This window comes from Salinispora pacifica DSM 45544, assembly GCF_000378845.1.
Classification (GTDB): domain Bacteria; phylum Actinomycetota; class Actinomycetes; order Mycobacteriales; family Micromonosporaceae; genus Micromonospora; species Micromonospora pacifica.
In genome coordinates this window covers 4,078,786-4,134,732 of the sequence record NZ_KB905359.1, presented here as the reverse complement: position 1 = coordinate 4,134,732, position 55,947 = coordinate 4,078,786, and the positions used below count along the sequence as shown (strand labels likewise).

Annotated in this window: 54 protein-coding genes and 2 tRNA genes (2 of these 56 cut by a window edge); 22 read left to right on the top strand and 34 right to left on the bottom strand. The window is 71.3% G+C overall.

What is annotated here, in order from left to right:
• A protein-coding gene (locus SALPAC3_RS0118985; RefSeq protein WP_026185715.1) for a glycosyltransferase crosses the window boundary here: on the bottom strand, positions 1-177 show its 5' portion. Its footprint begins 1,026 nt before the window's first position; only the first 177 of its 1,203 coding nucleotides appear in the window; the start codon lies at positions 175-177; the stop codon falls past the left edge of the window.
• Between the two features lie 175 nt (positions 178-352).
• On the opposite strand from SALPAC3_RS0118985, the gene SALPAC3_RS0118980 reads away from it, so the two are divergent.
• On the top strand, positions 353-925 hold the full coding sequence (locus tag SALPAC3_RS0118980; RefSeq protein ID WP_018222763.1) for a DUF5709 domain-containing protein: 573 nt from the start codon (positions 353-355) through the stop codon (positions 923-925).
• 94 nt (positions 926-1,019) lie between these two features.
• The gene (locus tag SALPAC3_RS0118975) at positions 1,020-1,475 is read left to right on the top strand and encodes an ATP-binding protein (RefSeq protein ID WP_026185714.1); all 456 of its coding nucleotides are present in this window, start codon (positions 1,020-1,022) and stop codon (positions 1,473-1,475) included.
• 16 nt (positions 1,476-1,491) lie between these two features.
• Here SALPAC3_RS0118975 and SALPAC3_RS0118970 read toward each other — a convergent pair whose 3' ends face one another.
• The 4 genes from SALPAC3_RS0118970 to SALPAC3_RS0118955 form a co-directional block, all read right to left on the bottom strand.
• Entirely contained in the window at positions 1,492-2,430 is a 939-nt protein-coding gene (locus tag SALPAC3_RS0118970) for a ribose-phosphate diphosphokinase (protein ID WP_018222761.1), read from the bottom strand.
• Between the two features lie 22 nt (positions 2,431-2,452).
• The gene (locus tag SALPAC3_RS0118965) at positions 2,453-3,286 is read right to left on the bottom strand and encodes a phosphoribosylaminoimidazolesuccinocarboxamide synthase (RefSeq protein ID WP_018222760.1); all 834 of its coding nucleotides are present in this window, start codon (positions 3,284-3,286) and stop codon (positions 2,453-2,455) included.
• Positions 3,287-3,420: 134 nt separating this feature from the next.
• Positions 3,421-3,663, bottom strand: coding sequence for a hypothetical protein (locus SALPAC3_RS0118960; RefSeq protein WP_018222759.1), 243 nt, complete (start codon positions 3,661-3,663; stop codon positions 3,421-3,423).
• A gap of 76 nt (positions 3,664-3,739) precedes the next feature.
• Positions 3,740-3,813 (bottom strand) — tRNA-Met (locus tag SALPAC3_RS0118955).
• A gap of 117 nt (positions 3,814-3,930) precedes the next feature.
• On the opposite strand from SALPAC3_RS0118955, the gene SALPAC3_RS0118950 reads away from it, so the two are divergent.
• Positions 3,931-4,545, top strand: coding sequence for a dihydrofolate reductase family protein (locus SALPAC3_RS0118950; RefSeq protein WP_018222758.1), 615 nt, complete (start codon positions 3,931-3,933; stop codon positions 4,543-4,545).
• An 83-nt stretch (positions 4,546-4,628) separates the two neighbouring features.
• On the opposite strand, the gene SALPAC3_RS0118945 is transcribed toward SALPAC3_RS0118950, so the two are convergent.
• The 3 genes from SALPAC3_RS0118945 to SALPAC3_RS0118935 all read right to left on the bottom strand — a co-directional run bounded on the left by SALPAC3_RS0118945 (position 4,629) and on the right by SALPAC3_RS0118935 (position 8,921).
• A tRNA-Met gene (locus tag SALPAC3_RS0118945) sits at positions 4,629-4,702 on the bottom strand.
• Positions 4,703-4,819: 117 nt separating this feature from the next.
• Positions 4,820-7,798: a UPF0182 family membrane protein gene (locus tag SALPAC3_RS0118940; protein WP_080635201.1), complete on the bottom strand. Its 2,979-nt coding sequence runs from the start codon at positions 7,796-7,798 to the stop codon at positions 4,820-4,822.
• 109 nt (positions 7,799-7,907) lie between these two features.
• Positions 7,908-8,921, bottom strand: a complete 1,014-nt coding sequence (locus tag SALPAC3_RS0118935; RefSeq protein ID WP_026185713.1) for a YlbL family protein — start codon at positions 8,919-8,921, stop codon at positions 7,908-7,910.
• A gap of 182 nt (positions 8,922-9,103) precedes the next feature.
• On the opposite strand from SALPAC3_RS0118935, the gene SALPAC3_RS26040 reads away from it, so the two are divergent.
• Complete coding sequence (locus tag SALPAC3_RS26040) at positions 9,104-10,321, top strand: zinc-dependent metalloprotease (RefSeq protein ID WP_018222755.1); 1,218 nt, start codon at positions 9,104-9,106, stop codon at positions 10,319-10,321.
• 41 nt (positions 10,322-10,362) lie between these two features.
• Here SALPAC3_RS26040 and SALPAC3_RS0118925 read toward each other — a convergent pair whose 3' ends face one another.
• Positions 10,363-11,025: a hypothetical protein gene (locus tag SALPAC3_RS0118925; protein WP_018222754.1), complete on the bottom strand. Its 663-nt coding sequence runs from the start codon at positions 11,023-11,025 to the stop codon at positions 10,363-10,365.
• Positions 11,026-11,054: 29 nt separating this feature from the next.
• Positions 11,055-11,573, bottom strand: a complete 519-nt coding sequence (locus SALPAC3_RS0118920) for a M48 metallopeptidase family protein (protein WP_018222753.1) — start codon at positions 11,571-11,573, stop codon at positions 11,055-11,057.
• Between the two features lie 477 nt (positions 11,574-12,050).
• On the opposite strand from SALPAC3_RS0118920, the gene SALPAC3_RS28425 reads away from it, so the two are divergent.
• From SALPAC3_RS28425 to SALPAC3_RS0118905, 3 genes are all read left to right on the top strand, one after another.
• Entirely contained in the window at positions 12,051-12,218 is a 168-nt protein-coding gene (locus SALPAC3_RS28425) for a DUF5679 domain-containing protein (RefSeq protein ID WP_012014940.1), read from the top strand.
• Between the two features lie 178 nt (positions 12,219-12,396).
• Positions 12,397-13,452, top strand: a complete 1,056-nt coding sequence (locus SALPAC3_RS0118910; RefSeq protein ID WP_018222752.1) for a hypothetical protein — start codon at positions 12,397-12,399, stop codon at positions 13,450-13,452.
• A 155-nt stretch (positions 13,453-13,607) separates the two neighbouring features.
• Positions 13,608-14,954, top strand: a complete 1,347-nt coding sequence (locus SALPAC3_RS0118905) for an ABC1 kinase family protein (RefSeq protein WP_018222751.1) — start codon at positions 13,608-13,610, stop codon at positions 14,952-14,954.
• Positions 14,955-15,290: 336 nt separating this feature from the next.
• On the opposite strand, the gene SALPAC3_RS0118900 is transcribed toward SALPAC3_RS0118905, so the two are convergent.
• The 3 genes from SALPAC3_RS0118900 to SALPAC3_RS0118890 form a co-directional block, all read right to left on the bottom strand.
• Positions 15,291-15,653, bottom strand: a complete 363-nt coding sequence (locus tag SALPAC3_RS0118900; protein ID WP_018222750.1) for a WhiB family transcriptional regulator — start codon at positions 15,651-15,653, stop codon at positions 15,291-15,293.
• A 132-nt stretch (positions 15,654-15,785) separates the two neighbouring features.
• The gene (locus tag SALPAC3_RS0118895; protein WP_018222749.1) at positions 15,786-16,040 is read right to left on the bottom strand and encodes a hypothetical protein; all 255 of its coding nucleotides are present in this window, start codon (positions 16,038-16,040) and stop codon (positions 15,786-15,788) included.
• Between the two features lie 121 nt (positions 16,041-16,161).
• On the bottom strand, positions 16,162-18,321 hold the full coding sequence (locus SALPAC3_RS0118890; protein ID WP_026185712.1) for an ATP-dependent DNA helicase UvrD2: 2,160 nt from the start codon (positions 18,319-18,321) through the stop codon (positions 16,162-16,164).
• Between the two features lie 82 nt (positions 18,322-18,403).
• Here SALPAC3_RS0118890 and SALPAC3_RS0118885 point away from each other — a divergent pair, with 82 nt between their 5' ends.
• The gene (locus tag SALPAC3_RS0118885) at positions 18,404-18,646 is read left to right on the top strand and encodes a mycoredoxin (RefSeq protein ID WP_018222747.1); all 243 of its coding nucleotides are present in this window, start codon (positions 18,404-18,406) and stop codon (positions 18,644-18,646) included.
• Here the strand turns inward: SALPAC3_RS0118885 and SALPAC3_RS0118880 are convergent.
• The gene (locus SALPAC3_RS0118880) at positions 18,615-19,946 is read right to left on the bottom strand and encodes an MFS transporter (RefSeq protein ID WP_018222746.1); all 1,332 of its coding nucleotides are present in this window, start codon (positions 19,944-19,946) and stop codon (positions 18,615-18,617) included. The two genes, SALPAC3_RS0118885 and SALPAC3_RS0118880, sit on opposite strands and share 32 nt — an antisense overlap.
• Positions 19,947-20,105: 159 nt before the next feature.
• Here SALPAC3_RS0118880 and SALPAC3_RS0118875 point away from each other — a divergent pair, with 159 nt between their 5' ends.
• From SALPAC3_RS0118875 to SALPAC3_RS0118865, 3 genes are all read left to right on the top strand, one after another.
• Positions 20,106-21,086, top strand: a complete 981-nt coding sequence (locus tag SALPAC3_RS0118875) for a helix-turn-helix domain-containing protein (RefSeq protein ID WP_018222745.1) — start codon at positions 20,106-20,108, stop codon at positions 21,084-21,086.
• 71 nt (positions 21,087-21,157) lie between these two features.
• Positions 21,158-21,385, top strand: coding sequence for a DUF397 domain-containing protein (locus SALPAC3_RS0118870; RefSeq protein ID WP_018222744.1), 228 nt, complete (start codon positions 21,158-21,160; stop codon positions 21,383-21,385).
• A 238-nt stretch (positions 21,386-21,623) separates the two neighbouring features.
• On the top strand, positions 21,624-21,899 hold the full coding sequence (locus SALPAC3_RS0118865; RefSeq protein ID WP_018222743.1) for a hypothetical protein: 276 nt from the start codon (positions 21,624-21,626) through the stop codon (positions 21,897-21,899).
• A gap of 183 nt (positions 21,900-22,082) precedes the next feature.
• Here SALPAC3_RS0118865 and nudC read toward each other — a convergent pair whose 3' ends face one another.
• From nudC to dapE, 9 genes are all read right to left on the bottom strand, one after another.
• Positions 22,083-23,030 (bottom strand): NAD(+) diphosphatase, encoded by a 948-nt coding sequence (gene nudC, locus SALPAC3_RS0118860; protein WP_018222742.1) that lies wholly within the window; start codon positions 23,028-23,030, stop codon positions 22,083-22,085.
• Positions 23,027-24,370 carry a M16 family metallopeptidase gene (locus SALPAC3_RS0118855; RefSeq protein WP_018222741.1) on the bottom strand — a complete coding sequence of 448 codons (1,344 nt, stop codon included), beginning with the start codon at positions 24,368-24,370 and terminating at the stop codon, positions 23,027-23,029. Before SALPAC3_RS0118855 ends, nudC begins: the two co-directional genes overlap by 4 nt.
• Positions 24,367-25,680 carry a M16 family metallopeptidase gene (locus tag SALPAC3_RS0118850; protein ID WP_018222740.1) on the bottom strand — a complete coding sequence of 438 codons (1,314 nt, stop codon included), beginning with the start codon at positions 25,678-25,680 and terminating at the stop codon, positions 24,367-24,369. The genes SALPAC3_RS0118855 and SALPAC3_RS0118850 overlap by 4 nt, the downstream gene beginning before the upstream one ends.
• A gap of 51 nt (positions 25,681-25,731) precedes the next feature.
• Entirely contained in the window at positions 25,732-25,914 is a 183-nt protein-coding gene (locus SALPAC3_RS0118845; protein ID WP_018222739.1) for a hypothetical protein, read from the bottom strand.
• A 113-nt stretch (positions 25,915-26,027) separates the two neighbouring features.
• Positions 26,028-29,507, bottom strand: a complete 3,480-nt coding sequence (locus tag SALPAC3_RS0118840) for an ATP-dependent helicase (RefSeq protein ID WP_018222738.1) — start codon at positions 29,505-29,507, stop codon at positions 26,028-26,030.
• Positions 29,504-32,986 (bottom strand): ATP-dependent helicase, encoded by a 3,483-nt coding sequence (locus tag SALPAC3_RS0118835; protein ID WP_018222737.1) that lies wholly within the window; start codon positions 32,984-32,986, stop codon positions 29,504-29,506. The genes SALPAC3_RS0118840 and SALPAC3_RS0118835 overlap by 4 nt, the downstream gene beginning before the upstream one ends.
• A 144-nt stretch (positions 32,987-33,130) precedes the next feature.
• Positions 33,131-33,676 (bottom strand): LOG family protein, encoded by a 546-nt coding sequence (locus SALPAC3_RS0118830; RefSeq protein ID WP_018222736.1) that lies wholly within the window; start codon positions 33,674-33,676, stop codon positions 33,131-33,133.
• 2 nt (positions 33,677-33,678) lie between these two features.
• A complete protein-coding gene (locus SALPAC3_RS0118825) occupies positions 33,679-34,530 on the bottom strand; it encodes an LOG family protein (protein WP_018222735.1) in 852 nt (283 codons plus the stop codon).
• A gap of 49 nt (positions 34,531-34,579) precedes the next feature.
• Entirely contained in the window at positions 34,580-35,653 is a 1,074-nt protein-coding gene (gene dapE, locus SALPAC3_RS0118820; RefSeq protein ID WP_018222734.1) for a succinyl-diaminopimelate desuccinylase, read from the bottom strand.
• 24 nt (positions 35,654-35,677) lie between these two features.
• Here dapE and dapD point away from each other — a divergent pair, with 24 nt between their 5' ends.
• Positions 35,678-36,637 (top strand): 2,3,4,5-tetrahydropyridine-2,6-dicarboxylate N-succinyltransferase, encoded by a 960-nt coding sequence (dapD, locus tag SALPAC3_RS0118815; protein WP_018222733.1) that lies wholly within the window; start codon positions 35,678-35,680, stop codon positions 36,635-36,637.
• 6 nt (positions 36,638-36,643) lie between these two features.
• On the opposite strand, the gene SALPAC3_RS0118810 is transcribed toward dapD, so the two are convergent.
• The 5 genes from SALPAC3_RS0118810 to fdxA form a co-directional block, all read right to left on the bottom strand.
• Positions 36,644-37,291, bottom strand: a complete 648-nt coding sequence (locus SALPAC3_RS0118810) for a nucleoside/nucleotide kinase family protein (protein ID WP_018222732.1) — start codon at positions 37,289-37,291, stop codon at positions 36,644-36,646.
• Positions 37,291-37,929 carry an SIMPL domain-containing protein gene (locus tag SALPAC3_RS0118805; RefSeq protein WP_018222731.1) on the bottom strand — a complete coding sequence of 213 codons (639 nt, stop codon included), beginning with the start codon at positions 37,927-37,929 and terminating at the stop codon, positions 37,291-37,293. The genes SALPAC3_RS0118810 and SALPAC3_RS0118805 overlap by 1 nt, the downstream gene beginning before the upstream one ends.
• Before the next feature lie 116 nt (positions 37,930-38,045).
• Entirely contained in the window at positions 38,046-39,086 is a 1,041-nt protein-coding gene (locus SALPAC3_RS0118800) for a prephenate dehydrogenase (RefSeq protein WP_018222730.1), read from the bottom strand.
• Positions 39,087-39,103: 17 nt separating this feature from the next.
• Positions 39,104-40,210: a succinyldiaminopimelate transaminase gene (gene dapC / locus SALPAC3_RS0118795; RefSeq protein WP_269744937.1), complete on the bottom strand. Its 1,107-nt coding sequence runs from the start codon at positions 40,208-40,210 to the stop codon at positions 39,104-39,106.
• Entirely contained in the window at positions 40,207-40,533 is a 327-nt protein-coding gene (fdxA, locus tag SALPAC3_RS0118790; RefSeq protein ID WP_018216902.1) for a ferredoxin, read from the bottom strand. The genes dapC and fdxA overlap by 4 nt, the downstream gene beginning before the upstream one ends.
• 79 nt (positions 40,534-40,612) lie before the next feature.
• Here fdxA and SALPAC3_RS0118785 point away from each other — a divergent pair, with 79 nt between their 5' ends.
• Positions 40,613-41,575, top strand: a complete 963-nt coding sequence (locus tag SALPAC3_RS0118785) for a GNAT family N-acetyltransferase (RefSeq protein ID WP_018222728.1) — start codon at positions 40,613-40,615, stop codon at positions 41,573-41,575.
• Positions 41,576-41,581: 6 nt separating this feature from the next.
• On the opposite strand, the gene SALPAC3_RS0118780 is transcribed toward SALPAC3_RS0118785, so the two are convergent.
• The 3 genes from SALPAC3_RS0118780 to mshB form a co-directional block, all read right to left on the bottom strand.
• A complete protein-coding gene (locus SALPAC3_RS0118780) occupies positions 41,582-42,049 on the bottom strand; it encodes a hypothetical protein (protein ID WP_026185711.1) in 468 nt (155 codons plus the stop codon).
• A gap of 81 nt (positions 42,050-42,130) precedes the next feature.
• Positions 42,131-42,574, bottom strand: a complete 444-nt coding sequence (locus tag SALPAC3_RS0118775) for a hypothetical protein (RefSeq protein ID WP_018222726.1) — start codon at positions 42,572-42,574, stop codon at positions 42,131-42,133.
• 11 nt (positions 42,575-42,585) lie between these two features.
• On the bottom strand, positions 42,586-43,566 hold the full coding sequence (gene mshB / locus SALPAC3_RS0118770; RefSeq protein ID WP_018810121.1) for an N-acetyl-1-D-myo-inositol-2-amino-2-deoxy-alpha-D-glucopyranoside deacetylase: 981 nt from the start codon (positions 43,564-43,566) through the stop codon (positions 42,586-42,588).
• An 85-nt stretch (positions 43,567-43,651) separates the two neighbouring features.
• Between mshB and SALPAC3_RS0118765 the strand changes: the two genes are divergently transcribed.
• A complete protein-coding gene (locus SALPAC3_RS0118765; RefSeq protein ID WP_018222724.1) occupies positions 43,652-45,787 on the top strand; it encodes a S9 family peptidase in 2,136 nt (711 codons plus the stop codon).
• A 66-nt stretch (positions 45,788-45,853) separates the two neighbouring features.
• On the opposite strand, the gene SALPAC3_RS0118760 is transcribed toward SALPAC3_RS0118765, so the two are convergent.
• Complete coding sequence (locus SALPAC3_RS0118760; protein ID WP_018222723.1) at positions 45,854-46,354, bottom strand: VOC family protein; 501 nt, start codon at positions 46,352-46,354, stop codon at positions 45,854-45,856.
• Positions 46,355-46,458: 104 nt separating this feature from the next.
• Here SALPAC3_RS0118760 and SALPAC3_RS0118755 point away from each other — a divergent pair, with 104 nt between their 5' ends.
• The 6 genes from SALPAC3_RS0118755 (at position 46,459) to SALPAC3_RS0118730 (ending at position 54,163) form a co-directional block, all read left to right on the top strand.
• Positions 46,459-47,232 (top strand): helix-turn-helix domain-containing protein, encoded by a 774-nt coding sequence (locus tag SALPAC3_RS0118755; protein ID WP_332308195.1) that lies wholly within the window; start codon positions 46,459-46,461, stop codon positions 47,230-47,232.
• Positions 47,229-48,665, top strand: coding sequence for a TldD/PmbA family protein (locus SALPAC3_RS0118750; protein ID WP_018222721.1), 1,437 nt, complete (start codon positions 47,229-47,231; stop codon positions 48,663-48,665). Before SALPAC3_RS0118755 ends, SALPAC3_RS0118750 begins: the two co-directional genes overlap by 4 nt.
• A complete protein-coding gene (locus SALPAC3_RS0118745; protein ID WP_026185709.1) occupies positions 48,662-50,071 on the top strand; it encodes a TldD/PmbA family protein in 1,410 nt (469 codons plus the stop codon). Before SALPAC3_RS0118750 ends, SALPAC3_RS0118745 begins: the two co-directional genes overlap by 4 nt.
• Before the next feature lie 243 nt (positions 50,072-50,314).
• Positions 50,315-51,133 carry a hypothetical protein gene (locus SALPAC3_RS0118740; RefSeq protein WP_033660336.1) on the top strand — a complete coding sequence of 273 codons (819 nt, stop codon included), beginning with the start codon at positions 50,315-50,317 and terminating at the stop codon, positions 51,131-51,133.
• A gap of 12 nt (positions 51,134-51,145) precedes the next feature.
• Positions 51,146-53,059: a fumarate reductase/succinate dehydrogenase flavoprotein subunit gene (locus SALPAC3_RS0118735; protein ID WP_018222718.1), complete on the top strand. Its 1,914-nt coding sequence runs from the start codon at positions 51,146-51,148 to the stop codon at positions 53,057-53,059.
• 3 nt (positions 53,060-53,062) lie between these two features.
• Positions 53,063-54,163, top strand: coding sequence for a succinate dehydrogenase/fumarate reductase iron-sulfur subunit (locus tag SALPAC3_RS0118730; RefSeq protein WP_018222717.1), 1,101 nt, complete (start codon positions 53,063-53,065; stop codon positions 54,161-54,163).
• 84 nt (positions 54,164-54,247) lie between these two features.
• Here SALPAC3_RS0118730 and SALPAC3_RS0118725 read toward each other — a convergent pair whose 3' ends face one another.
• On the bottom strand, positions 54,248-54,688 hold the full coding sequence (locus tag SALPAC3_RS0118725) for a (deoxy)nucleoside triphosphate pyrophosphohydrolase (protein ID WP_018222716.1): 441 nt from the start codon (positions 54,686-54,688) through the stop codon (positions 54,248-54,250).
• A gap of 188 nt (positions 54,689-54,876) precedes the next feature.
• Between SALPAC3_RS0118725 and SALPAC3_RS0118720 the strand changes: the two genes are divergently transcribed.
• Both SALPAC3_RS0118720 and SALPAC3_RS0118715 read left to right on the top strand, forming a co-directional pair.
• The gene (locus tag SALPAC3_RS0118720) at positions 54,877-55,173 is read left to right on the top strand and encodes a 4a-hydroxytetrahydrobiopterin dehydratase (RefSeq protein WP_033660353.1); all 297 of its coding nucleotides are present in this window, start codon (positions 54,877-54,879) and stop codon (positions 55,171-55,173) included.
• Positions 55,174-55,264: 91 nt separating this feature from the next.
• Entirely contained in the window at positions 55,265-55,627 is a 363-nt protein-coding gene (locus SALPAC3_RS0118715) for a PH domain-containing protein (RefSeq protein ID WP_018222714.1), read from the top strand.
• A gap of 43 nt (positions 55,628-55,670) precedes the next feature.
• Here the strand turns inward: SALPAC3_RS0118715 and map are convergent, their stop codons facing one another.
• Positions 55,671-55,947 carry the 3' end of a type I methionyl aminopeptidase gene (gene map / locus SALPAC3_RS0118710; RefSeq protein ID WP_018222713.1) on the bottom strand. It continues 542 nt past the right edge of the window, so the window shows 277 of its 819 coding nt (coding positions 543-819); the start codon falls outside the window, past its right edge — the gene reads right to left on this strand; its stop codon occupies positions 55,671-55,673.

The following is a 55,947-nucleotide window of genomic DNA, read 5'->3' as shown; positions in this document are numbered from 1 at the left end:
GTCCGCCGTCGCCGTCGCCGCCTGGTCCGGGGCGTCGTGGCGCTCGTAGAGCCGGACGTCGTGCCCCCGCCCGGCGAGTTCGGCGGCGACCCGGGCGATGTGCTGATGGGTTCCGACTGACAGGCCACCGGCACGCCGGGACGGGTCGGCGTGCGCGCAGACGAGACCGACACGCATGGTCACCTCCAGGCATCGTCACAGTGGCGGGTCCTCCCGGTCAGAGGGTCCCATTACCCCGGGGTCGGGGAGCCGAAACTGGCGGATCGGCGGCGGAGCGCCACCAGCACCACAGCCTGACGACAGCGGCCGGAGCGACGGTTATGAGACGTGGGGCAGCGGGTAGAGCATCGGCATGCGCGACGACGAGTACCCGACTCCGGTGTCCGACCCGGAGGCGATGGGCCTGCCTGACACCGCCGACGACGACTCGACGGCGAAGGACGATGTCCGGACGGGACGGGAGGCAGACGGCCCGGACCCGGCTCAGCTACCCGGAGACCGGATGCCGGTCGCGGTCGACCGGTTCGGGACCACCGCCGACGAACAGCTCGACGGCGAGTCGTTGGATGCCAAACTCGGCCGGGAGCGGTACGAGCGGCCGGCGGATGATCCGTTGTCCGGCCCGGTGGACCCGGACATCGCCGCCGAGGCGAACAGCCCAGAGCAGGCCGCCCAAGCCCAGCTCGACGCGGACGTGTTCGAACCGGGGCCCTCCTCCGATCCGAACTCCCCGGTCTCCCTCTACGACCACGGCCTGCTCGGTACCGGGGCCGACGCCCAGGTGGGTCGGCTGGTTGAGCCGGATGAGGGCATCCATCCCGACCAGGAGACCGACTCGGTCGCGTACGACGCGGGTTCGGCGGGAGGCGGTGCGAGCGCGGAGGAACTGGCGGTCCACGAGACCCGCCCGCCGCCGGCGGTCTAATCCCGCGGCAGTCGGCCATCGATCCGGGTAGCGACCCTGGCGTACGGTGAAAATTGCCACTATTCCGCACCGTGACCCCCTGCCGGGAAGGGCCATGACGAACGTAGACCCGGACCTACCGCGCACGGCTACGCCCCCGGAATCCTGCCTGTTGATCGCCGTCACCTTCGACCAGGGAGAGGTGACCCGGCTCCGCCACTCGGCCGCCGCGTGCGCGCACGCGGCGGGCCTACGGGGCCAGCGGCTCAACGACTTCGTGTTGGCGGTCAACGAGCTGACCACCAACGCGGTTCGCCACGGCGGCGGCCGCGGGTCGCTACGGATGTGGCAGCAGGCCGGGAGCCTGGTCTGCGAGGTCTCCGATCATGGGGACGGGGTCAGCAGCCGGCTCCTCGGAGTCCACCACCGCCCGGCCCCGGAATCGGTCGGTGGCTGGGGGCTCTGGCTGGCCCGCGAGCTGAGCGACACCATGGACGTGGCGTCCGACCGGGCCGGCACGGTCGTCCGCATCACGACCCTCCTGCCGATCCCACACGCCGCTCCCGACTAGCCGGGGGCAGGGTGGCTCAGCCGAAGAGCGCGCTCACCGACTCACCGTTGTGAATCCGACGAATCGCCTCAGCCAACGCAGGGGCCACCGACAGTACGGTCAGCATGGGGATCCGCTTCTCGGTGGGGATGGGAACCGTGTTGGTGCAGACGATCTCCCGCACCTCCTCCTGCTCGCTCAACCGCTGCACGGCTCCGTCCACGAGGAGACCGTGGGTACAGGCCAGTCGGATCGAGCGGACCCCCAACTCGCGCAGGTGGCCCATCAGCTCGACCACCGTGCTGCCCTTGACAATCTCGTCGTCCACCACGATCACGTCTCGGCCCTGGACCTCGCCGATGATCGTGCTGATCTCCACCCGGTCGCCCCCGAAGCGCTGCTTGGCACCGGCGGCGACCGGCGTGCCGAGCTGCCGGGCGAAGACCGCCGCCTCCTTGACGTAGCCCAAGTCGGGCGAGACCACCACGGTGTTGCTCAGATCATGCGCCTGGAAGTGGGCGGCTAGTTCGCGTAACGCGTGCAGGTGATCGACCGGGATGCCGAAGAAGCCGTAGACCTGCGGCGAATGCAGGGTCATCGTGAGCACCCGATCGGCGCCGGCCGCGGTGAGCAGGTCCGCGACCAACCGGCCACCGATCGAGATTCGCGGCGCGTCCTTCTTGTCGGAGCGGGCGTACGCGTAGTGCGGTAGCACCACGCTGATCCGACCGGCGGAGGCTCCTCGGGCCGCGTTGACCATGAACAGCAACTCGACCAGATGCTCCTGCACCGGCGGGACCAGTGGCTGGATCAGGAAGACGTCCCGCTCCCGGCAGTTGGCCTGTAACTGCACCTCCAGGCAGTCGTTGGCGAACCGGGACACCCGAGTGGGGTACAGGGGCACCCCCAGGTGGGTGCAGATCTCCGCACCGAGGTCAGGGTGGGCGCTTCCACTGAAAACGGCGAGTTGGCGCACAGCCACCGATTCTACGACCCGATCAGCTCCAGCGCTCGCCAGTGAGCTTCTCGTAGACATCGACGTAGCGGGCACGGGTGGCGGCAACGACCTCACCCGGCACCTCCGGCGCCGGGCTCTGCTTGTCCCACCCGCTCCTGGTGGCCCAATCCCGCACATACTGCTTGTCGTACGAGAACTGGGCGCGCCCCGGCTGGTACGACTCGGCCGGCCAGAACCGGGACGAGTCCGAGGTCAGCAGCTCATCGCCGATCGTCAGCGTGCCATCGGTAGCCCAACCCAACTCAATCTTGGTATCGGCGATCAGAATTCCGCGGTCGGCGGCGAGCTCGGCTCCCCGTCGGTACACGTCGAGGGTGACCTGACGCAGCCGCTCGGCGGTCTCCGCGCCAACCTTGTCCACCACCTCACCGAAGGTCATCGGCTGGTCGTGCTCTCCTACCGGCGCCTTGGTGGAGGGAGTGAAGATCGGCTCCGGCAGGGTGGCCGCCTCGACCAATCCGCGCGGCAGTTCGATCCCGGAGACCGTTCCGGTGCGCTGGTACTCGGCGAAGCCGCCACCGACCAGATAGCCCCGGGCGACGCACTCCACCGGAACCATCTCCAGTCGCCGGCACCGAATCGCCCGGCCGGCGAACTCCGGCGGCACGTCGGTCGCCGAGAGCACGTGGTTCGGCACCAGCTCGGCGAGCTGGTCGAACCACCACAGCGAGAGCGCCGTGAGAAGTTTGCCCTTCTCCGGGATCGGCGTCGGCAGCACGACGTCGTAGACAGAGACGCGGTCCGAGGCGACCAGGATCAGGTCGTCGCCGTCAGCGTAGACATCCCGGACCTTGCCCGAATGCAGAAGTTCCACGCGAGCTAGTACATCACGCGGCCCAGACCGGCCCGCGCCGGCGGAGCGCGGTCCGCAAGACTGACCGAAACGCGCGTCGGGGCGCCGCGGCCGCTGGTGGACTCAGCGCCGGGGCGCCGAAGCCACTGGTCGACTCAGCGCCGGGGACCGCGCCGACCACGGAGGAGCCGCAGGGCGAGCAACACGATCACGACGACCACAACCAGGCAACAAAGGAACCCGAGGAAACCGAAGCCCCCGCGGCGGCGCCGGGCGGCCTCGATCACCAGCTCACCCGGGCCACTGGCCGCCCAAGCCGCCACCGGGACAAAGACCGCCAGTACGACCGCACCGAGGACCGTGCTGAGCCGGCTCCACCACTTCGCGAATGCAGACATGACCCCATCCTGGCCGACCCGCGCAAGCCGGGTACGGCGAAGGCCCTGGAGGAAACCTCCAGGGCCTTCGAACGAGTAGCGGGGACAGGATTTGAACCTGCGACCTCTGGGTTATGAGCCCAGCGAGCTACCGAGCTGCTCCACCCCGCGTCGGCTTCACTACTGTAGCCCATCCGATCCGGCCATGATCCGCACCCCCCTGCCCAGTATTTACCCAGTACATCCACGACCGGTGTTGTAGGTTCGCGTCGATCCACGACCACCTCTGTGGACCGTCCGAACATCGGAGTCGCTTTGCGTAAGCTCGTCTACTTCGTCGCCGTCACGCTCGACGGCTTCATCGCCGCGCCCGACGGATCGTTCGACTTCTTCCCCCTGGAGCCCGATCTAGCGTCCTACCTGGTGGCCGAGTGGCCCCAGACGCTGCCCACCTTCACCCACGCCCAGCTCGGTGTCGCATCCCCGGCCACCGGTCGCTTCGACACCGTGCTGATGGGCCGCGTCACCTACGAGCCGGGCCTCAAGCACGGACACACCAGCCCCTACGACCACCTGAAGCAGTACGTCTTCAGCCGCTCGCTGGCCCCGGCCAGCTATCCGGACGTGGAGATCCTCTCCGGCGACCCGAGCTCCTTCGTCCGCCAGCTCAAGGCACGGCCCGGCCGGGACATCTGGCTCTGCGGTGGCGGACAGCTCGCCGGCCAGCTCCTCGACGAACTCGACGAACTGGTGCTCAAACTCAACCCGATCGTCGCCGGCAGCGGTATCCCACTGATTGACCGGGGCTTCGACCCGCACCGCTTCACGCTCACCTCGACGCGGCCCCTTGCCGGTGGTGTGGTCGTTGCGCACTACACCCGACAAACCGGCGGCCCCGCCTGACAAACCTCATCAGGATCGGCCCGCCGGACCGGTCCACCAATACGCGAAAGCCCCGGAGGATCCCTCCGGGGCTTTCGAATGAGTAGCGGGGACAGGATTTGAACCTGCGACCTCTGGGTTATGAGCCCAGCGAGCTACCGAGCTGCTCCACCCCGCGTCGGCTCGTAAACGTTAGCGCACTACCCCGGGCCAACGCAAAACGGCCTCCACCGAGCACCCACAACGACGCCCCCCGGGAATCCCGGGGGGCGTCGTTGTGGCCTACGTGCTGGGGTCAGCCGCCCGGCGACGGTGCCGTGGTCGGCGTGGCGGCGGGCGGCGACCCAGCTGCCTGCTCGAAGGCCGCGGTCGCCTCATCCAGCGCCTGCAGCGCCCGGCCGTAGCGCTCGAAGTCGCCGGATTCCTGCGCGGCCCGGAGTTCCACGATCGCCGCCTGAACTTGCTGGGCTGCCTCCGCCAAGTCGCCCGTGAGCGGGGGCGGGGTTGCGCTCGGAGTCGTCGGAGTCGCGGTCGGTGTCGGTTCCGGGCTCGGAGGCGTCTCGTCGTCGGAGGGCGGAGGCGACGGTGCGCCGTCCTGTTCGCCCTGCTCGACGAGCTGTTTGATGCCGTCGGTGAGGTTGTCGGCCAGGACGACGAACGATCCACCGTCGCCGTAGGAGAGGAGCACCTTCTGCAACAGGGGATAGGCCTGCTGTTGGTTGCTCTTCACATAGACCGGCTCGACGTAGAGCATGCCGTTGCCGAACGGCAGGGAGAGCAGGTTGCCGTACTGGACCTGCGCCTGGTTCGACGAGAGCAGGTTCAGCTGCTGCCGGATCTGGGCGTTGTTGGTCATCTGCTGGTGCACCTGCACCGGGCCGGAGATCCGCGTGTCTTCCGGTAGCTCGTACACCTCAAGCCGCGGCTTGCCGTCCACGTACGAGCCAGACATCAGCGCCGCGAGGTTCTGCCGTCGGTTCGGCGTCACCGCCGAGGTGAGCTGGAACCGCGGCTCGTCCTGCCCCGGCATCTGGGTGAAGAGGTAGTACGGGGGCTGCTTCTGACCGCTGTCCGGCGCGTCCGGCACGTTCGGCACCTGCCAGAAGTCCTGCCCGGAGTAGAAGTCACCGGGGCTGGTCACGTGGAACCGGGTGTATACGTTCCGCTGCACCTTAAACAGGTCAGCCGGGTAGCGGAAGTGGGCGCTCAGCTCGGTCGGAATCTCCGTCTTCGGCTTGATCAGGTCGCCGCCGAAGGCCTTGTTCCACGCCCGGAGTACCGGGTCACCATCGTCGAACTCGTAGAGGGTGACCGTGCCGTCGTACGCGTCAACCGTCGCCTTGACCGAGTTCCGGATGTAGTTGATGTTTTCCCGGGCCTGCTGGAAGGTGCCCCGGTTGGTGAGTTCGTCGGTGGTCTCGGTCTGGAGGTTGATCCGCTCAGCGTAGGGGTAGGTCGCGGCGGTGGTGTAGCCGTCGATGATCCACGTAACCCGGCCATCGATCACCGCCGGGTACGGGTCGCCGTCCACGGTGAGGAACGGGGCGACCTTCTCCACCCGCTCCCGGGGGTTACGAACGTAGAGCAGCTTCGAGTTCTCGTTGACCGCCTCGGAGAGCAGGAAGTTCGACTCCTGCTCTTTGATCGCGTAGAGCAGCCGGCGACCGAACGAGCCGACGTCAACACCGCCGGAGCCGGTGTAGGTGTAGTAGGACTCGGATCCGTCCTCGCCGACCGGCCGGTCGAACTCGGCGGGGTTGGCCTCCGGGTTCGCCTTACCGACGATGGCGTAGTCGCCGGCCTCCATCCGCTCGCCGTAGTAGATCCGCGGCTGGCTGGCCGGGATCTGGTCAACCTGTGCGGCACACCCCTCCTGCGACCGCTCCCCGAGGAAGCCGGAGACGAAGTACGGCTGGCCACCGCAGACCACCCGGTTCGCCGGGGCCGCGACCAAGCCATAGCCATGGGTGTAGACGGTGTGTCGGTTGATCCAGTTGCTCTGCTGCGTGGTCAGCTCGCCATAGTTGATCTCACGGACCCCGACCACGTAGTCCTGGGTCTCCCCGTCGACGGTGTAGCGGTCGATGTCGAGCTTGGGACCGAAATCGTAGAAGCCACGGACCTGCTGAAGCTGGGTGTAGGTCTCGCTGACCAACTGCGGATCCAGCAGTCGGGCATTCGGCACCACCGCGGTGTCGGTGGCGAGACTCGCCGGTGGTTGCAGGTTGCTCGCCGCGTATCGCGAGGTATCGGCCTCGCCCAGACTGAAGGCCGCCCGAGTCGCCTCGATGCTGCGCTCGATGTACCGCGCCTCCTTGTCTCGGGCACTCGGCTTGACCTCGAAGGTCTGCACCGCCCACGGATAGATGCCACCGATGGCGACCGCGGAGACGCCGAGCAGGGCCAGCGAGATGCCCGGCCAGACCAGGTTCCGCATCCAGGCGTTGGAGAAGACGAGGACCGCGATCGCCACGACGACCGAGATGTAGGCGAGGATCTCCTTCGCCGGAAGCAACGCGTTGATGTCGGCGTAACCGGCACCGTAGACGTTGGCGCCGTCGTTGTACTCCAGCAGCATCGTTCGCCGGTCGAGCACGTACGCGACGGCCTTGAGCAGCACGAAGAGCGCGATCAACGTGCTCAGGTGAGCCCGCGCCGCGGTGCTCATCCGGTCCCCCACGCCCTGGAGCCGGATCCCGCCGAAGACATAGTGCACCGCGAGCGCCCCGAGCAGGGCCAACACCACGGCGGTGAAGGCGACGCCGAGCAGATAGCGCCAGAACGGCAGGTCGAAGACGTAGAAGCCGATGTCCACCCCGAACTCCGGGTCCTTGACTCCGAAGTTCCCACCGTTACGGAACAGCAGCCACTCGCTCCACCTGCCCTGCGCCGACAGCCCCGCGAAGAGGCCGACCACGACGGCGGCCACCGTGAACCAGATGCCGAGCCGAGGGCTGAGCAGCATCCGGTATCGCTCCAGGGTGGCCTGCTCCGGCGACTGCGGTCGCAGCCGGGGCCGCAGTCGGTGCGCCAGCCAGAGGTTGCCACCGACGATGGCCGCCATGGCCAGGCCGACCACGAGGAAGAGCAGCAGCCGGGTGACGAGCACTCCGCTGAAGACCGCGGTGTAGTCGACCTCGCCGAACCAGAGCCAGTCGGTCCACGCCTGCACCCCCCAGCCGAGCAGGGTGAACAGTACGAACACCCCGACCAGGACACCAATCGTGACGCGTCCGCGTCGGCTCATCCTCGGCATGGGGGCGCTGCTACGCATAACCACTGTTGGCTCCGCACGTTCGATTGATCGGCTCCGACCAGGTCACCAGAGTACGGGGTCTTCCCAAAACTGTCGTCCGCGGTCACGCCGAGTGCCGGCGGTTGGGTCAGCAACGGGTCGGTTCGCCCCCTGATCGCAGCTCCCCGAGGGCGGTCAACGCGTCATCCAACGTCGCCACCCTGAGCAGCGGCAGGTCGGGCTGGCGGTTGCGGACCGCCTCGGCGCAGTTTTCGGCCGGGACCAGGAAGGCGGTGGCGCCGGCCTCCTTGGCACCGACCAGTTTCTGGGGGATACCGCCAATCGGGCCGACCTGGCCCACGTCATTGATCGTGCCGGTGCCCGCGATGATCTGCCCACCGGTCAGATCCTCCGGGGTCAGCTTGTCGATGATGCCGAGGGCGAACATGAGCCCGGCGCTCGGGCCACCGATGTCCGCCAGGTCGATCGTCAGTGTGAACGGGTGCGGTTGCTGCTGCTCGATCCCGATCCCGATCCGGGGCCTGCCGTCCTGCTCCTGGGTCGTGATCCGCGCCGTCCCGGGTGTCCCGTCGCGGGTGTAACCGATCTCCAGGACGGTGCCGGCCGGCTCGGCCTGGATCAACTCGGTCAGCCGGACGGCCACCGGGACCGGCTGACCGTCAACCGAGGTCACCACGTCGCCGGGACGGAGCAGACCGGCCGAGGGCCCGTCCGCGGCCACCGTCTTGACCTGGACCGTCACCGGGAATCCGAGCTCGCGCAGCGCGACCGTCTCCGCGCTGGACTGAGAGGCCTCGAAGTCCTCCGCATTGCGCTCCTCGACCTCCTCGCGGCTCTCCCCCGGCGGGTACACCAGTTCCCGCGGCACCACCGCCTCGTCGTCGGAGAACCAACCCTGGATCGCCCCGCGCAGCTTGACCGAGGGCTGCACCCCCACCGTGGTCAACCGCAGCTCCCCCGCCGAAGTGAAGGTCTCCCGATCCTTGACCTGGATGACCTCCTTGCCGTCCTCGGTGCCCAGCGTGTTGACGGTGGGGCCGGGGCCCAGCACCACGTACGGAATGGGCGCCGCGAGCACGCCGATGCCAAGCAGGGCGACAAAGACGGCACCGAGCAGGACGGTCATGCCACGACGTCTCATGCGGCAGAGCGTACCGACCGGGTGCGCTGGCCCCAGCGGACCTGCCAGGACTTCACCGTTGACGCGACGCCAGCCGACGCGACCTGGGGCGCGGCGCGCGTACCGTAGACCCCGTGCCTGATATTCCGTTCGGTTTCGCGCTCCCCGGTGGCCAGCCACCAGACCCCAACGACCCCGCGCAGATGCAGCAGTTCATGTCCCAGCTGCAGCACCTGCTCGCCGCGCCCGGCAGTGGACCGGTGAACTGGGACCTGGCCCGCCAGGTAGCGGCGAGCCAGCTCAGCGCCGGTGGTGATCCGGCTGTCTCGCCGTACGAGCGCAACGCGGTGGAGGAGGCGCTGCGGCTGGCCGACCTCTGGTTGGAGTCGGGCTCGGCGCTCCCGTCGGGCATCCGCGCGTCGGTGGCGTGGAACCGGAATGAGTGGATCTACAAGACCCTGGACGTGTGGCGCAAGTTGTGTGACCCGGTGGCCAGCCGGATGGTCGGCGCCATGGGTGACCTGGTGCCGCCGGAGGCGCGGGCCCAGCTCGGCCCGATGCAGTCGATGGTGGCCACCCTCGGCGGGGCCCTCTTCGGGGGCCAGCTGGGCCAGGCCCTCGGCTCGCTCGCGGCCGAGGTGCTCTCCGCCGGCGACATCGGGTTGCCGCTCGGCCCCGCCGGCACGGCGGCACTCGTCCCGGCCAACATCCGGGACTACGGTGCCGGGCTGGAACTGCCGGAGGACGAGGTACGCCTCTACGTGGCCCTGCGCGAGGCCGCCCATCAGCGCCTCTTCGAGCACGTACCGTGGCTGCGCGGACACGTACTCAACGCGGTGGAGATGTACGCCTCGGGCATCCGGGTCAACCGGGAGGCGATTGAGGAGGCGATGGGCCGCGTCGACCCGACCGACCCGGAGTCGATGCAGGCGATCGCGCTGGAGGGGATCTTCACCCCGGAGGACAACCCGGCCCAGAAGGCGTCGCTGGCCCGGCTAGAGACGGCCCTCGCGCTCGTCGAGGGCTGGGTCTGTCACGTGGTTGACAGCGCGGCCGGGGAGCGGCTGCCCAACGTCGTCCGGCTCGGGGAGGCGTTCCGGCGGCGGCGGGCCGCCGGAGGTCCGGCCGAGCAGACCTTCGCCGCCCTGGTCGGCCTGGAGCTTCGGCCGCGGCGGCTACGCGAGGCGGCGGCGCTCTGGGCGGCTCTCACCGAGCACCGGGGGATCGCCGGGCGGGATGCGCTCTGGGGTCACCCCGACCTGCTGCCCTCCGACGACGACTTCGCCGACCCGGTTGCCTTCGCCCAGGCCCGGCTCGATGCGGACGAGCTGGAGAGCTTCGACTTCAGCGCGCCGGGTGGCCCGCCGGAGAAGGCCCCCGGCGAGCCCGACGGGGAGGACCCACCCACCGCCACCAGCTGACGCTCCGGCCCCGCCGGGGTCAGCGCAGGATGCCGGCACGGTCAGCGCAGGATGCCGGCGCCGGCGAGCAGGGTGCGGGTGGCATCCCAGCCGGCCAGGGCGGGGTCAAGTCGGGCCAGGTCGGCCGGGCCGCGCAGCCGATGCCACCCCGCGGTGACGGCGAGCTCGGCGGGGTGTGGCGCCGCCGCACGTACCGCTGCGGGCACCGCCCGATCCAGGTCCAGCGCCGGTAGCCACGCCGGTAGGGGCAGTCGGGCCGCCGCACCGAGCAGGCCGGTGTCGGCACCCACCACCGGGGCCACGGCCATCGGTCGGGTGGTGAGCGGCCGGAGCAGCTTGCCGATGGTCAGCCCCGGCAGGTCCGGGGCGTCCCCGGCGACAACGGCCACCTGGTCGTATCCGTGCCCGGCCTCGGCCCGGTTGACGCCGGCCGACTGGCTCGGCTGGGCGGTCCGCCCGCAGCTGGCGAGGACGGCCGCAACGGTGGGACGCGGGAGCTGGTAGACGGTGGTGCCGGGCCAGACCACGGCGTCGGCCAGCCACCGGTCGGCCTCGGCCACGGCAACGGCGGTCTCCACCTCGTTCAGGGTGGCGAGTAGGTCAACCACATCCTCGGCGAGCGCCGTCCGCCAGTCAGTCGGGTCAATCTCCGGCGGCGTCCAGGAGACCGGCGCGAGCAGGGCAACCACCAACCGTCGTACCACGCACCGACCCTACGCCCCGCCGACAGGGCTCAGGAGGAGGAGACGGCCGCGACGCCCTCCAGGTAGCCACGGGCCCGCTCGGTCTTCGGGTACCGGCCGACGAGCTGCCAGAACCGGGCGTTGTGACTCGGGACGATCAGGTGGGCCAGCTCATGCAACAGGACATAGTCGATCACCCAGTCCGGCATGTCCTGCAGCCGGTGGGAGATGCGAATCGTCCGATCGGCTGGGGTGCACGAGCCCCAACGGCCGGTCTGATTGGTCACCCAGCGGACGCTTGCCGGGATCGCGTCACGCCCATGGTCGGCCAGGTAGAGGGCGATCAGTCGAGTGGCACGGGCGAGTAGTTCGTCGTCGGATCGGACCAGCCGGCCCTCCCGGGCGGCGAGCCGAGCAAGCATCCGGTCCACCCACTCGCTCTCCTCGGCTCGGGAGAACTGGTCTGGGATCAGGACCACGACCCGCTCGCCGTCGCGGTACGCGGACACTGTGCGTCGGCGGCGCGGGCTGCGCCGCACCTCGACCACCGGCTTCCGCGGTGCTGCCATCAGCCGGCCGCGCCGCCTCGGATTCCTGCCACGAGGAAAAGTTACTTCGTGGTGGCCCGGGGTCCGCAAGGGTCAACCCGCGACACGCGCCCGAAAAATAAGCGTTGGTCGCCAGGAGTCCCGAAAATTTTCCGCGTTAGGGTCCTCGGGAAATAGCTCGAAGGCAAGCCCCACACCAGGTGATCACGTTGACTCCCGTCACCTGTGGGCACCCTGCGCCGTTTTTCAGGGCATCCGTCCGGCGTGTCCCCACCAAACTCACTTATCCAAGCTTATTCGCCGTGCACACTCTCGTCGTCAACTTGCTCACAGTGTCGATGAGGAGTTGACATGGAACCCCCCAGCCCTGGGTAGGGTCCGCGGACCAGTGGTCACGCCTGTGACCACGACGGAAGGCCCAGCGCCGGCGCCCTCATGGCCCGCCGCTGGAACCCCGCCGGATGAGCGTTCGCCGGTGGACGAGACGAGGAGGCACCCGTGGCCGACCAGGCCCAGACTTACAACGGCTACTGCGTCAAGTGCAAGGAGAAGCGAGACTTCGAGGGGCGCGTCGAGGTTTCCAAGACCGGGATGAACATGGCCAAGGGCAAGTGTCCGGTGTGCGGCACAACAGTGAACCGCATTCTGGGTAAAGCGAAGGTCTAACGCCTTTTATGGGTGGTGGAAGGATCCCTTCCACCACCCAGCCAATGTCGGTTGCCGGACAGGCGGGTCCACGGCCTGTGGAGAACCAGGCACTTCCTGTGGAAAACCCCGGGCCAGGCTCCGCGCACCTGTGGACAACGTTCGACGGAAAGCTCAGACACGATCACTATTCGTACTCATGAGCCTTACCGCCCTGCCCCGGCCAACCCTGCTGCCCGGCCTCACCCGCCTCTGGCGGGACCGACACACCTTGCAACTGGGTGTCGATCCGAGCCGAGCCGTCCTGCTTGAGCTGGCCAACCCCCGCACCGCCCGCCTCCTCGACCTACTCGACGGCGCGCACAGCGAGCGGCACGTCCTGGACCAGGCCAACCGAATCGAGGTGGGGCGACACGAGGCCCGCACCCTGCTCGAGGCGCTCCGCGCCGCCGGCCTGGTCGTACCCGCTCACACCCTCCTACCCCGCGACCTGACCGGACCGCCACGAACCCGGCTCGCCGCCGAGGCCGGTGCCCTCGCCCTGGCCAACCAGCGAGGCGCCGGCACGCCCGCACAGGTACTGCGCCGCCGTCGCACGGCGCGGGTGCTGGTGACCGGCGCCGGTCGCCTCGGCGCTCCCGTCGCCGTCGCACTGGCCCAGGCCGGGGTCGGGCACGTGCAGCCACGCCTGGCCGGCCCGGTGGCGCCGGCGGACCTCGTCGGCACCGGAATACCCGCCGCCGACCTCGGCCAGCCGCTCACCAGCGCAGTCCGGGACACCCTCCGCCGCACCGCCCCCGGCACCGCCACCGGCCCGCTCCGACCCGGTCGGATCGACCTCGTGCTGCAGTGCGGTATGGACCGCCCGGCTCCCCTGCTCGCCGCCGCCCACCACCAACGCCGGCAGGTACACCTGCTGCTCGACCTCCGGGAGGGCGTGCCGGTCGTCGGCCCGCTGGTCCGGCCACCAATCGGTCCCTGCCTGAACTGTCTCGACCTGCATCGAAGGGACCGCGACCCGGGCTGGCCGACGCTCGCCGCCCAGCTCGCCAGCGGCACGCCGGAGTGGGCCTGCGCGACGACAACGCTGCTCGCCGCCGTGGCGCACGCCACCAGCGAAGCCCTGGGCCAGCTCGATGGCGGCGGCGTCCCGGCCACCGGCAGCGGTTCCGTCGAGGTCACCGCCGACGGTCGGCTACGTCGCCGGCATTGGGCACCCCACCCCTCCTGTACCTGCTCCGGTCGCGGAACGTGAGACGTCGCGGTCGCCACGGGGCTGGTCGGTCCGCCGCTGCACGGCGGGGTCCACCGCCCGCCCGGATCCGCGGAGGCTGGGCACCCACCGCCGGAAGGGGGCCCGGCCCGCCCGCACGGCAGTCGCGGGCCGGCCCGGTCGGTCACAATAGCCAGGTGACCGAAATCCCGCGCCGGGCCGTCTCCCGGACCGCCAAGCTCGCCACCCTGCCGCTCGGCTTCGCCGGCCGGACCGTCCTCGGTGTGGGCAAGCGCGTCACCGGGCTCGCCTCTGACGTGATCTCCGCAGAGATCCAGCAACGTACCGCCGAACAGCTCTTCAGCGTCCTCGGGCAGCTCAAAGGCGGCGCGATGAAGTTCGGCCAAGCGCTGTCGGTATTCGAGGCGGCGCTGCCCGAGGAGATGGCCGCCCCCTACCGACAGGCGCTGACCAAACTCCAGGAGGCCGCGCCGCCGCTGCCCGCCGCCTCCGTACACCGGGTGCTCGCCGAGCAACTCGGCCCGGACTGGCGGGACCGGTTCGTGGAGTTCGACGACGCGCCGGTCGCCGCCGCCAGCATCGGGCAGGTACACCGCGCGCGGTGGCGGGAGCCGGGCTACGACGCGACCGGCGCGCCACACACCCGCGACGTGGCGATCAAGATCCAGTACCCCGGCGCGGGGGACGCCCTGCTCGCCGACCTCAAACAGCTCTCCCGGCTCGGTGGAATGTTCCGGGCGATCCAGCCGGGGCTGGACATCAAACCACTCCTCGCCGAGCTCCGGGAACGAATCACCGAGGAGCTCGACTACGAGCTGGAGGCCGAGTCGCAGCGCGCCTTCGCCACGGCGTACGCGGACGACCCGGAGATCTACATCCCGGCCGTGGTCGCCGCGTCACCCCGAGTCCTCGTGACCGGATGGGTCGCGGGAACTCCGCTGTCGCAGATCATCCGGGAGGGCTCCGAACAAGAGCGGGACGAGGCAGGCCGGTTGATGGCCACGCTGCACCTCTCCGCGCCGATGCGGGCCGGGCTGCTCCACGCCGACCCGCATCCGGGCAACTTCCGGTTGCTGCCCGACGGCCGGCTTGGGGTGGTGGACTTCGGCGCGGTGGCCCGGCTACCCGAGGGGACCCCCGAGCCGATCGGCCGCATCGCCGGACTGGCCCTGCGGGGAGATGCCGAGGAGGTGATGGCCGGCTTGCGTGCCGAGGGCTTCGTCAGCAACAGCGCGGCGATCGACGGGCCGGCGCTGCTGGACTTCCTCCAACCGATGCTGGAGCCGGTCGCCGCCGAGGAGTTCCGGTTCACCCGAGCCTGGCTACGGGCGGAGGCGGCCCGGCTGGCCAGCCCTCGCTCACCCGCGTACCAGCTCAGCCGACACCTCAACCTACCCCCGTCGTACCTGCTGATCCACCGGGTCACGCTCGGCTCGATCGGGGTGCTCTGCCAGCTGGAGGCGAAGGCGCCGTACCGGGGAATCCTGGAGCGCTGGCTACCCGGCTTCGCCCCAACAGCGTGAGGCGGTGACGGGCGCGTCCGGCGGTAGCCGAACGCGCCCGTCTCAGCGGTGTTGACCAACGGGCCCGCCCCCCCACCTGAGGGGCGGGCCCGCTGTCTAACCGATGCCCAACTCGCGCGCCGACCGCGTGCGAGCGGCCATGGCGATGGTACGGGCGGAGCGATAAGCCTCAGTGCTCGCGGTGGTGCGACCGGCCTGAGGCCGGAGCATTCGAGCCCTCGACAACACTTCGTTCAGTAATTGCAGTTCGAAACTGTTCGATTGCCTGAGCATCCTCATCAACTTTCTCGTGGCCGGCGCGAAGACCGGCGAAGGGTGGAACGGATCGGGTGGTTGTCAGGCCGCCAGCCGGACCGCGTCGCGCCGGGCCAACCCACTGGCCTCCAGTCGCGCCTCGGCCTCGACCCGGAGCGTGGCGTCTCGGGCAACATCTTCCTTACGGGGACGGCCTCGGGGCCGCTTACGCGGGACCACCGCGCCACGCTCGAAGATCTCGCCACCCCAGACGCCCCAGGGCTCAGCTCGCTCCACCGCGCCGGCGAGGCACTCGACGCGCAGCGGGCAGTCCCCGCAGAGCGACTTGGCCACCTCAAGCTCGGCGGGCGAGTCAGAGAACCACAGGTCGGGGTCGAACTTCCGGCAGGGCAGGTTCGCCTCCAACTCGACGCTCAGGTCGAGTGGGGCCAACGCCAGACTCATCGCCCGGTCACCTCTCTCTCACTTTTTCGATCTCTTGGATCGCATTTCCGACATACTTCGACGGGACAAAAACGAAGGCCGCGGATCCCGGTATGCGGGTTCCGCGGCCTCAAGGTGAGCCGGTGGTCTGTATCAGACCGGTCTACCTCGAGGTGGAACACCGCGGACGTCCATGCGCCGCTTGGCGCTATCAACGCCCTTGCCCGTGAAACCACTGGTCTCCTGGGTGCCGTATGGCGCCAGCGCGAGAATCAGCTCGGCCTGGGTCTCGACCTGGTGCACCTGCGGAACCGACGGTCGCGCAGCGGTGCGGGCCACCTGGACGGCCGACAGGGGAGCGACGCCAGCAGGGGACACCACCGGACGCGCGTTGTTGTAGATCTCCATTGGGGCCACCTCCCTGACTTCCCTCGTGCCGACCGAATCACGCCCGTGAGCAGCCCGAATGCGGCCGCTCACGAGGTATGCCCCGAGGCTATGCCGCGCCCGGGGGCGAGGGCAAACGAATTTACGGCAAGATTTCTGAAGTTTTCTCCGGGCAGACCTCATCCACCGTCGCGCCGGCCACCAGGGCCAGCACCGCCTCCCCGTAGAGCCCCAGCTTGCGGGCCCCGATCCCCGCGATCGCGGTGAGGTCGCGGGACTGCTGCGGGCGCCGCTCCGCCAACGCGACCAGGGTCGCGTCGGTGAACACCACATAGTCCGGTACCCGCTGACCGCCGGCCACCCGACGCCGCCACTCGCCCAGCCGCCCGTGCAGCTCCTTGTCCATGTCAGACGGGCAGGCGGTGCACCGGCCCAGCTTGCGCTCCGCGCCAGCGAGCAGCGTCGTACCGCAGACCCGGCAGGAGACGATCTGGGTACGCCGACGTTCGGTTCGCCGTACCCCGCTCGCACCGACCCGCCCACTGGTGCCGGAGGAGTCCAGCCGGGGCAGGAAGCGACAGGGCCGCCGGGGACGCCCACCCGGTGAGCGGGCTGAGGCGTACGACAGCCAGAGCCACTCCCGAGCCCGGGTGATGCCCACGTAGAGCAGCCGGCGCTCCTCCTCCACCTGCTCCGGTGTCTTCGCGTAGGTGGTGGGCAGCGTGCCCTCGGCGAGGCCGACCAGGAAGACGGCATCCCACTCCAGACCCTTCGCCGAGTGCAGGGAGGCGAGGGTCACACCCTCGACCGTCGGCACGTGCTGAGCGGCGGCCCGTCGGGCCAGCTCGTCGGTGAAGTCGGCCAAGGTGGCCGGCCGCTCGACCGCGGCAGCCGGCCCGATCGGCAGCACCGGGGCGCTGGCCGCGTACTCCTCGGCGAGTTGGACCAGGGCGGCGAGGGCCGCCCACCGTTCCCGGGCGGCGCCACCAGCCGGCGGCGCATCCGGTGCCCACCCCACCGCGGCCAGGGCCTCGACCACGGCCGCCGACAGCGGGGTGTCACCGGGAAGGGAGCGGGTGGCGGCGCGCAGCGCGACCATCGCCTGCCGTACCTCGGGGCGCTCGAAGAACCGCTCCGCACCCTGCACCTGGTACGGCACCTCGGCCTCGGTCAGCGCCTCCTCGAACGCCTCGGACTGCGCGTTGGTCCGAAACAGCACGGCGATCTCTCGGGCCGGAGTACCAGCGTCCACCAGGGCACGGCAGCGGGCGGCGACGGCGGCGGCCTCGGCCTGCTCGTCGGTGAAGATCCTCAACTCGGGCTCGGGGCCCGCCGGGCGCTGGCCGACCAACTCCAGCCGAAGCCGCGCCTCAGCGCCCCGAGCCGGCGCGATGACCGAATTGGCCAGCCCGACCACCTGGGGGGTGGAGCGGTAGTCGCGCACCAGGCGAACCACCGTCGCGCCCCGGTGCCGACGGGGGAAGTCGACCAGGTAGGACGAGGTCGCGCCGGTGAACGAGTAGATCGTCTGGCTCGCGTCACCCACCACCGTCAGGTCGTCACCACCGCCGAGCCACGCCTCCAGCAGCCGCTGTTGCAGCGGGTTGACGTCCTGGTACTCGTCGACGACGAAGTGCCGGTACTGGGCGCGTACCTGGTCGGCCACGTCCGGGTGCTCTTCGATTCCCCAGATCGCGGCGCGCAGCATGTCCTCGAAATCGATCACTCCGCCGGCGCGTTTGACCTTCTCGTACGCGGCGAAGACATCGGCCACCTTCGCCGGCTCGTACGGGGTGTCCCGCAGCGCCCGGGCGGCCGCGACCGCGTACTCCCCGGGCTCGACCAGGGACGACTTCGCCCACTCGATCTCGCCCGCGAGGTCCCGGACGCCGGTCCGGTCGGAGCGGATCCCGACCTTCGCCGCGGCGAGGGTGACCAGCCGGACCTTGCTGTCCAGCAGTTCGGGCATCGCCCGACCGGCGAGCAGCCGAGGCGCGAAGTAACGCACCTGACGCAGCGCCGCGGCGTGGAAGGTGCGCGCCTGCACACCCGGCACCCCCAGCGTGGTGAGTCGGCCACGTAGCTCGGCGGCGGCCCGCGCGGTGAAGGTGACCGCGAGCAGGTGCCGGGCCAGGATCTCCCCGGTCAACGTCCGGTGCGCGATCCGGGAGGTGACCGCCCGGGTCTTCCCGGTGCCGGCGCCGGCCAGGACGCAGACCGGGCCGGCCGGGGCGGTTACCGCCGCCCGCTGCTCCGGGTCGAGGCCGGCGAGCACCCGGTTGGATGCTGAGTGAGACACCACAGCGAGGAATTGTTCCAGCCGCTCCCAACGTTGGGGTGGTTAGCCTGGCTCGAATCACGACCAACCCCTTGGAGGTCTGCCGATGTTGACGATGTACTCCACGCCTTGGTGCGGCTACTGCCACCGGCTGAAGTCACAGCTGGACCGGGAGGGCATCGGGTACGAGGTGGTCGACATCGAGCAGGAGCCGGCGGCCGCCGAGTTCGTGATGAGCGTCAACGGCGGCAACCAGACCGTGCCGACGCTGCGTTTCGCGGACGGCAGCGCGCTGACCAATCCCACTATTCGGCAGGTCAAGGAGCACCTGTCGGAGATCTCCGCCTGACCGGTGCGCCCCCGACGGGCGCCGGCTGGGCCGACGGGCTCAACCGGCGCCCACCCCACAGGTAGCTGCTGGCCAGTAGGGTGACCAGGCCCACCACCACGAAGAGCAGCCGGTAGTCGAAGACGCCGACGAGCAGTGCGCCACCCCCGATTGAGATGGCCCGCGGGCCACTGACCACCGCATCGGCGCCGGCGGCGACCCGGCCGATCAGTGGTGCCGGCGTACGCCGCTGGATCAGCGTGTGCAGGCCGACCATGGTGAGCGGCAGCGACACCCCGGCCAGCAGGAGGGCGGCGCAGCCCAGCCACAGGTTGGGGTGGGCGAGCGTCAGCGCGGCCGACCCGAACAGCGCCACCCCCACGGCGAGCGCGCCGACCTCTCCCACCCGCCGGATCACGCCGGCGGAGACCAGCCCACCAACGAGGCCACCGACTCCCTGCACGGTGACGAGCACACCCACGAACGCCGCGTCGCGGCGAAGGCCGTGGTCAACGTAGGCAAAGATCAGCGACTCACTGAAGCCCATCACCAACGAACCGAGACCGTAGCCGAGCAGTGCCCGGCGCAGCGCCGGCTCGTCGGCCAGGTACCGCAGGCCCGCGCCGAACTCGGCCGACCAGCGCAACGGGTGGCGCGGTCGGCTCGCCGGGTTGGACAGCTGGGTGCAGCCCCGAGGGCAGCAAGCCGCTCCGGCTCGTCGGCCGGGACAGCTACGCCCTGGTCGCGACCGGGGCGACTCGGCGACTCGGAGCGGGCCCACCAGCACCGCCGCGGCCACGAAGCCGACTATCGCCACGCCGGCCAACAGCCCGCCGCCGACGGCGGTGTAGAGGGCGGCTCCCGCCAGCGGGCCGAGCAACCGCAGTCCCTGCCGCACCGTCTGGAGCACGCCATTCGCGTCGGCCAGCAACTCTGCCGGCACCAGGTGCCGCAGCAGACCGCTGAGCGCCGCGTTGAGGGTGATGTACGACAGGCCGTAGAAGATCGCGACCAGGTAGATGAGCCAGAGGTCGGTACGGTCTCCGACGGCGAACAACGGGGTGAGTAGGGCGGCCGTGACCAGGTTGGCGGCCACGAACAGGGGCTTGCGTGGATACCGGTCGACGACCCAGCCGACCAGGGGTGCCAGCGTCATCGGGGCGATGATCGCGAAGGTGGTGGCCCCGGCCAGTCCACTCGACCCGGTCAGTTCCTTGACCCAGATGGCGAGCGCGAGCAGCAAGATCGACTCGGCGGTCATGCTGGCCACCAGGCCAGCGAAGAGCAGCCGGAAGTCCGGGCGGCGCAGGACGGTACGCATCTGCCCTCCGTCGGAAGTGGTACACGGTATGCCGCCTTTGGCCGAGACACGCCCCCACCGGAACCTCCGGTGCCGGCCGCGTCGTTCCATACTGAGGGTTAGGGGCGAAATTCAGAGAGTTACCGTCGCATCTACGACGGTCTACGGAAAAGAGGGCACGTGCCTCCAGTCGCACCCAGCCCTATCCTGCGGCGCCGCAGGCTGGGCTCCGAACTGCGTCGGCTGCGCGAGACCACCGGTCTCACCGGGGACCAGGTGGTCGAGCGGGTCGGCTGGGCCTCCGCTTCCAAACTGTCTCGCCTGGAGAATGGCCGCAGCCGGCCAGACCCGCAGGATGTCCGCGCACTGCTCGATCTCTACCGGGTGGACGTAACGCTGCGGGACGAGTTGCTGACCATCACCGGTGAGGCCGGCGACATCCGTGGCTGGCTTCGGAACTACCCGGTCATGACCCCACAGCAGCGCGGCTTCGCCGAGTTGGAGGCGGGCTGTGTGGAGATCTCGGAGTATCACCCGCTACTCGTACCGGGGCTACTCCAGACGGCCGGCTACGCCCGCATTCGAATCGCCTCCGCCCGGGATGTCGACGAGGCGGCTGGCGAGCCGGATGGCACCGAGGACATCGAGACCGAGGTGGGCGCCCGGCTGGCCCGTCAGTCGCTGCTTACCCGGGGACCGGACGCGCCCCGATACACGGCCGTACTCGAGGAGACGGCGCTCGGGGGTCGAGCCGGGCCGGCCGACGTGCTCCGGGAGCAGCTCGCGCAGCTCTACGAGTTGGCCATGCTGCCCAACGTCACGCTGCAGGTGCTGCCTCGGGACACCCAGGCGAGCGGGTGGTACCTGCCGCCGACGGCGTTCTCCCTCTACCGGTTCACCGACCCGCAGGATCCCGAGACCCTGGCGATTGAAAGCGGGTTCTTGAACACCATGTCAACCGAGGCAAAAATCCTAAATCGCTATAAAGTGGTCTTTGAGTGGTTATGCACGGCAGCACTCCCCGCATCGGAGACTCTCTCCTGGCTCAATCAGGCCAGGGGACAGCCATTCGAGGCAGCACCCTCGTCGGCATCGGCGTTCGGGGCGGCAACACCGCCGGCCCAGCGTCGCCGGCGCCCCGGGCGATTGACGGAACGCTGACCCACCGGCACCCAGCGTCGGTCCGTGCGGGCACTACTCGTCCATCGGCCGGTTCACACAGGAGTGCAACCATGAACGAAATCCACCACACGCCGACCGCCTGCCCCGACCTGGCGCGGGTTGCGTGGCGAAAGAGCACCCGCAGCCAGACCTCAAACTGCGTCGAGGTAGCGCCGACGCCAGCCACGGTGGCCCTCCGGGACAGCAAGGACCGGGGCGGTCCGGTGCTGCTGTTCGACCGAGGTGAGTGGCAGAGCTTCCTGGCCGCGGCCAAGGAAGGCCAGCTCGACCGAATCTGACTCGCCTCCGTCGGGGCCGCCGGTGCGTAGGTACACCGGCGGCCCCGCGTCGTCTTCGAACGCCGGGGCGGCGGTCAGTTCGGGCGCCCGGCCCGAGCGTCCCTCGCCCGATCGGCCAGTCTGCCGACCGATCGCGGCATTTCGGTTGCCAGGCCCGCTACGCGGCGTAGCATGACCCGCAGTGACGTGGAACTTCCACTCCGTTCCCGATCGTCGCGGCACTCATCCGGAGACCGACATGCGGTTCCTGATCGTTCGCACCGATGTCCGCGCGGCGGCTGACGTGGACCTCACCACCGCCTGGGCCGACGGAGGCCGGCTGCGCGACGAGACCGTCGCACCCGAGCCACGCCGGCAGGTCGTCCACGCCGACGACCGCGAAGCCGCACTCCTGCTCGCCCGGGCCCTCGCCGCGGTCGGCGCGGTCCGTGCCGGCCGGCAACGGGTCAAGGTGCTCCCGCTCGACGAACCCCCGTCCGCCTGGCCGAGCTGGCCGGACGACCGCGGCGGCTGAGCGGTTACCCGTCCGTCGGAACCGGCCCGGCTCCCCGCCGCGCGCCTCGCCCCAGCCGGTCTCGACGGCACGGTCCCCGGCCCGTGACCGTCGCGGCAACGGCGGTCGCGGGCCGGGACCACGTTCGGACCAACCACCAGCGCCCGGTGCCGCCCTCCCGCAACCGCCCGGTGCCGCCCGCCGTCAACAGTGGCCGTCGAGCCAGTAGCGCAGCAGGAAGGACGCGATCGAAGACGACGGCGGCAGGACCAGCCGGGCCTCCTCGACGGCAACGCTCTGCCCAGCCAGCGCCGCGCTGACCTCGGACCGGGTGAACCAGCGGGCCGCCGTTATCTCCGCCGGGTCGACCCGCACCGGGTGCCGCGGGTCTGCCACCGCCTGGAAGCCCAGCATCAACAAACCGGGGAACGGCCAGGCCTGGCTACCCACGTACGTGATGTCCGTGACCGGGACGTCCACCTCCTCGCGTACCTCACGCAACACCGCCGCCTCGGCCGACTCCCCGGGCTCCACGTAGCCCGCGAGGCAGGAGAAGCGCAGCTCACCCGGCACCCGCGGCCAGGCGGCATTGTTGCCCAACAGGCAGCGCCCATCCTGGCCGGACCCCCCGTCGTGCACCAGGACGATCATCGCCGGATCGGTCCGCGGCCACATCCGCTCCCCCGCCGGGGCGACCCGGGACCAACCGGCCTCATCCATCGTGGTGGCCTGCCCGGTCCGCGGGGAGTACCGGTGCCCACGGTGCCAGTTGAGCAGGGCCAGACCGGTGGTGAGCAGGCCCGCGTCCCGGTCGGTGAGCAGGTGGCCAACCTCCAACAGGTGCGCCGCGCGGGTGCCGGGGAGCACCGGCAACGGCGCGTCCACCGTAAACACCGGTACGCCATCGGGCTCAACGCCGAGGAAGATCGCCCGGGCGGCCGCCTCCTCCGGCACCTCCTCCGGGTCAACCAGCACCAACGCCGGCGACTCCGGACCGGCGGACACCAACGCCCGCCCCGCGTTGCCGCTGTCCAACACGAGCACCCGGCACCGGCCCCAGGCCTGACCCAACCACTCAGGATCGGTACGCCGATGCGCGGCCCGGTCCAGAGTGGAACGGGCCAGCGCCGGGGCCGGTCCACCGTCCGTCACGGAACCGCCGGTTCGGTCACAACCTCGGCGAGCGTCCCCAGCTGCCCAGCGATCCGCTGCGCATCTCCCAGCACGACGGTGACCGCCCGGGCCGGGGCGAGGTACCGGGTCGCCGCGTCGGCGACATCAGCCACCGTCGCCTTCGCCAGCCGAGCCGCATGTTCGGCCAAGAAGTCCAGACACAGGCCACTACTGGCGTACGCGCTGGTCAGCGCCGCCAGCCCGGCCTGGGTGGAGATGCCGAGCTGGAGCGTGCCGAGGGCGTACTGGCGGGCCTGCTCCAGCTCCTCCGCGCCCGGTGCGACGCAGGCCAGCCGACCCAACTCGTACTGGGTCTCCAGCAACGCCGCCCCGGTCACCTCGGTGGCCACCTCGGCGGCGGCGAGCAGGACCGACCCGGCAACCGAGTGCTCGACCAACGAGTACGGTCCATACGTGTAGCCCTTCTCCTCGCGGATGTTCTCCACCCATCGGGACGAGAAGTAACCTCCGAAGATCAGGTTCGCGAGCTGCAGGGCGGCGTGGTCGGGGTCGGTACGCGGCACCGCCGGCAACGCGATCCGCAGCGACGACTGGACCGATTCGGGGCGGTCAACGAGGAGCAGCGGCCCCGGCTCCAACGGCGGCGTGGCCGGTAGCTCGACAACCTGACCGGCGCCACGCCACCCGCCGAGCGCCTGCTCGGCCGCGTCCAACGCCCGTTCCGGCTGGACATCCCCGACCAGCACCAGGACCGCACCGGTCGGATGCACCCGCTGGTCATGCAGCTTCCGCAGCACGCTCGGACGCACCGCGCGGACCTGATCCGGGGTCGGTGTCTGCACCGCGTACGGATGCCGGCCGTAGATCCGCTTGAGCAGGGCGGTGCGGGCCAGGTGCCCCGGCTGGCACTGGGCCAGCTGGATCCGGTCGACCAGCCGGTCCCGCTCGGTGGCGACCTCGTCGGCCGGGTAGGCCGCCGCAGTCAGCACTCCCGCCAGCAGCTCCAACATCCGGTCCAGGCCAGTCGCCAAGCCCGCGCCGGAGAGCATCAACCGGTCTGGGTCCACCCCGGCGGAGAGCCCGCCGCCGACCTTCTGCAACTCCGCGGCGATCTGCACCCCGGTCAGCGTCGTCGTACCGGAGAGCAGGGTCTGTGCGAGCATCGCGGCCCGGGCCGGATGCACCCGCCCGAACGGCATCCCGAGCCGCAGCTCGACCAGGGGCACCGCCGGCCGCCGGACCGCGATGACGGTGAGACCGTTGCCGAGCGTCCGCTCGGCCTGCTTCGGCAGCTTCAGTTTCCGGGTCGGCCCGAGCGGCGGCAGGACGCGCGGCGCGGTCGTCATCGCGGCGCTCACTGCTCCACCCCCGCGAGCACCTCGACGGTGGCCCGACGCTGTGGGCGCAGGGTGGCGGCGGCGGCACGAACCGACTCCGCGGTGACCTCGCCGACCAGGCGGGGCAGTTCGTTGAGCAGACCGGGCTCGCCGCGTTGCTGCTCCAGGACGGCCATCCGTAGGGCCCGCCCCAGCACCGCATCCGTGTCGCGCAACAGGTGCGTGGCCATCCGAGCCTGGGTACGGGCCAGCTCACCCTCGGCCAGCCCGTCGGTGGCCAGCCGGTCCAACTCCTCATCCACCGTCTGCAGCACCTTGTCCACGTCACCGTCGGGTGGCAGGTGCGCTTGGAGCAGGAGGGCCGTCGGATCGCGGACGTCGAATGGGTCGCCCATGAAGCCCAGGTAGCCGCCGACGCTGGTGACCGACCGGTCCCGCTGCACCAGCCGTTCGACCAACCGGGCGGCGTCCCCGTCGGTGAGCACCTCGGCGAGCACCGCGTACGGGAGGTAGCCGGCGAAGTCGCCGATCGGGTCCGGCACCCGCCAGGCGGAGGCGACCGCTGGTAGCGGGGCCAGTCGATCGGTGTACGACACCCGCCGCTCGGCGGCCAGATCCGGCTCGGTGAAGCTTGGCCGGACCGGGGCCGGACGGGCCGGCACATCACCGAAGTGCCGCTCGACCAGCTCGACCGCCTCGGCTACGTCGATGTCACCGCTGACCGCCAGTACCGCGTTGCCGCTGGCGTAGTAGTGCTGGAAGAAGTCGGCGGCGTCGGCCACCGTGGCCGACTCAAGGTCGGTGAAGGACCCGTAGCCGTCGTGCGCGTTGGGGAAGGTGTCGAAGAGCACCGGTGGCAGGGTGAGCCAGGGGAACCCGCCGTACGGCCGGTTGAGCACGTTGACCCTGATCTCCTCCTTGACCACGTCGACCTGGTTGCGCAGATTTTCCTCGGTCAACCGGGGGCCGCGCATCCGGTCCGCCTCAAGGAAGAGAGCCCGTTCGAGGGCGTTGCCCGGCAACGTCTCGTAGTAGTCGGTGTAGTCCAGGTGGGTGGAGCCGTTGAAGGTGCCGCCCGCCCCCTGTACGTGCCGGAAGTGGGCCAGCTTCTCCAGATTCTCCGAACCCTGGAACATCAGGTGTTCGAAGAGGTGCGCGAAGCCGGTGCGCCCCTCCGGCTCGGAACGAATACCGACGTCGTAGACGACTGCCACCCCGATCACCGGGGCGCTACGGTCCGGGGTGAGCACCACCCGCAGACCGTTGTCGAGTGTGAATCGCTCGACGGGATACCTCGTTGCTGGAATCGTCGCTTTGCGGGTGGTCGACACGCGTCGACCCTAACCCGTCCGCGCTGACACACCGACGGCCTCCCGCCGGACTCAGCCCACGGTCGCTGTCGGTTCCGGACTACGCAACTCGACCGGGGCCGCCGGCGCGGCCTTGTCCGGCACGGCGTGCCACGGGCTGAAGACGACGATCAGGGCGAGCAGTACCCCGACCCCGGCAACCGCCGCCACCAACAGTAGTTCCCGTACCGCGTCCAGGCCGCTTTGCCCCGTCATGCGTACCCCTTCCACCCTGAGCGGACGGCGGTGTCATCCCCATCGGACCAGCCTCGCCGGCCGTGCCGCCGGACGCAATCGCCATTCGGACCCATCCGCCGCTGATTACTGACTCAGCCAGCGCTGGTTCCCTCCGCCCCACGTTCCGGGACCGAGGCGATCAGCGCGGTGAGACCCACCGCGTCAAGCAGGTCCACCGGCCGCACCGTCACCCCGTCCCGGACGTAGTGAAACGCCGCACCCACCTGCGCAACCGGAACCCCCGCCAGCTCCGCCCAGGCCAGGCGATAGACCGCGAGCTGCACCGCTGCCGCGGCGGCGGCCGCTCCGGTGGGCTGCCGGCCGGTCTTCCAGTCCACCACGTCGAACCGTCCGCCGGGCCGACCGAAGACCGCGTCCATCCGGCCCCGGACGACCACCCCGGCGATCACCGTCGCGAACGGCACCTCGGCCTCGACCGGCGTCCGATCCGCCCACTCACTGGCCAGGAAGTGTTGCTGGAGTTCGGTAAGCGCCTCGTCCGGTGCGGCGTCCGCGTCCGCCGCACCGGGCAACTCGTCCACATCGAGTAGCCGGCCAGCCCCGAACCGCTGCTCCAGCCAGGTATGGAAGGCGGTACCCCGACGGGCGTACGGATTTGGCTCGGTGGGCAGCGGGCGACGCAGTGACCGGGCCAGGGCCGCCGGGTCCCGTCGCAGCGCCACTAGTTGGGTGACCGAGAGCGCGGCGGGCAGCACGACCTCGATCGGGCCGGTCTGTCGGGTCAGCTCGGCCCGCTCGGCGAGCAGCAGATCGGCCTCCCGGCGCCAACGCGCCACCTCCAGGTCGTCGCCACCCAGGTCGTCGCCACCCGGGTCATCGCCACCCAGGGCATCGCCACCCAGGTCATCGCCACCCAGGTCGCTTACGCCCGGCACCGGAGGGCCGGCCACAGCCACGCCGCCGGCTGCCGGACGGGTCGGCACCCCAGCGGTCAAGTAGCGCCGCACCAGGGTTGCCGCCTCGGTGAGCGCCGGTCGACGGGCACCCAACGGGTCAGCCGGCCACTCCGCCCGGAGCACCACCTCGGTCGTGGGATTCACCGCGTCTGGGGCGGGCTCCGCGGCCCACTCGTCAACCACCTGGCCAGCGCCCCCGTCCCGGCAGGCCTGATGCAGGTCCCGTAGGAGCGCGGAGGGGCCCCGCGGGCGTTTGGTGCCCTCCCCCCACCAGTACCCGGAGCAGAGCAGCAGCCGGCGGGGACGAGTCACCGCGACGTACGCCAACCGCCGCTCCTCCCGCTCGTCGTGTGCCCGCCACGCTGCGGTGAAGTCCGCCAGAGCCTGTGCCACCCCGCGCTGTTCCTCCGCCGCGGCCAGCGCCAACACCGGCAACCCGGCAGCGTCGCCGCGCAGCGGGAACGGCAGCACCCCCAGCCCGCCCAGCCAGTGATCGGAGTTGCGCACCGGACCCGGCCACACCCCGCGACTCAGCCCCGCCACCGCCACGATGTCCCACTCCAGGCCCTTGGCCGCGTGCGCGGTGAGAACCTGCACCGCCCCCTCGACCACCTCCACCTCGCCGGGGGCGAGCCCACGCTCCTCGTCCTCCGCCGCCGCCAGGTAGGCCAGGAAGGCCGAGAGCGTGGCACCCGGCGTCTCCCCGCTGAACCGGGCCGCGACGTCACCGAGCGCATCCAGGTGCCCCCGGGCCAGCCCAGCGTCACCGGCCTCGTCCCGGCCGGCGCGCACCGCCACCTCCACGTCCAGGCCGATCGTCCGCTCGACGTCCGCGAGCAGGTCTGGCAGCGACTGGTCCAGCCGGTAACGCAGCAGGCCCAGTTCCTGGGCGGCGGCGCGGAGCCGGGCATAGCCCTCCGCCGAGTACGCCGGCGCCGGCCCCAGGTCGGCCAGGGCCTCCACCAGAGTCGCCTCGTCCAGCACATCCGGGACGATCTCCGGCTCGTCATCCGCGGCGAGCTGCCGGCGTGCGGCGGCGATGGCCCGAGCCCGACGGTGCAGGGCCACCAGGTCCCGCGGCCCGATCCGCCACCGGGCACCGGTCAGCAACCGAAGCAACGCCGCCCCGTCGGTCGGGTCGGCCAGCACCCGCAGGGTGCAGACCACGTCCCGCACCTCCGGGGTGTCCAGCAGGCCGCCCAGCCCCACCACCTCGACCGGCAGGCCCCGGGCCCGCAGTGCCGACTCGATCGCCGGAATCTGGCTGCGCAGCCGGACCAGCACCGCGGTGGTGGGACGCGCCACGACCGGAAGGTGCTCGGGCAACACCCCGGGCATCCCCGCCGCTCCCTGCCAGGCGCGCAGCAGGCTGTCGGCGATCCAGTTCGCCTCGTCCGCGTAGGTGTCCAACAACGCGCAGTGGACGGTGCCGGCAGCCACCCCGCGGGGGGTGCGGTGCGGGATCGGCTCCTTGACGCTGAGCGCGGCACGCAGCTCCGGCACCCGGGCGCCGGCGGCGCGGAGCGGGGTGGCGAGGGCGTTCGCCACCGCCAGAATCTCCGGTCGGTTGCGCCAACTGGTGGTCAGGGTACGTACCTCGGCCGGAGCGCCGTCGGCCTGGGCGAACTCGGTGCGGAACCGGTCGAGAGTGCCCGCACTCGCCCCACGCCAGCCGTAGATCGACTGGCAGGGGTCACCGACCGCGGTCACCGGGTGCCCGCCACCGAAGAGCGCGTTCAGCAGCACCACCTGGGCATGGCTGGTGTCCTGATACTCATCGAGCAGCACCACCCGGTAGCGGTCCCGCTCGAGCTCACCGACCACCGGGTGGTCCCGGGCAACCCGGGCCGCCCGAGCCAGCTGGTCGGCGAAGTCCATCGCCTCGAAATCCTCCTTGCGCCGGGCGTACGCCCGGACCAGCGGCAGCAGCTTCAACCGGACCTGCGCGAGGGTGAGCGCCCGCCGCACGTCGGCGTAGACCCGGCCGGGGCGGGACTGCACGTCGGCGAAGAACCGTCCGGTCCAGGCCGCCAGGTGGTCCGGCTCGACCAGGTGCTCGTCCAACTCGCCGGCCAGGGCCAGCACCGCGTCGGTGATCGTGCTCGGCATCCGGTCCACCTCGGACATGTCGCCGTCGTAGGTACGCACGATCAGGTCAACGAGTTGCCAGCGGGACGCCTCGGTGAGCAGCCGGGTGGCGGGCTCGTACCCGGCGCGCAGCCCGTGTTCGGTCACCACCCGCCCGGCGTACGAGTGGTAGGTGGCGACCGTCGGCTCGCCGGACAACGGATCGTCGAGCGGGTGTCGCCCGTTGCGCCCGAGCCGGCGAACGAGCTGGCCGAGCCGGGTCCGGACGCGGTGCGCCAGTTCTCCGGCGGCCTTGCGGGTGAACGTCAGACCGAGCACCTGCTCCGGTTGGACGTACGCGTTGGCCACCAGCCAGACCACCCGGGCGGCCATCGTCTCGGTCTTTCCGGAGCCGGCGCCCGCGACGACGAGCAACGGCTCCACCGGGGCGGCGATGATCGCCGCCTGTTCCCGGGTGGGCGCCGGCAGTCGCAGCAGCTTCGCCAACTCGACCGGGGTGTACCGGGGCCCGGCATCGGCCCGACGGGGAGTCGGGGTCGCCGCGCTGAACAGGGTCGGCTGGGTCACGGGCCCTCCGGTGGGCGAGTGCTCGGTGGTTCGACGACCTGGCGCCCCTGCCCAGACACCGGGCAGCTGGTGCGCACCGGGCAGACTCGACACTTCGAGTTGGCGACCGCGGCGAAGGTGGCGGCGGCCATCGTCTCGGCGGTCCGCCGGACCAGGGCGGTCGCCCAGCCGGCCGCCGGCCCCTCGCCGGCCGGCGGTTGGGCCTGTTCCCGGGCTTCCTTGGTGCCGGTGCCGAGCTGCACCAGGGATGCGCCCCCGGACTCGGTCCCGAACTCGGCGAACGCGCCCGCCTCGACCGCCGCCTGGTACGCGCCCAGCTGCGGATGCTCGGCGAGGTCCGCTGCGGTCACCGCGGTCGACTTACCGGTCTTGAGGTCAACCACCACGAGCCGGCCGTCCGGGTCGACCTCCAGCCGGTCCACCCGGCCGACCAGGTCGACGGGGTGGCGTGGGTCGTCCAGCCGGACGGCGAACTCGTGCTCGATGGCGAGCAGCCGACGCGGGTTGGTGGCCAGCCAGCGCAGCAGCTTGTCCACCATCGCCTCGGCGCGGGCCTGCTCCGGGCCGACCAGCCAACGGGCCGCCAGCTCGATCGCGTCGAACCGGGCCGCCACGTAGTCGAGCAGCGCCCGCCGGTCCGAACTGGCGTTCTCGGCCAGCATCGCGGCGGCGTGCACCAGGTTTCCCACCCCCTGCGCCGCGCTTGCCGGCGCGCCACCGCCGTGACGTTCGAGCAGCCAGCGCAGGCTGCACCGCAGGGCGCTCTCCATGCCGGACGGGGTGACCCGCACCGGCTCGCCGTCGGCGGCCAGCGGCCGTTCGTCGGAGAGCGGACGCAGCCCCCACCAGTCATCCGGGTGCGCCCCGGCGACCCCCTCGGCGGCGAGCCGGGCCAGCTCAGCCGCGGCTGCCCGCCGCCGGGGCACCGTCGCCCTCGGGTCGGTCACCGCGGTACGCAGCTCGGCCACCAGCGACGCCAGCGTGAGCGCCCGGGGCGGCCGGCTGAGCGGCAACGTGGCCACCCGGGCGTCGTCCGGTCCCGCGCCCTGGTCGGCTCCTACGCCTCCGTCCGGTCCCGCGCCCGCGCCCGCGGCCGGTGGCGCACCTCCATCCGGTCCCGCGCCCGCGCCCGCGGCCGGTGGCGCAGCCCCGTCCGCGCCCGCGCCCTCGGTGGGTGGCGGGTCGGCCACGTCGAGTTCGTGCAGGAACCGGCTCGGCTGCTCGTCGTGGTCATCGCCACCGACGGCGGCGCTGGCCACGGCGCTGACCAGCAGCCGGCGTCGGGCCCGGGTCACTGCGACGTGGAAGAGCCGCCGCTCCTCGTCCAACAGGGCCGAGGTCTGGCCAACGACGGAGACCCGCCGCCCCTCGCCGGCCGAGCGGCCGGCGAGCACGTCCACGAGGCGCTCCGATCCCAGCAGACTGCCCCGCAGCCGCAGGTCGGGCCAGACGCCCTCCTGCACTCCGGCGATGGCGACCAGATCCCACTCCAGCCCCTTCGCGGCGTGCGCGGTGAGCAGCCGGACCGCGTCGCCCCGGTCAGCGGTCGGGGCGAGAGTGTCGGCGGGCAGGTCCTGCCCGAGCACGTGATCGAGGAAGACCTCGACCCGCGCCCCGGGCAGCCGGTCGGTAAACCGGGCGGCGGCGTCGAAGAGCACCAGCACCGCGTCCAGGTCCCGGTCGGCGGCCTCGGCGCGACGACGCCGGGCGATCTCCCCCTCCCCGGCCGCCGCCGGCGTGCGGGCCAGCGCCGCCGACCAGAGGTCGGCGAGGCCAGTGGCCCGCCACACCGCCCAGAGCACCTCCTCGGCGGTGGCACCCGGTCGGGCGGCCGCCTCCCGGGCAACCGCCAACAGACCGGCCACCGTCTGCGCCGGCTCCGCCCACCGGCGGTCGATGCCGGCCAGCTCGGCCGGGTCCCGCAGCGCCTCGACGATCAGCTCGCCGGAGGGTCGGCGGTCACCGGCGGCCAACGCCATAACCCGCAGCCCCTGCCGCAGCCGCCGTTCCGCCAACGGATCGGCCCCGCCCAACGGTGAGTGCAGCAGGGCGACGGCCGCCTCCTCATCGAGCCGGTCCGGGGCGAGCGCACAGCGCAACAGCAACAGCAGCGGGGCAACCGCTGGTTGCAGGTGCAGCGGCAGGTCCTCGCCGTGCACGACGGTGGGCACCCCGGCGGCGTGCAGGGCACGCCGCAGCGAGGGCAGCGCTCGCCCGGTGGAGCGCACCAACACGGCCATCTCCGACCAGGGCACCCCGTCGAGCAGGTGCGCCGCCCGCAGCGCATGCGCCAGCCAGGCCGCCTCACTGGCGGCCGAGCGGAACGTACGGACCTCCGCCGTGCCCGCCGCCGCTGCGGGTAACGCCCGGGGCCGCCGATGCGTAGCCGGGCCACGCAGCCGGCGGGCCAGCCGCGCGTGCGCCGCCAGCAGTCGGGGACCGGCCCGGTACGACGTGGTGAGGACGACCCGCGCCGCCGGCGCCCCGGAGGCGGTCCGGAATCGGTGCGGGAAGGTCACCACACCGGCCGGGTCGGCACCACGGAAGGCGTACGTGGAGGAGTCGGGGTCGGCGAGGACGACCAGCGCCTTGCCGCCCCCCGCCACGGTCGTCAGCAGCTCCTGCTGGGCAGGGTCGGTGTCGGCGTACTCGTCCACGTAGACGTGCGCCAGTCGGCGCCGCTCCGCGGCCAGCAGCGCCGGATCGTCGAGCAGCATTCCGGTGGCGGCGCGGACCAGTTCGGCCGGATCGTAGGCGATCGAGCCGCGGTTGCCGACATCGCGCAGCGCCAGCACGGCGACGTACTCCCGGAGGAACCGGGCGGCGGCCGGCCAGTCGGCCCGGCCGAGCTGCTCACCCAGCCGAGCCAGCTCCACCGGACCGACGCCCCGCTCGGCGGCCCGCATCAGCAGGTCCCGCAGCTGGCTGGCGAAGGCGCGGGTACGCAGGGCCGGGCGCAGGTCCTCCGGCCAGCCCACCGGATCGGCGTCCGGCTCCTCGCCCACCAGGTCCAGCAACTCCCGAATGATCAAATCCTGCTCGGGGCCGGTGAGCAGCCGGGGCGAGGGTTCGCCGCGCTCCGCGGCGGCCCGACGCAGCAGCCCGAACGCGTACGCCGGGAAGGTGCGTACCAGTGGTTCCCGCAGCACCCGGTGGCCCGCGCCGGCGATCCGGGACTCGATGCGCTGACGCAGGCCGGTTGCTTGTCGACGACTGAAGGTGAGCACCAGGATGCGCTCGGGATCCACCCCCTCGGCCACCCGCGCGGCAACCGCCTCGACCAGGGTGGCGGTCTTGCCGGTGCCCGGCCCACCGAGCACCAGCAGCGGCCCGACGGCGTGTCCGATCACCTCCGCCTGCCGGGGGTCGTCGAGCCGCTCGCCCAACCGACCGTGCTCGCCCAACAGGGCACGGTCGCCCGCCGGAGTGAACGCCCCCGCCGGCCCGCCGGACCGGCGTACCAGCCGGTATGCCTGCATCCCCTCATCCCACCAGATCCGGCCGACAGATCCACATCCGCCCACGCCCACCGGACGCCCTGACCTACCAAGCCACGCCGGCGGGGCGGCGAGGCCGGGGCTACCGCCGACCTGGCCACAGCGCAAGACCCCGGGCGGTGGCCCTCAGCTCAGCCGGGACTCCAGGAGATCGAGGGCCGCAGGGACAGTCGCCACGACGGGGAGCAGTTCCAGGCCCGCCGGCTTCAGGAAGGTCTGCTTGGCCAGACCACCCAGCCAGTCGAAGAGCGGGCGGTAGAAGCCGTCGGCGTCCACCAGCGTCATCGGCTTGCCGTGCAGCGTCAGGGTGGCGGTCGTCCAGACCTCGAAGAGCTCGTCCAGCGTGCCGAGGCCACCGGGGAGGGTGAGGAAGGCATCCGACTTATCGATCATTATGGTCTTACGGTCAGCCATCGACTCGGTGACCAACAACTCGTCGGAGGCGAGGTCGGCGACCTCCAGATCGACCAGGGCCTGCGGGATCACGCCCAGCGTCCGCCCGCCGGCGGCCCGTGCGCCGGCCGCCACCGCCCCCATCATCCCGACCCGGCCACCACCGCTGACGAGCGTGTGACCCCGACGGGCCAGCTCCGCGCCGGTCTCGGTCGCCAGGTCCAGAAAGCGTTGGTCAAGCGTGCGGGAAGACGCGCAGAAGACACAGATCGCTGCCATGGTCAGCCCCGCCCCCCCTCGTCCGCCGCGGCCCGCTGCTCGGCCGCGGTGACGGCGACGGACTCCTCGCGGATCGCCTCCTGCTCGGCGGAGAGCACCGCCTCCGCCTCGACGATGTGCCGCACGGCCGCGTTCACGTCGTCGGTGAGGCAGATCAGATCAAGATCAACAGCTCCGATCTTACCCTCGACCGCCATCGTGTCCCGCAGCCAGTCGAGCAACCCGCGCCAGTAGTCAGCGCCCATCAGCACCACCGGGAACCGGGTCACCTTGCCGGTCTGCACCAGGGTGAGGGCCTCGAACAGCTCGTCCATCGTGCCGAAACCACCAGGAAGCACCACGAACGCCTGGGCGTACTTGACGAACATGGTCTTCCGCGCGAAGAAGTACCGAAACTCGATCGCCACGTCGACCCAGTCATTGATGCCCTGCTCGAAGGGGAGCTCGATGCCCAGGCCGACGGAGAGCCCGCCGGCCTCGCTGGCCCCCCGGTTCGCCGCCTGCATCACCCCCGGCCCCCCACCGGTGATGACCGCGTAGCCGGCCCGGGCCAGCGCCCCACCCAGCTCCTCGGCCAGCTGGCACTCCGGGCTGTCCGGCAGGCTCCGCGCCGAACCGAAGACGCTCACCGCTGGCTGCAGGTCGGAGAGGGTGTCGAAGCCCTCGACGAACTCGGAGAGGATCCGCAGCGCCCGCCACGCGTCCCGGGTCTTCCAGTCACTGCGCTGGCGGGAGTCGAGCAGCCGCTGATCGGCGGTACTGCCGCCGATCACTGACCGACGTGGTGCCCCGGTACCCCGGTGCTGGTCCCGCGGGGCCGCGCCGGCCGCCTCCCGCCCGTTGCTCTCACTCATGCAGGCAACCGTAGTGGAGATGCGCCGACGGGCGGGCGGACAGGGCCGTTCAGGCGACCGAGAGCCAGCGACGCAGCACCGCCGCACCGTCGCGGATCTTCCCGATCTCGACGTGTTCGTCCGGGTGGTGGGCGAGGTTGGGATCCCCGGGGCCGAAGTTCAGCGCCGGGGTGCCCAACGCCGCGAAGCGGGCAACGTCCGTCCAGCCCAGCTTGCCGATTGGTGCGGTACCGACGGCGGCCAGGAACTCCTGCGCCGGCGCGGCCTCCAGCCCCGGCAGCGCGCCGGCCGCCAGGTCGGTGATCGCCACCTCGAAGTCGGCGAACACCTCGCGCACATGTGCCTCGGCCTGCTCCGGGCTGCGGTCGGGGGCGAACCGGTAGTTGACCTCGACCGTGCAGCGGTCCGGCACCACGTTGCCGGCCACCCCGCCGTTGATGCGCACCGCGTTCAATCCCTCGCGGTACTCGCAGCCATCGACCGTCACCCGGCGGGCCTCGTACGCCCCGAGCCGGCGCAGCACCTCCCCGGCGGCGTGGATCGCGTTCACGCCGTGCCAGGAGCGCGCCGAGTGCGCCCGTACGCCGCTGGTGCCGACGGTCGCCCGCAGCGTGCCCTGGCAGCCCGCCTCGACGATCCCGTGCGTCGGCTCCAGCAGCAGCGCGAAGTCGGCCGTGAGCCACTCCGGGTGGGCCTCGGAGACGAGGAAGAGACCGTTGTACGTCGACTCGATCTCCTCCGCCTCGTAGAAGAAGTACGTCACGTCGTACCGCGGCTCGGTCAGGCTCACCGCGAGGTGCAACGCGTACGCGACCCCGCTCTTCATGTCCGAGGTGCCGCAGCCGTACATCAGGTCGCCGCGCACGGTGGCGGGAAAGTTGTTGTTGATCGGGACCGTGTCGAGATGGCCGGCGAGCACCACCCGCTGGTCCCGGCCGAGGCTGGTACGGGCCATCACGGTGTTGCCGTACCGATAGGTGGTCAGGTGCGGCACCCCGCGCAGCACATCCTCGACACAGTCCGCGATCGCCTTCTCGTTTCGGGAGACGGACTCGATGTCGACCAGGGCGCGGGTCAGGGCCACCGGATCAGCGAGGACCTCGGGGGTCAACGGGTTCTTCATAATCCGCACGGTACCGTCACAGAGGTGACCACTACGCAGTCTGCCTGGGGCATCGGCCTGGCCACCGTAACCGCTGACGACCAGGTGCTCGATACCTGGTACCCGACCGGCAAGCTGGGCCTCGGCGAGTTGCCGCTGGTCCCGGGCGAGGATGAGGCGGATGTCCTCGACCTGCCGCCGGGCGCGGTCGGCGACCGGGCGCTGCCGGGTCTGCGGACCGTCCAGCTGGTGACCGTCCTCGGCTCGCTGGCCGACCCGATCAAGGACGCCGCGGACGCGTACCTCCGGCTGCACCTCCTCTCGCACCGGCTGGTGCGGCCCAACGAGCTCAACCTCGACGGCATCTTCGGCAAGCTGGCCAACGTCGCCTGGACCTCGGCCGGGCCCTGCCCGCCGGAGCGGGTGGACGAGCTGCGGGTCATCGAGCGGTCCGCCGGTCGCCACCTGAGCGTGTACGGGGTGGACAAGTTCCCCCGAATGACCGACTACGTGGTGCCCTCCGGGGTCCGCATCGCCGACGCGGACCGGGTCCGGATCGGCGCCCACCTCGCCTCCGGCACGACGGTGATGCACGAGGGCTTCGTGAACTTCAACGCCGGGACGCTCGGCGCCTCCATGGTCGAGGGACGCATCACGCAGGGCGTGGTGATCGGGGACGGCTCCGACATCGGTGGCGGCGCCTCGATCATGGGCACCCTCTCCGGGGGCGGCACCGAGAAGGTCCGCATCGGCGAACGGAGCCTGATCGGCGCGAACGCGGGCGTGGGCATCTCGCTCGGCGACGACTGCGTGGTCGAGGCGGGCTGCTACATCACGGCCAGCTCCAAGCTCACGCTGCCAGACGGTCGGGTGGTGAAGGCGCGCGAGCTGACCGGCGTCGACGGTCTGCTCTTCTGGCGCAACTCGGTCACCGGCGGACTCGAGGCGAAGCCGCGCTCCGGGCAGGGCATCGCGTTGAACGCCGCGCTGCACGCCAACGACTGACGGGACTCAGCCCGGCGGTGGCTCGGCGAGGCGCACCACCAGGTCGGCCCGGTGCGCCGTGCTCGCCACCAGCGCGGCGTTCACCTCGTCGGTGCCGCCCGCCCAGGCCCGGGCCTGGGCGGGCGAGCGCCCGTACGTTTCGTGCCGCGCGGTGAGCCGGCGCCGCCGCTGCTCCGCATCGAGATCCAAGAACCACACCTCGTGCAGCAGCGGCCGGACCTCCTCCCACGGCCAATCCGGCAGCAGCAGGTAATTACCCTCGGTAACCACCAGCCGGACCGACGGCGGCACCTCGACCATCCCGGCCACCGGCTCCTCCCACTCCCGCCGGAACTCCGGCGCGTAGACCGAGGTGGGCTCGGGGCGCCGCAGCCGGCGCAGCAGCGAGACGTAGCCGTTGGCGTCGAAGGTGTCCGCGGCGCCCTTCCGCTCCGCCCGGCCCAACCGGACAAGCTCGGCCTGCGCAAGGTGGAACCCGTCCATCGACACCAGCCGGGCCGCCGGCCCAACGGCGGCGACGATCTGCGTGGCCAGGGTGGACTTACCCGCGCCGGGAGCACCGGTGATGCCCAGCAACTGGCGGGAGCCGGTGTCGGCGAGCGCGCGGGCCCGCGCCACCAACTCGGCAACAGGTACCACTCGGGCCGACCCCATCAGCGGAGGACCGGCTCGCTGATCGTGAACCGTGCCTGCACCGCCGCCTGCACCGACTGGGGTCGCGGGTCCAGATCGAGCTCGGGCACCCCCTCGGCAGTGGCCGAGTAGGGCCGGGCGGCCAATGTGGCTGGCCGATCGACGCCAGCGTCGGCGAGCTCGACCAGCGCGGTCACCCGGGCGCCGAGGGCCTCCGCGTACTCGTGGGCCCGCCGCAGCGCGTCGGCGATCGCCGCGTGCCGGGCCTCGCGGTAGACCGGGCTGTCCGGACGCAGCGACCACCACGGCCCCGACACCTCGACCTGGTCCTGGTCAGCCAGGCGCAGCAGCAACTCGCCCAGGGTGGTGAAGTCGGTAACCGTGACGGTGGTGCGCACGCTGCCGTGATATGCGCGCACCCGTTCCCCCGAGCGGCGTAGCTCCGGGGAGACCCGCAGCTCGCCGGTCTCCCGCCGCTCAATCATCGAGCCGTACCCGTCGAGGAGCACCCGGACCGCGGCCGCCCGCTCGGCCAGCCGGCTCAGTGTGGCCTCCCGGTCCCGGTCCCGGGCCAGCACGGCCACGGCGAACCGGGCCCGCTCCGGCGCGACCTCCCGGAAGGACTCCCCGCGAACCGCCACCACCGGTCCAGCCACCATGTGCACACCCTAGCGGCGATCCGACGGCGCCGGCAGGCCCACCGGCCGCGCGCCACGCCCAACCAGGCCGCGCGTCACGCCCGACCGAGCCGCGCGTCACGCCCAACCGCCGCGCGTCACGCCCGACCTGGTTGCGGCAGCCCGGCGGTGTAGCAGACCCGACCCTCACGCAGCTGACAGCCGCCCAGATAGCCGCCGGCCGCGCCGACCTGCCGAAGCCAGCCGACCTCCGCGGTGTGGTCCCCACCGACCGGGAACTCACGGACCTGGACGGCGTACGCCCGATCGGACAGCAGGCGCCGGATCGCCCCCGCCTCGTCGTAGCGCGCGGTGAGCCGCTCCCGGTCATCGGAGCGCAGGGCCTCGACCAGCTCGTCCAGGTAGGCCCGCACCCCGGTCAGCTCCCGCAGCACCTCGTCCCGGTTGCCCAGCAGCAGGTTGGCCGTCCGCTCCGCCGGGGTGGCCGCGACCCGGGTGCCGTCGCGGAAGCTGCCGGCGGCGAGGGCGAGAACGGCATCCGGTGCGGCTGCCCGACCGCTCGCCCCGGCCAGCGCCCCGGCGAGCAGGTGCGGCACGTGCGACGCGAGGGCGACGGCCCGGTCGTGCTCGGCCGCGGCCAGCGGCACCACCCGAGCCCCGAAGACAGCCAGGAGCAGCCCGGTGAGCCAGCGGAACGGGGCCGTCGCCGGCCCCGGGCACAGCACCCACGCGGCGCCGTCGAGGAGCGTCGGCCTGGCCGCCGCGAGCCCGGCGAACTCGGCGCCCGCCATCGGGTGCCCCGGCACGAACCGGTGCAGCAGACCGAGCCGGGCCGCTACCGCGGCCACCTCGGCCTTGGTACTACCCACATCGGTGAGGACGCAGTCGGGCCCGCTGGCCGTGGCGACAGTCGACAGGGTGGCCGGCAGGGTCGGTAGCGGCCCGCACAGGAATACCAACTCCCGTCCGGCGACCGCCGCCTCAATGGTCTCCGGGACCGGCACTCCCCGCTCACGCGCCTGGTCCCGGGTCGTTGGGTCCGGGTCCCAGCCGGTGACGTCCAGCCCGGCGTCGTGGAGCCGAAGCAGGATGGACCCCCCGATCAGACCGGTCCCCACGACCGCGGCCCGGACCCCGCGGTACGCCGCCCCGGCCGCGGTGCTCCCAGCATCGGTCACGGTCGCACCCGCCGCTCTCAGCCGGCCAACCGGTCGGCGACCGCCGCCACGTGCTGGTCGGACGCGGTCAGCGCCACGCGGACATGTCGAGCGCCGGCGGGCCCGTAGAGGGCGCCCGCCGCCACCAGGATGCCCCGCCGGGCCAGCCAGTCGACCGTGGCCCAGCAGTCCTCACCCCGGGTCAGCCACAGGTAGAGGCCGGCCTCCGAGTGCTCGACGGTGAACCCGGCGGCGGTGAACGCGGCGCGCAGCACGGCCCGCCGAGCCCGGTAGCGCTCCCGCTGCTCGGTGGCGTCCCGCTCGTCCGCCAGGGCGGTCACCATCGCGGCCTGCACCGGCGCTGGCATGATCATCCCAGCGTGCTTGCGTACCTTGAGCAGCTCGGCGACGAGCGCCGAATCACCGGCGACGAAGCCAGCCCGGTAGCCGGCGAGGTTGGACCGCTTGGAGAGCGAGTGCACCGCCAGGACGCTGTCGTACGAATCTCCGCAGACCTGCGGCGACAGCACCGAGACCGGCTCGGCCTCCCAGCCAAGCGGTAGGTAGCACTCGTCACTGGCGACGACCGCACCGCGCTCCCGGGCCCAGTCGACCACCTTGCGCAGGTGGGGTGCGGGCAGTACCCGCCCCGTCGGGTTCCCCGGCGAGTTCACCCAGACCAGGCGAACCCGGGGGGTCGGACCGAGGGCGGTCAACGAATCAGCCCGCACGACAGTCGCCCCGGCGAGCCGAGCCCCGTCCTCGTAGGTCGGGTACGCCACCGACGGCACCACGACCACGTCCTGTGATCCGATCCCGAGCAGCGTGGGCAACCAGGCAACCAGTTCCTTCGACCCGACCACCGGAAGCACGCCGAGCCCTTCCGGGTCGGCACCGCAGGCCCGCGCCGCCCAGGCCGCCATCGCGGCCCGCAGCGCCGGCGAGCCGGCGGTCAGCGGGTACCCGGGGGCGTCCGAGGCGTCCGCCAGCGCCTGCCGGATCGACGGCGGCACCGGGTCAACCGGCGTACCGATGGAGAGGTTGATCAGGCCCCCCGGGTGCGCCGCGGCCAGAGCGGCCGCGGCCTCCAGGGCGTCCCAGGTGAACTCCGGCAGCCGAGCCGAGACCGGCGTGGGCCGGTTCAGTTCGCCTCTCCACGTGGCGCCTGCGCCGCGACGAAGGTGGCGTCCTTCTCCACCTTGCCGATCTTCGAGGCGCCGCCGGGCGAACCCAGGTCCTCGAAGAACTCGTAGTTGGCCGCGGTGTAGTCCTTCCACTGCTCCGGCACGTCGTCCTCGTAGAAGATCGCCTCGACCGGGCACACCGGCTCACAGGCACCACAGTCGACACACTCGTCGGGGTGGATGTAGAGCATCCGGTTGCCCTCGTAGATGCAGTCGACCGGGCACTCCTCGATGCAGGCCTTGTCGAGCACATCCACGCACGGCTCGGCGATGATGTAGGTCACCGATCTTCTCCTCCGCAGACACGCCGCGATCATCCGCGACGGGTATGAGCCTAGTATCTCGTCGGGGAGGAGGTCGATCGTGCTCCAACCAGAGGATGTGGGACAGCGGGTGGTGGTCCGCCGAATTGTGGGGATTCGCGCCGGCCGGCCCCGCTTCTCCGATGCCCTCGGCGAGTTGGCCGAGCTGAGCGAGAGCCATCTCACCCTCGTCACCGCGCAGGGTCGGCTTGTGGTGCCGAGGGCCGAGGTCCACCGAGCGCGACGAGTACCCCCCTCCCGCCGGCCGGCAGCTGCCGCGGTGGCGACGCTGGAGCACGCGGCCGACGCGGCCTGGCCCGCACCGACCCGGGCCCAGCTGGGCGGCTGGCTGCTGCGCAGCGCCGACGGCTGGACCGGCCGCGCCAATTCGGCGTTACCCGTCGGCGACCCGGACCGGCCGCTGCCCGCCGCGATCGACGCGGTGCAACGCTGGTACGCCGACCTCGGTCGACCCGCCCTGATCAACACGCCGCTTCCGCTCGCCGCGCCGGTCAGCGCGGAGCTCGACGCCCGGGGTTGGCGCGGCGGCTCGCCGGTGCTCGTCCAGACGGCACCGCTGGCCGCGCTGCCGGCCGCCCGGCCCGACATCGCCGACGCACCGCCGGTCGAGCTGACCGCCGCGCCGTCGACGGACTGGCTGGCGGTCGCCGCCAACCGCAAGGGCGACCTGTCGGCCGCCGCCCGGCACGTACTCACCGCCGTGCCCCAGATCCGCTTCGCCCAGGTACGCGTTGCCGGCCGGCTGGTCGCCATCGGCCGGGGAACTGTCACCGGGGCGGACCGTTGGCTGGGCCTCAGTCTGATCGAGGTGACGCCCGAGGCACGCCGGCGAGGACTGGCCCGGCAGGTGGTCCGCGCCCTGGCCGACTGGGGTACGGCGGCCGGCGCGACGAAGGCCTTCCTCCAGGTCGAACAGGACAATGCCGAAGCGGTGCCGCTCTATCGAGCGCTCGGCTTCACCACCCATCACACCTACCGAACCCGAACCGCACCTGTCGACTGACCCGGGTCAGCGGCGGACCGGCTTCTGCGGCTTCGCCGCCTTCGACTCGGCGTACCGCCTCAATGCCTGGGAGCGGTGGTCCAGGCCGAGCGCGACGGCCAGCAGATAACCCAGCAGTACCCCGACACCGGTGACCGCGGCGTAGAGCCAAATCTGCGCGAAGAAGGTCCCCGCACCGTCACCGAACGGGTTCTTCCCCACCAGCAGCGGCCCGACCAGTATGGTCAGCGCCAGCGCGACGCCGACCGCGGCGGCGATATCCGCCCCCCACCCGGCGGCAGGCCGGCGTCGGCTCCAGACGAAGGTGACCGCGGCCAGGCCCACCCCGATCACCACGAACATCCCGAGGGACACCCGATCAGCCGCGGTCGTGTCCGCATCGTCGAACCCCACCCAGATAATCAACCGAGCGACCATGTTCACCACGAACAGCGCACCCGCCAGCCCGCCGGCCACCCGCCACCGCTGCCTCATCGCACCCTCCCGCCATACCGCCCGCCACCACTCGTACGGGTCGTCCTGGCAGGAATGTCTACCACCGGAGGACGGGTGCCGTCAGGCCCCGGGCCGGCCAGTCGGCGGGGCGGCCAGGATCTGCCGGAACCCCAGCACCGCGAAGGTCATTGCGCCGGCCACGACGAGCAGCAGGTCCACCCAGGTGCCGGCCAGCAGCACGTCCCCCTCCGAGGTGCGGATCCCGGCGACTGCGACCAGGAAGAACCACGGCACGGCGGGCAGCGCCACCGCCCACCGGCGTCCGACAGTAGCCAGGGCGAACCAGCTCAGGGCCACGTTCAACCCGACCGCGACCAGCACGGTCACACCGATCAGATGGTCGCCGACGCGCAGCGGGGCGAGCAGGAGCTCCAGCACCGCGCTGAGGGCCCCGCCGGCGACGGCCAACACGCCGCCGGTGAACCGCAACGCCCGGTTGGCCAGCCGGGCGTTGCCCCGAGCCGGCGGCGGAGCGCTCTCGTCGGGCAGCACCGACACCGGCATGGCGGGAAGACTCACCACTGGCCGGTCGCGCCGACCGGGGCCCGGTTGACGCCGTCGGCGCGAGTCCGGTCCGAGCCCTCCCCGACCGAAGCCCGGTCGTCCGAGCCCGCCCCGACCGGCAGCCCGGCGAAGAGGTCGTCCTCCCACCCGTACGGGCCGAAGCCGGGGCCCTTGTCACCGCTGGCGAGGGTGTAGTACTCCACCCCCATGAACTCGCTGCCGAAATTGCCGGCGATCGAGTACAGCCAGGAGTTGTCCGGAATCTGGGTGGCGTGCGCGCGCATCGCCGCCTCCTTCGCGGCGTGCTGCCCGCTCGCGTCGATCCGGGCGGCGATGCGCTCGTCCGGCGTACAGAACGGCAACTCCACCGCCTCCTGGATACCCGCGAACGGGTTGTCCGACGAGCCGGCGAAGTGGGTCATCCCGGCCTCCAGCACGCTGCGCGGCATCGCCGTCCAGTAGACCTTCGCCGGAGCGAACCCCTCGGCGGCGGCCAACTCGTGTGCCCGCATCGCCACCCGGTGGGCCTGGATGTGATCCGGATGGCCGTAGAACCCGTTATCGTCATAGGTGACCATGACCTGGGGCCGAAGCTCCCGCATGAGCTCTACCAGCTGCCCGGCGGCTACATCGAGATCGGCCTGCCAGAAGGCGCGCGGGTGCTCGTTGGTGGCCAGGCCCATCATCCCGGAGTCGCGATAGCGGCCGGCGCCACCGAGGAATCGGTGGTCGGTGACCCCGAGCGCGCGGCAGGCCGCCGCCAGCTCCCCGATCCGGTAGCCGCCGAGTTGGTCAGCTTCGGCCGCGGCGAGCTGCGCCAGCTCCGGCACGTGCACCTCACCCTCCTCACCCAGGGTGCAGGTGACCAGCGTGACATGGGCGCCGGTGGCCGCGTAGTGGGCCATCGTCGCGCCGGTGCCGATAGCTTCGTCGTCGGGGTGCGCATGGACCAGCAGGAGCCGGCGATCGGGCAGTGTCGTCACGTCCGTCACTCTATCCGGCGGTTCTCGCAGCCGACCCGGATGCGTCCGGGCAGGTCCGCCACATCACCCACAGCACCGCCCTACGATCCGACGTGTGGACTTTCCGGAGCTGGCCGCACGGACCCGTCGGTTCCGCCACGGAGCGCCGCGGGCGATCTCGGTGGCCGACGACGGCTCCCGGGTGCTCTTCCTTCGCTCCAGCGGGCCGACGGACCCCACCGAGGCGCTCTGGCTCCTCGACGTCGACACCGGGCAGGAGCGGCTCGTCGCCGATCCGGCGGCGCTCCGGTCGGAGGATGCCGACGACCAGCTCAGCCCGGGAGAGCGCACGCTGCGGGAGCGGTTGCGGCTGAGCGCCGCCGGCATCGGCTCGTACGCCCTCGACTCGGCTGGCCGGGTGGCGATCTTCGCTCTCGGTGGCCGGCTCTTCCGGGCCGACCTGATCCACGGGGACGTGGTCGAGGTGGCCGCCGCCGGCCCGGTGCTCGATCCCCGCCCCGACCCAACCGGGCAGCGGCTGGCGTACGTGACCGACGCCGCGGCCGGGGTCCGCCGGGGCGAGCTTCGGGTGGTCGAGCACGACGGCACCGACACCATGCTCGCCGGCGAGGACGCGGGGGTCATCTGGGGGCTGGCCGAGCACGTCGCGGCGGAGGAGTTCAACCGGTTCCGAGGCTACTGGTGGGCGCCGGACGGCCGCTCGGTGCTCGCCGCCCGAGTAGACGAGTCCCGACTGGACCGGTGGCACCTGCATGATCCGGCCGAGCCGGCGACCGCGCCGACCACCGTCGCCTACCCCCGGGCGGGCGGAAACAACGCCGAGGTCAGCCTGCACCTGCTCGACCTCGACGGCGGCTGGGTCGACGTGCACTGGGACCGGGAGACCTACCCGTACCTGACCGCCGTGCACTGGACCGACGGCGGACCGCTGATCACCGTGCTGCGCCGCTCCCAGCAACACGGACTGGTGCTCGCGGTGGACCCACGCACCGGGGAGACCCAGGTACACGCCGAGCTGGCGGACCCGCGCTGGGTGGAGCCGGTCCCCGGCACTCCCGCCCACCTGCCGGACGGGCGGGTGCTGGTCGGCGGGGAACTGGCCCACGACGGCTACGACGCACGGTGCCTCTTCGCCGACGGAACGCTGCTGACGCCGCCGTCGCTCTACGTGCGCCGGGTGGTGGGCCGGCTCCCGGCCCGCTCCGGCACCGGAGCGGCCGACCTGCTGGTGGAGGCGGCCGAGGGCGAGCCGAGCGAACAGCACCTGTTCCGGGTCCGCACCACGGTCGGCGGCGGGATGGACCTCCGCCGGATCACCCCGGACTCCGGCTGGCACGTCGGTGTCGTGGGCGGGGACGTGTTGGTGGTGGGCAGCGCCTCCCTGGACCACCCGGGTCTGCGCTGGACGGTCTGGCGCGGTGACCGGGAGGTGGCGACGCTGCGGTCGTTCGCGGCCACCCCACCGTATGCTCCGCTGCCATTGTTGGAGCGGGTGACCGATCGGCGGCTGCCGGCGGCGGTGCTCTACCCGGAGAACCACGTCTCCGGCCGCCGACTGCCGGTGCTGCTGGACGTGTACGGCGGCCCCGGCCACCAGGAGGTGCTGGCGGCGCGGTCGGCGTGGTTGGAGCGGCAGTGGTGGGCCGACGCCGGGTTCGCGGTGGTCGTGATCGACAACCGTGGTACGCCGGGGGTCGCGCCGTCGTTCGAGAAGGCGATCCACCGGCGGGTGGCGGACATGGTCCTCACCGATCAGGTGGAGGGGCTCACCGCGCTCGCCGACAAACATCCGGACCTGGACCTCGACCGGGTGGCGGTGCGGGGCTGGTCGTTCGGCGGCTGGCTGGCGGCGCTGGCGGTGCTGCGCCGCCCGGAGCTGTTCCGGTGTGGGATCGCCGGGGCGCCGGTGACCGACTGGAGCCTGTACGACACCGCCTACACCGAACGCTACCTGGGCCTGCCCGAGGACGGGATGGACGTGTACGCCCACCATTCCCTGGTGGAGTTGGCCGCCGCCACCGAGCAGGCCCGGCCGCTGCTGCTGGTGCACGGGCTGGCCGACGACAACGTGGTGGCGGCGCACACGCTGCGGCTGTCGGCCGCGCTGGTCGCCAACGGGCACCCGCATTCGGTGCTGCCGCTGACCGGCGCGACACACATGGCGGCGGGCGGTGTCGGTGAGCAGCTGCTGCGGTTGGAGCTCGCCTTCCTCCGTACCCACCTGGGATGAGCACCACCCACGGCGGGTACGGAGAATCGGGTCAACCCGCGCGGTGCCGCCCGTTGCCCGCGCCGGTCACTCCGCCTGTTGCCTGGCCCAGTCGGCGATCCGTCGCGCGCTCTCCTCCTCGGAGAGGTCCTCCACTCGGGTCAGGACCGACCACCGTACGCCGAACGGGTCCCGGATGCTGGCGAAACGGTCACCCGAGACGAACGTGGACGGGGCTTCCCGGATGACCGCGCCGGCCGCCTGGGCCCGTTCGACCACGGTGTCAACGTCCGGGCAGTAGAAGCCGATGGAGTAGCAGTCCTGCTCCCCTTCGGGTGCCGCGACGAGCCCATACTTGGGCATCGGCTCCCCGATCTGCAGCAGCCCCTGGCCGAAGTCGAGGACGGCGTGGGCCACGACGCCACCCAGCTCGGTCACGTCAACCACCCGCGCACCGAAGACTTTCTGGTAGAAGTCGATGGCCCGGCGGGCGTCCGGGATGGCCAGAAAGGGAGTCAGGCTGGTAGCTCCGTGCGGCGTGCCGTTCGTGGTGTGTTCGCCGTCGGCGGCTTGGTTCGGATCAGTCATAGGAGTTGACCATAGGTAGGCGCAGCAGGCATCGGCTTGAAGATTCGCGACAGGAATCCGAGCTGGGTACGGCGAGCCGGCGGGGTGTCCTCTATCCGGCGTGGCTGCCCACGTTCGCCCGCCTTCCGGCACCAGATTCGGTGGCACAGTTGGTGCGCTGGTTCTGGATTCCGGAGTGGTGTCTCCCGGCAGGGCAGACCTCCCGACAGCAGCTGATCGCCTTTCCCGCCTGCAATCTCGTGGTCGAACCAGCCGTGGTCGGCCTCGCCGGGCCAACGACCGGCAGTTCGTACCGCGAACTCACCGGCACCGGCTGGGCGGTCGGAGCCCTACTCCGGCCAGCGGCGGTACCCCACTTCGCCACCGCACCGGCGGTGCTACGGGACCGGTACCAACTCCTGGACCTCCCGGTACTGCGGGAGCGGGTGGGGCGAGCGATGCTCGAGCCGGATGATCCACCCGCCCGGCACCGCCAGGCCGTGGACGCGTTCGCGACGTGGCTTTCCGACACGGTGCCACCACCGCCGCACGAGGCGCTGTTAGCCAACCGGATGGCCGATGTCATCGATGCCGATCCGACGGTGCGCACAGTAGAGGATGTCGCCCGTCACCTACGTCTGTCCGCCCGATCGGTGCAGCGGCTCGCGGCCCGGTTCATCGGGTTGCCGCCGGCAGCGATGATCCGCCGCCGCCGGCTACAGGAAGCCGCCCAGCGTCTGCGGGATGATCCGGAGACGACCCTGGCCGATGTCGCCGCTGACCTCGGCTACAGCGACCACGCCCACCTCGCCAACGAATTCCGGTCGGTCCTCGGTCTCACGCCGGGCGCGTACCGACGGCGGACGGATGCGGCTGGCTCCCCTAGGGTCGAGCTATGACCGAGTTCGATGCGGCCTCCACCGCTGTCCAAGCCGCCCTCGACGCGGGCGCCCGGTACGCGGATGCCCGGGTGATGCACCGGCGCTACGAGTCCATGACGGCCCGCAACGGCGACATCGAGGAGCTGACCCAGGACGAGAGTGTCGGGCTGGGCGTCCGGGCACTGGTCGGGTCGAGCTGGGGCTTCCACGCCGTCCCCGACCTGTCCGACCCCGCCGCCCGCGACGCCGGCCGGCGGGCGACGCGGATCGCCGCGGCCAGTGCCCGCGTCCCGGGCCCGCCGATCGATCCGATCCCGGCCCAGCCGGTCACCGCGAGCTGGGCCTCGACCTGCGCGGTGGATCCGCTCGGCGTGCCGCTGTCGGCCAAGGGCGACCTGCTGGTCGAGGCGACCCGGCTGATGGCCGAGCACGGCGCCGACCTCGCCGAGGGCCTCTACCAGATCTGGGACACCACGAAGTGGTTCGTCTCCAGCGAGGGCCACCGGATCGACCAGCGCATCCGCGAATGCGGCGGGGGCATCTCGGCTACCTCGATCGGCGCCGGAGAGACCCAGCGCCGGTCGTACCCGAGCTACCGGGGCCAGTACGGCACCAGCGGGTGGGAACTGGTCGACTCGCTCGACCTGACCGCGCACGCGGCACGAATGGCCGAGGAGTCCCGGGCCCTACTCACCGCACCGGCCTGCCCCGCCGGCGAGACCGACCTGATCCTCGGTGGCGAGCAGCTCGCCCTCCAGATCCACGAGTCGGTCGGGCACGCCATCGAACTGGATCGGATCCTCGGCTGGGAGGCGGCCTTCGCTGGTACCTCCTGGCTGGAGCTGGCCCAGCTCGGCTCGCTGCGGTACGGCTCGGAGCTGATGACCATCACCATCGACCCGACGCTTCCTGGGGCGCTGGGCAGCTTCGGCTACGACGACGAGGGTTCCCCGGCGGTCCGCCGGGACGCCGTACGAGAGGGGCGCTGGGTGGGCGTGCTCGCGGGCCGCGACTCGGCCGCCGTCGCGGGCCTGGACTACGGCGGCAGCGTCCGGGCGGATGGCTGGGCCCGGCTGCCGATGGTGCGAATGACCAATGTCGGGCTGGAGCCCGGTCCACACAGCCTGGACGAGATCATCGCCGCCACCGACGAGGGGGTGTTGATGGACATCAACCGGTCCTGGTCCATCGACGACAAACGGCTCAACTTCCAGTTCGGCTGCGAGGTCGGCTGGGAGATCAAGAAGGGGAAGCGGGGCCGAATGCTGCGCAATCCCACGTACACCGGGATCAGCCCGCTCTTCTGGCGTTCGATGGACATGCTCTCCGGCGAGACGGTCGCCTGGGGAACACCCAACTGCGGCAAGGGTCAACCAGGGCAGGTGGGGCACACCGGCCATCCGGCCGCACCCGCCCGCTTCCGCGGCACCCGGGTGGGGGTGCGCGCGTGAGGGCGACGATCCGGCCGAGGTCCGAGCTGGACGTGGCCGGCCAGGTGATCGAGCTGGTCCACCGGCTGGCCGGGCCGGCCGCCTCGGCGGAGGCGACGGTTACCCGGGCCGAGCTGGCGCTGACCCGGTTCGCCAACTCGTTCATTCACCAGAACGTCGGCGAAACCCACCACACCGTACGGCTGCGGCTGCACCTCGCCGGGCGGACCGTCGCCAGCAGTGGCAGCGTCGGCACTTCGGACGGGCTGCGGGAACTCGTCGAGCGCACCCTGGCGGCGGTACGACTCGGTCCACTCGACCCGGCCTGGCCGGGGCTCACCCCACCTACCCCGATTCCGCCGGGGGCCCCGGTGGACGAGGCGACCGCGTACGCGGAGCCGGGTGATCGGGCCGAGCGGGTCCGCGCCTTCGTGGCGGCGGCCGACGGGCTGGAGACGGCCGGCTACTGCCGCACGGCGCACCGTTCGTCGGCGTTCGCCAACTCGGCCGGCCACTCGGTCCGGGGCCAGATCGCCGAGGCGGCGATGGACGGCATCGCCCGCAGCGGTGGCGCGGACGGGATGGCCCGGCTGGCCGCCGACCGCCTCGCCGACCTGGACGGTTCCGTCCTCGGCGCCCGCGCCGCCGGCAAGGCTCGGGCGGCTACCGACCCCGTCGAGCTGCCGCCTGGCCGGTACGAGGTGGTGCTGGAGCCGGCCGCCGTCGCCGACCTGCTCCAGCACCTCTCCGCCTACGGCTTCAACGGCAAGCGGCACCACGAGGGCCAGTCCTTCGTCGAGCCCGGCACGGCCCAGTTCGACCCGATGGTGACCCTGGTGGACGACCCACTCGACCGGTCCGGTCCGCCGTTCGACGTGGAGGGCACTCGGCGGGCGGCGTTGACCCTGGTGGACGCGGGCGTGACCGCTGCCGTCGCACACGATCGGCGCACCGCCGCCCTGGCCGGTGTCCCCTCAACCGGGCACGCCGTCCCCGGCGGCGCCGCCTGGGGCCCGGTCCCCCGCAACCTGCGCCTCACCGCCACCTCGGCCGAGGTGCGGCAGCCCGGGTCCGGCGACGCCCGCACCGCGGCGGTCGTCGACCCGGACACCGCCGCGCTGCTCGCCGGCGTCCGCCGCGGTCTGCTGGTCAGCGACTTCTGGTACACCCGGATCCTCGACCCGAAGAGCCTGGTCAGCACGGGCCTCACCCGCAACGGGGTGTGGCTGGTGGAGGGGGGCGTGGTGACTCGGGCGGTACGCGACCTCCGGTTCACCGAGTCCTACCCGCGCGCACTCCGTCCCGGGGCGGTACTCGGCGTCGGGCACACGCCGGCCCGCCAGCCGGACCGGGTGGACGGGGTCTGGTGGGAGGCACCGGCGCTGCGCCTCGCCGGGTGGAACTTCACCGGCGGGGCCTCCGGCTGACCGGCGCCGTCGAACGAACGGATGGGCCTCGATGCACTGACAGGCCTTTTCAAGAACGGGGACACACGGGACACTGCCTTGCGCGGACGGCCCGCAAAGATCGGCGTAACGTGTGTCACCTAGCTGCGCCGTTTCTCCGGCGCGGTCGTTGGTGTGCGCATGACGTTGGCAAGCGGGTGCGGCCTGGTTGCCTACCGAACTTGATCCGCCGCCCATCCGGGGCCCGTCAGGGAGACGACTGGAATGACATCAACGGCAACGAGGCCGGGAGGACCGGGCGCGCGTCCACGTGCCGCCATCGCGGCGCGAACGTTGCGTACCGACCGCTGGTGGGTGCAGCCCGTCGGCATCGCCGCGATCCTGCTCTTCTTCATCGTCTATTCGACAATCCGCGTCTTCATGGCGAAGTGGTACTACGTGGAGGACTACCACTACCTCACGCCGCTGTACTCGCCGTGTCTGACCGACTCGTGCGTACCCGGCTCGTCGCACTTCGGCACCCCGTTCGGGGAGTTCCCCTTCTTCCTCCCACTCGGCATCGTCGCCTTCCCGATCGTCGCCGGGTTCCGGGTGACCTGCTACTACTACCGCAAGGCGGGCTACCGCTCGTTGTGGGCGTCCCCGCCGGCCTGCGCGGTGACCGAGCCACACCAGAAGTACACCGGGGAGACCCGGTTTCCGCTGTTTGTCATGAACTGGCACCGGTACTTCTTCTACCTGGCCTTCGTGGTCCTGCTGATCAACATCTACGACGCGTTCCTCGCGTTCCGCGGGCCCGACGGAGCCTTCGGGGTCGGTCTGGGCACGTTGATCATCCTGGTCAACATCGTCGCGCTGGCCGGCTACACGCTCTCCTGCCACGCCTGCCGGCACGTGATGGGTGGGCGACTGAAGCACTTCTCCCGGAATCCGGTGCGGTACCGCTTCTGGACGTTGGTCTCGAAGCTGAACGTCCGACACGGCACGTTCGCCATGGTGTCGCTGTTCACGGTGCTCTTCACCGACTTCTACATCATGGCCGTCTCCGCCGGCTGGTTCACCGACCTGCGGTTCATCAACTAGAGGGCCCCCGACATGACCACTACCACGCGAATCGAACGACACCACTACGACGTCGTCGTTATCGGCGCCGGCGGCGCCGGGCTGCGGGCGGCGATCGAAGCCCGGCTGGCCGGCAAGAAGACCGCGATCATCTCGAAGTCGCTCTTCGGCAAGGCGCACACGGTGATGGCCGAGGGCGGCGCCGCCGCCGCGATGGGGAACGTGAACAGCCGGGACAGCTGGCAGGTGCACTTCCGCGACACCATGCGCGGCGGCAAGTTCCTGAACAACTTCCGCATGGCCGAGCTGCACGCGAAGGAGTCGCCGCAGCGAATCTGGGAGCTGGAGACCTACGGCGCCCTCTTCGACCGGACGAAGGACGGGAGGATCTCCCAGCGCAACTTCGGCGGGCACGAGTACCCGCGCCTCGCGCACGTGGGCGACCGCACCGGCCTGGAGCTGATCCGTACCCTCCAGCAGAAGATCGTCTCGCTCCAGCAGGAAGATCGGCGCGAGCACGGCTCGTACGACGCCCGGATCCGGGTGTTCGCCGAGACCACCATCACCGAGCTGCTGCTCGACGGCGACCGGGTCGCCGGCGCCTTCGGCTACTACCGGGAGTCGGGCGAGTTCATTCTCTTCGAGGCGCCGGCCGTGGTGCTGGCCACCGGTGGGGTCGGCCGCTCGTACAAGGTCACCTCGAACTCCTGGGAGTACACCGGGGACGGCCACGCGCTGGCGCTGCGCGCCGGGGCGACGCTGATCAACATGGAGTTTCTCCAGTTCCATCCGACCGGCATGGTCTGGCCGCCCTCGGTGAAGGGCATCCTGGTCACCGAGTCGGTCCGCGGGGACGGCGGGATCCTGAAGAACTCCGAGGGCAAGCGGTTCATGTTCGACTACGTGCCGGATGTGTTCCGAAAGCAGTACGCCGACAGTGCGGCCGAGGCGGACCGCTGGTACGAGGACCCGGACAACAACCGGCGGCCACCGGAGCTGCTGCCGCGCGACGAGGTGGCCCGGGCCATCAACAGCGAGGTCAAGGCGGGCCGGGGCACCCCTGCTGGCGGCGTCTACCTGGACATCGCCTCCCGGCTGCCGGCGGAGGAGATTCGCCGTCGCCTCCCGTCGATGTACCACCAGTTCAAGGAGCTGGCCGATGTCGACATCACCCGGGAGCCGATGGAGGTCGGTCCGACCTGTCACTACGTGATGGGTGGCGTGGAGGTCGACCCCGACTCCGGTGCGGCCCTCGGCCATGTCCGCGGGCTGTTCGCCGCGGGTGAGGTTTCCGGCGGCATGCACGGCTCCAACCGGCTCGGCGGTAACTCCCTGTCGGACCTGCTGGTCTTCGGCAAGCGGGCGGGCGGGCACGCCGCCTCGTACGCCGACGGGTTGGCATCCCGGCCCCGGGTCCCGGTGCCGGCGGTGGAGACCGCGGTGGAGACGGCCCTGGCCCCGTTGCAGCGGGACACCGGCGAGAGCCCGTACGTCCTGCAGCAGGATCTCCAGGCGGTGATGGGCGACCTGGTCGGCATCATTCGTCGGGAGGGCGAGCTGGTTGACGCGCTGGCCCGACTCGGCGAGCTTCGCGAACGCGTGGCGAAGGTGAGCGCGGCGGGCGGTCGGCGCTACAACCCGGGCTGGCACCTCGCCCTGGATCTCCGCAACATGCTGGTGGTCTCCGAGTGCACCGCGAAGGCAGCGCTGGAGCGGCGGGAGTCGCGGGGCGGCCACACCCGTGAGGATCATCCGACGATGGACCCGGCCTGGCGACGGGTCAACCAGGTCTGCTCCCTGGAGGGCGACATCGTGCACCTGGACCGCAAGCCGCTACCGCGGATGCGGCCGGAGCTGTTCGCGCTCTTCGACCGCGCGGAGTTGGCCAAGTACCTGACCGACGAGGAACTGGCGGAGTTCGACGCCCTCACCGAGGAGGAGCGCTGAGGAATGGGAACTGAGAAGAGCCAGGCGGCCGGCGCACCGGCCACGAAGCGACAGTTCCGCATCTGGCGGGGCGACGAGACCGGCGGCGACCTGAAGGAATACCTGGTCGAGGTGAAGGAGGGCGAGGTCGTCCTCGACATCATCCACCGACTGCAGAGCACCGAGGCGCCGGACCTCGCCTGCCGCTGGAACTGCAAGGCCGGCAAGTGCGGCTCCTGCTCGGTGGAGATCAACGGCAAACCGAAACTGGCCTGTATGACCCGAATGTCGACCTTCACCGCGGATGAGACGATCTCGGTCACGCCGCTACGGACGTTCCCGATCGTTCGGGACCTGGTCACCGATGTCTCGTTCAACTATGAGAAGGCCCGGGAGACGCCTGCCTTCGCACCGCCCCCCGGTGTCACCCCGGGCGACTACCGGATGCAGCAGGTTGACGTCGAGCGCTCGCAGGAGTTCCGCAAGTGCATCGAGTGCTTCCTCTGCCAGACGGTCTGTCACGTGATCCGGGACCATGAGGAGAACAAGCCCGCCTTCGCCGGGCCGCGGTACTTCATTCGGGCGGCCGAGTTGGACATGCACCCGCTGGACGCGCGGGACGACCGCAAGGAGTACGCGCAGGCCGAACAGGGCTTGGGCTACTGCAACATCACCAAGTGCTGCACCGAGGTCTGCCCCGAGCACATCAAGATCACCGACAACGGGATTATCCCCATGAAGGAGCGGGTAGTCGACCGGAAGTATGATCCTCTTGTTTGGCTCGGTAACAAGATCTTCCGGAGGGGTCAGGTGCCTCAGACCAGCGTGACCAGCGAGCACTCCCCGGGCGCCGTGCGCACCCCCGCGGCCGGCCCGCCAGGGTTCCACTCGCACGCGGGAGCCTCGCACGACCCGGAGGCCGAGGCGCAGGCGCAGGCGGGTGTCAACTGGCACCGCGAGGTGCCGAAGCCGACCGCCCCGACACTTGACGAGACCGGCAAGCTGCCACTGACCGAGCTCACCTTCGACCGACCGGCCGCACCGTCGCCGTTCGGCGAGGACGTGAGTTTCCCGCTGCCGCCGGAGCACCTGAACTACGCCCACCCGGAGCAGGACAAGCACTGAACACGGCAGCGACGATGACAGGGCCGGCGGCGAACTCCGCCGGCCCTGTCCGTTTTCGGGTTGCCCTTCCGGTTCCGCTGCGGGTCAACCAGTGGCCAGCAGTGGGCGGAGCGCGGCGACGATCGGAGCATCGGCGGGTAGCCAGGTGACGCTGTCCAACTCGGCGGCGGAGAGCCAACGCAGTGCCGAGTGCTCCAGGGCCTGCGGCTGGTCGCCGGGGAGCAGCCGGGCCAGATACACCTTCAACACCGAGCGTCCGTGGGCCATCCGAACACTCCGGCCGACCCGCTCGCCGATCTCCACCCGGACGGCCAGCTCCTCGGCGCACTCGCGCAGTAGCGCCGCGGTCTCGCTCTCCCCCGGCTCCACCTTGCCGCCGGGGAACTCCCACCGGCCCGCCACCTCCGGCGGGGCTGACCGTGCGCAGGCCAGCACCCGGCCGTTCTGGATGATTGCCGCGCCGACGACCACCTTCGGCTCGGGTCGCTCGACCCGGCCGCCATCGCTTGCCTGTTCGGTTCGCACGAGCGTCCAGCGTGCCAGATCAATCGTCGGTTTGGGTACCGTGACCAACCCATCAGGCCAGGAAGACCCAGAAGTGTGGCCGTGGACACAGCCCCCACCAAAGGACAGACTAAGTCCACCGATAAGACACGGAAAAGCGACGATTGGGCTACAAGACCGCAACGATGCCGGGAGGTGTGGTGGTACGCATGCCGTTCGGGCGGGGTAAGCACAACTATCTCAACGATGCGCTGACTCTGCTGCCCGGTTGGACCCGGGAGGGCGAAGGGATCCGACGGACGCTCCCCATCGACGACTCCCAGCACGCGGCCCTCACCGAGCGGGTGAAGGTGGTCGCCGACGCGCTGCACCTTCGCCCCGACATCAGCCGCCACGCCGACCAGACCGAGATTCGAGTCGGCCACGACACCGTACCGCTGACCGAGGGCGAGGTCCTACTGGCCGCCCGCATCGAGGACGCGTACCGCGCCGTCACCGAGCGCTGAGGCCACGACGATGGGCCGTCAGTAGCCGACGAGCGTCACCGCGGATCATTTCGTCAGGATTCGATGTGCTCGCCATGCCTACGCTGAGGTCATGGCGAACGCGACGTACGACCGCAAGGAGCAGCTGCAGCAGATCCAGAGCGGGCTGCTTGAGGGCGAGCAGATCATCGCCGTCTACGACGCCGTCGGCACCGGTACCGGCTTCATCGGCGTGACCGACCGGCGCGTGATCATTCAGGACCGCTCGTTCATCGGCAAACGCTACGCGATCACCAGCATCCCGTATGCGAAGATCACCAGCGTGAGCGTGGTCAGCAACAAGTCGTGGGGCGGCTCGTTCTTCTCCACCGGCGCCATCGCCATCCACGTCGGCACGCACACCTACGAGGTGGAGTTCCGCGGCTCCCAGAAGAGCCACCACGTGCACAACGTGATCCTGCACTACATCAGCTGACCCTCCCACCCCGAACCGGGTACGGCGGCCTCTTGGGGTCGGGTCAGGAGGCCGCCGCGGGCCTGCCGGTGGGGTCAGCACTGGTGGCGCCTGGGCTGGGACGACGGGTCAGGACCTGCGGGCCCGTGGCGGTGATGGCGATCGTGTGTTCGGAGTGGGCGGTACGGGAGCCGTCGGCGGAGCGGATCGTCCAGCCGTCCTCATCAAATTTGATCTTGTCGGTGGAGGCGCAGAACCAGGGTTCGATGGCGATGGTGAGGCCGGGGTGCAGCTTCAGGCCGCGACCGGCGCGGGCGTTGTTGGCCACGTGCGGGGCCTCG

What these genes read in the sequence shown, in the direction of transcription:
- SALPAC3_RS0118980 (WP_018222763.1), top strand. Translation starts at nt 353, where the DNA reads ATGCGCGACGACGAGTACCCGACTCCGGTGTCCGACCCGGAGGCGATG.
- SALPAC3_RS0118975 (WP_026185714.1), top strand. Translation starts at nt 1,020, where the DNA reads ATGACGAACGTAGACCCGGACCTACCGCGCACGGCTACGCCCCCGGAA.
- SALPAC3_RS0118960 (WP_018222759.1), bottom strand. Translation starts at nt 3,663, where the DNA reads ATGTCTGCATTCGCGAAGTGGTGGAGCCGGCTCAGCACGGTCCTCGGT.
- SALPAC3_RS0118940 (WP_080635201.1), bottom strand. Translation starts at nt 7,798, where the DNA reads ATGCGTAGCAGCGCCCCCATGCCGAGGATGAGCCGACGCGGACGCGTC.
- SALPAC3_RS0118935 (WP_026185713.1), bottom strand. Translation starts at nt 8,921, where the DNA reads ATGAGACGTCGTGGCATGACCGTCCTGCTCGGTGCCGTCTTTGTCGCC.
- SALPAC3_RS26040 (WP_018222755.1), top strand. Translation starts at nt 9,104, where the DNA reads ATGCAGCAGTTCATGTCCCAGCTGCAGCACCTGCTCGCCGCGCCCGGC.
- SALPAC3_RS0118920 (WP_018222753.1), bottom strand. Translation starts at nt 11,573, where the DNA reads ATGGCAGCACCGCGGAAGCCGGTGGTCGAGGTGCGGCGCAGCCCGCGC.
- SALPAC3_RS0118910 (WP_018222752.1), top strand. Translation starts at nt 12,397, where the DNA reads ATGAGCCTTACCGCCCTGCCCCGGCCAACCCTGCTGCCCGGCCTCACC.
- SALPAC3_RS0118900 (WP_018222750.1), bottom strand. Translation starts at nt 15,653, where the DNA reads ATGAGTCTGGCGTTGGCCCCACTCGACCTGAGCGTCGAGTTGGAGGCG.
- SALPAC3_RS0118895 (WP_018222749.1), bottom strand. Translation starts at nt 16,040, where the DNA reads ATGGAGATCTACAACAACGCGCGTCCGGTGGTGTCCCCTGCTGGCGTC.
- SALPAC3_RS0118885 (WP_018222747.1), top strand. Translation starts at nt 18,404, where the DNA reads ATGTTGACGATGTACTCCACGCCTTGGTGCGGCTACTGCCACCGGCTG.
- SALPAC3_RS0118880 (WP_018222746.1), bottom strand. Translation starts at nt 19,946, where the DNA reads ATGCGTACCGTCCTGCGCCGCCCGGACTTCCGGCTGCTCTTCGCTGGC.
- SALPAC3_RS0118870 (WP_018222744.1), top strand. Translation starts at nt 21,158, where the DNA reads ATGAACGAAATCCACCACACGCCGACCGCCTGCCCCGACCTGGCGCGG.
- SALPAC3_RS0118865 (WP_018222743.1), top strand. Translation starts at nt 21,624, where the DNA reads ATGCGGTTCCTGATCGTTCGCACCGATGTCCGCGCGGCGGCTGACGTG.
- SALPAC3_RS0118845 (WP_018222739.1), bottom strand. Translation starts at nt 25,914, where the DNA reads ATGACGGGGCAAAGCGGCCTGGACGCGGTACGGGAACTACTGTTGGTG.
- SALPAC3_RS0118835 (WP_018222737.1), bottom strand. Translation starts at nt 32,986, where the DNA reads ATGCAGGCATACCGGCTGGTACGCCGGTCCGGCGGGCCGGCGGGGGCG.
- SALPAC3_RS0118830 (WP_018222736.1), bottom strand. Translation starts at nt 33,676, where the DNA reads ATGGCAGCGATCTGTGTCTTCTGCGCGTCTTCCCGCACGCTTGACCAA.
- SALPAC3_RS0118825 (WP_018222735.1), bottom strand. Translation starts at nt 34,530, where the DNA reads ATGAGTGAGAGCAACGGGCGGGAGGCGGCCGGCGCGGCCCCGCGGGAC.
- dapE (WP_018222734.1), bottom strand. Translation starts at nt 35,653, where the DNA reads ATGAAGAACCCGTTGACCCCCGAGGTCCTCGCTGATCCGGTGGCCCTG.
- SALPAC3_RS0118810 (WP_018222732.1), bottom strand. Translation starts at nt 37,291, where the DNA reads ATGGGGTCGGCCCGAGTGGTACCTGTTGCCGAGTTGGTGGCGCGGGCC.
- SALPAC3_RS0118805 (WP_018222731.1), bottom strand. Translation starts at nt 37,929, where the DNA reads ATGGTGGCTGGACCGGTGGTGGCGGTTCGCGGGGAGTCCTTCCGGGAG.
- SALPAC3_RS0118780 (WP_026185711.1), bottom strand. Translation starts at nt 42,049, where the DNA reads ATGAGGCAGCGGTGGCGGGTGGCCGGCGGGCTGGCGGGTGCGCTGTTC.
- SALPAC3_RS0118775 (WP_018222726.1), bottom strand. Translation starts at nt 42,574, where the DNA reads ATGCCGGTGTCGGTGCTGCCCGACGAGAGCGCTCCGCCGCCGGCTCGG.
- SALPAC3_RS0118760 (WP_018222723.1), bottom strand. Translation starts at nt 46,354, where the DNA reads ATGACTGATCCGAACCAAGCCGCCGACGGCGAACACACCACGAACGGC.
- SALPAC3_RS0118750 (WP_018222721.1), top strand. Translation starts at nt 47,229, where the DNA reads ATGACCGAGTTCGATGCGGCCTCCACCGCTGTCCAAGCCGCCCTCGAC.
- SALPAC3_RS0118740 (WP_033660336.1), top strand. Translation starts at nt 50,315, where the DNA reads ATGACATCAACGGCAACGAGGCCGGGAGGACCGGGCGCGCGTCCACGT.
- SALPAC3_RS0118735 (WP_018222718.1), top strand. Translation starts at nt 51,146, where the DNA reads ATGACCACTACCACGCGAATCGAACGACACCACTACGACGTCGTCGTT.
- SALPAC3_RS0118730 (WP_018222717.1), top strand. Translation starts at nt 53,063, where the DNA reads ATGGGAACTGAGAAGAGCCAGGCGGCCGGCGCACCGGCCACGAAGCGA.
- SALPAC3_RS0118720 (WP_033660353.1), top strand. Translation starts at nt 54,877, where the DNA reads ATGCCGTTCGGGCGGGGTAAGCACAACTATCTCAACGATGCGCTGACT.
- SALPAC3_RS0118715 (WP_018222714.1), top strand. Translation starts at nt 55,265, where the DNA reads ATGGCGAACGCGACGTACGACCGCAAGGAGCAGCTGCAGCAGATCCAG.